The sequence below is a fragment of the Flavobacterium sp. genome, assembly GCF_040383245.1.
In the GTDB taxonomy this organism is placed as follows: domain Bacteria; phylum Bacteroidota; class Bacteroidia; order Flavobacteriales; family Flavobacteriaceae; genus Flavobacterium.
In genome coordinates this window covers 115,344-173,014 of record NZ_JBEIDX010000003.1, presented here as the reverse complement: position 1 = coordinate 173,014, position 57,671 = coordinate 115,344, and the positions used below count along the sequence as shown (strand labels likewise).

Annotated in this window: 48 protein-coding genes (2 of these 48 cut by a window edge); 23 read left to right on the top strand and 25 right to left on the bottom strand. The window is 34.7% G+C overall.

Annotation, left to right across the window (positions count from 1 at the left end; all coding sequences use genetic code 11):
* Window positions 1-603 carry the end of an Ig-like domain-containing domain gene (locus ABWO08_RS02725; RefSeq protein WP_353083516.1) on the top strand. Its footprint begins 996 nt before the window's first position, so the window shows 603 of its 1,599 coding nt (coding positions 997-1,599); the start codon falls outside the window, past its left edge; it ends in the stop codon at window positions 601-603.
* A 9-nt stretch (window positions 604-612) separates the two neighbouring features.
* Here the strand turns inward: ABWO08_RS02725 and ABWO08_RS02720 are convergent, their stop codons facing one another.
* From ABWO08_RS02720 to ABWO08_RS02705, 4 genes are all read right to left on the bottom strand, one after another.
* On the bottom strand, window positions 613-3,414 hold the full coding sequence (locus ABWO08_RS02720) for a GH92 family glycosyl hydrolase (RefSeq protein WP_353083515.1): 2,802 nt from the start codon (window positions 3,412-3,414) through the stop codon (window positions 613-615).
* Window positions 3,415-3,491: 77 nt separating this feature from the next.
* Window positions 3,492-4,253 (bottom strand): succinate dehydrogenase/fumarate reductase iron-sulfur subunit, encoded by a 762-nt coding sequence (locus ABWO08_RS02715; protein ID WP_353083514.1) that lies wholly within the window; start codon window positions 4,251-4,253, stop codon window positions 3,492-3,494.
* 7 nt (window positions 4,254-4,260) lie between these two features.
* Window positions 4,261-6,270, bottom strand: coding sequence for a fumarate reductase/succinate dehydrogenase flavoprotein subunit (locus ABWO08_RS02710; protein ID WP_353083513.1), 2,010 nt, complete (start codon window positions 6,268-6,270; stop codon window positions 4,261-4,263).
* 12 nt (window positions 6,271-6,282) lie between these two features.
* Window positions 6,283-6,951 (bottom strand): succinate dehydrogenase cytochrome b subunit, encoded by a 669-nt coding sequence (locus ABWO08_RS02705; protein WP_353083512.1) that lies wholly within the window; start codon window positions 6,949-6,951, stop codon window positions 6,283-6,285.
* 307 nt (window positions 6,952-7,258) lie between these two features.
* Here ABWO08_RS02705 and ABWO08_RS02700 point away from each other — a divergent pair, with 307 nt between their 5' ends.
* The gene (locus ABWO08_RS02700; RefSeq protein WP_353083511.1) at window positions 7,259-8,551 is read left to right on the top strand and encodes an aminopeptidase P family protein; all 1,293 of its coding nucleotides are present in this window, start codon (window positions 7,259-7,261) and stop codon (window positions 8,549-8,551) included.
* Window positions 8,552-8,648: 97 nt separating this feature from the next.
* On the top strand, window positions 8,649-9,431 hold the full coding sequence (locus ABWO08_RS02695) for an alpha/beta fold hydrolase (protein ID WP_353083510.1): 783 nt from the start codon (window positions 8,649-8,651) through the stop codon (window positions 9,429-9,431).
* A gap of 9 nt (window positions 9,432-9,440) precedes the next feature.
* Here the strand turns inward: ABWO08_RS02695 and ABWO08_RS02690 are convergent, their stop codons facing one another.
* The 4 genes from ABWO08_RS02690 to ABWO08_RS02675 form a co-directional block, all read right to left on the bottom strand.
* A complete protein-coding gene (locus ABWO08_RS02690) occupies window positions 9,441-12,197 on the bottom strand; it encodes a PD-(D/E)XK nuclease family protein (protein WP_353083509.1) in 2,757 nt (918 codons plus the stop codon).
* A 62-nt stretch (window positions 12,198-12,259) separates the two neighbouring features.
* Complete coding sequence (locus ABWO08_RS02685; RefSeq protein WP_353083508.1) at window positions 12,260-13,687, bottom strand: OmpA family protein; 1,428 nt, start codon at window positions 13,685-13,687, stop codon at window positions 12,260-12,262.
* An 85-nt stretch (window positions 13,688-13,772) separates the two neighbouring features.
* Window positions 13,773-14,963 carry a glycine C-acetyltransferase gene (gene kbl / locus ABWO08_RS02680; protein ID WP_353083507.1) on the bottom strand — a complete coding sequence of 397 codons (1,191 nt, stop codon included), beginning with the start codon at window positions 14,961-14,963 and terminating at the stop codon, window positions 13,773-13,775.
* A 34-nt stretch (window positions 14,964-14,997) separates the two neighbouring features.
* Complete coding sequence (locus tag ABWO08_RS02675) at window positions 14,998-18,147, bottom strand: UvrD-helicase domain-containing protein (RefSeq protein WP_353083506.1); 3,150 nt, start codon at window positions 18,145-18,147, stop codon at window positions 14,998-15,000.
* A 146-nt stretch (window positions 18,148-18,293) separates the two neighbouring features.
* Here ABWO08_RS02675 and ABWO08_RS02670 point away from each other — a divergent pair, with 146 nt between their 5' ends.
* Window positions 18,294-18,899 carry a superoxide dismutase gene (locus ABWO08_RS02670; protein WP_353083534.1) on the top strand — a complete coding sequence of 202 codons (606 nt, stop codon included), beginning with the start codon at window positions 18,294-18,296 and terminating at the stop codon, window positions 18,897-18,899.
* A 56-nt stretch (window positions 18,900-18,955) separates the two neighbouring features.
* On the opposite strand, the gene ABWO08_RS02665 is transcribed toward ABWO08_RS02670, so the two are convergent.
* Entirely contained in the window at window positions 18,956-19,897 is a 942-nt protein-coding gene (locus ABWO08_RS02665) for an L-threonine 3-dehydrogenase (protein WP_353083505.1), read from the bottom strand.
* 159 nt (window positions 19,898-20,056) lie between these two features.
* Here ABWO08_RS02665 and ABWO08_RS02660 point away from each other — a divergent pair, with 159 nt between their 5' ends.
* The gene (locus ABWO08_RS02660; RefSeq protein ID WP_353083504.1) at window positions 20,057-20,626 is read left to right on the top strand and encodes a hypothetical protein; all 570 of its coding nucleotides are present in this window, start codon (window positions 20,057-20,059) and stop codon (window positions 20,624-20,626) included.
* 84 nt (window positions 20,627-20,710) lie between these two features.
* Window positions 20,711-24,001 carry a transcription-repair coupling factor gene (gene mfd / locus ABWO08_RS02655; protein WP_502902944.1) on the top strand — a complete coding sequence of 1,097 codons (3,291 nt, stop codon included), beginning with the start codon at window positions 20,711-20,713 and terminating at the stop codon, window positions 23,999-24,001.
* Window positions 24,002-24,007: 6 nt separating this feature from the next.
* On the opposite strand, the gene ABWO08_RS02650 is transcribed toward mfd, so the two are convergent.
* Entirely contained in the window at window positions 24,008-24,367 is a 360-nt protein-coding gene (locus ABWO08_RS02650) for a YraN family protein (protein ID WP_353083502.1), read from the bottom strand.
* 77 nt (window positions 24,368-24,444) lie between these two features.
* Window positions 24,445-25,338: a S66 peptidase family protein gene (locus tag ABWO08_RS02645; protein ID WP_502902943.1), complete on the bottom strand. Its 894-nt coding sequence runs from the start codon at window positions 25,336-25,338 to the stop codon at window positions 24,445-24,447.
* 306 nt (window positions 25,339-25,644) lie between these two features.
* Here ABWO08_RS02645 and metG point away from each other — a divergent pair, with 306 nt between their 5' ends.
* A complete protein-coding gene (metG, locus tag ABWO08_RS02640) occupies window positions 25,645-27,717 on the top strand; it encodes a methionine--tRNA ligase (protein ID WP_353083500.1) in 2,073 nt (690 codons plus the stop codon).
* Window positions 27,717-28,343: a CatA-like O-acetyltransferase gene (locus ABWO08_RS02635; RefSeq protein ID WP_353083499.1), complete on the top strand. Its 627-nt coding sequence runs from the start codon at window positions 27,717-27,719 to the stop codon at window positions 28,341-28,343. The genes metG and ABWO08_RS02635 overlap by 1 nt, the downstream gene beginning before the upstream one ends.
* 52 nt (window positions 28,344-28,395) lie before the next feature.
* Here ABWO08_RS02635 and ABWO08_RS02630 read toward each other — a convergent pair whose 3' ends face one another.
* The gene (locus tag ABWO08_RS02630; protein ID WP_353083498.1) at window positions 28,396-28,728 is read right to left on the bottom strand and encodes a single-stranded DNA-binding protein; all 333 of its coding nucleotides are present in this window, start codon (window positions 28,726-28,728) and stop codon (window positions 28,396-28,398) included.
* A 192-nt stretch (window positions 28,729-28,920) separates the two neighbouring features.
* On the opposite strand from ABWO08_RS02630, the gene ABWO08_RS02625 reads away from it, so the two are divergent.
* The 3 genes from ABWO08_RS02625 to ABWO08_RS02615 are packed head-to-tail and all read left to right on the top strand — an operon-like array spanning window position 28,921 to window position 32,429.
* Entirely contained in the window at window positions 28,921-29,271 is a 351-nt protein-coding gene (locus ABWO08_RS02625; RefSeq protein ID WP_353083497.1) for a hypothetical protein, read from the top strand.
* 6 nt (window positions 29,272-29,277) lie between these two features.
* Window positions 29,278-31,587 (top strand): M20/M25/M40 family metallo-hydrolase, encoded by a 2,310-nt coding sequence (locus ABWO08_RS02620; protein WP_353083496.1) that lies wholly within the window; start codon window positions 29,278-29,280, stop codon window positions 31,585-31,587.
* Between the two features lie 2 nt (window positions 31,588-31,589).
* Window positions 31,590-32,429, top strand: a complete 840-nt coding sequence (locus tag ABWO08_RS02615) for a Rossmann-fold NAD(P)-binding domain-containing protein (RefSeq protein ID WP_353083495.1) — start codon at window positions 31,590-31,592, stop codon at window positions 32,427-32,429.
* 91 nt (window positions 32,430-32,520) lie between these two features.
* On the opposite strand, the gene ABWO08_RS02610 is transcribed toward ABWO08_RS02615, so the two are convergent.
* Window positions 32,521-34,575: a M13 family metallopeptidase gene (locus ABWO08_RS02610; RefSeq protein WP_353083494.1), complete on the bottom strand. Its 2,055-nt coding sequence runs from the start codon at window positions 34,573-34,575 to the stop codon at window positions 32,521-32,523.
* A 133-nt stretch (window positions 34,576-34,708) separates the two neighbouring features.
* On the opposite strand from ABWO08_RS02610, the gene ABWO08_RS02605 reads away from it, so the two are divergent.
* The 3 genes from ABWO08_RS02605 (at window position 34,709) to feoB (ending at window position 37,815) form a co-directional block, all read left to right on the top strand.
* Window positions 34,709-35,404, top strand: coding sequence for an SCO family protein (locus ABWO08_RS02605; protein WP_353083493.1), 696 nt, complete (start codon window positions 34,709-34,711; stop codon window positions 35,402-35,404).
* Between the two features lie 85 nt (window positions 35,405-35,489).
* Entirely contained in the window at window positions 35,490-35,732 is a 243-nt protein-coding gene (locus tag ABWO08_RS02600; RefSeq protein WP_353083492.1) for a FeoA family protein, read from the top strand.
* On the top strand, window positions 35,725-37,815 hold the full coding sequence (feoB, locus tag ABWO08_RS02595; protein ID WP_353083491.1) for a ferrous iron transport protein B: 2,091 nt from the start codon (window positions 35,725-35,727) through the stop codon (window positions 37,813-37,815). Before ABWO08_RS02600 ends, feoB begins: the two co-directional genes overlap by 8 nt.
* A 120-nt stretch (window positions 37,816-37,935) precedes the next feature.
* On the opposite strand, the gene ABWO08_RS02590 is transcribed toward feoB, so the two are convergent.
* Window positions 37,936-38,328: a hypothetical protein gene (locus ABWO08_RS02590; RefSeq protein ID WP_353083490.1), complete on the bottom strand. Its 393-nt coding sequence runs from the start codon at window positions 38,326-38,328 to the stop codon at window positions 37,936-37,938.
* A gap of 7 nt (window positions 38,329-38,335) precedes the next feature.
* Window positions 38,336-39,154 carry a ZIP family metal transporter gene (locus ABWO08_RS02585; RefSeq protein WP_353083489.1) on the bottom strand — a complete coding sequence of 273 codons (819 nt, stop codon included), beginning with the start codon at window positions 39,152-39,154 and terminating at the stop codon, window positions 38,336-38,338.
* Between the two features lie 135 nt (window positions 39,155-39,289).
* Here ABWO08_RS02585 and ABWO08_RS02580 point away from each other — a divergent pair, with 135 nt between their 5' ends.
* Both ABWO08_RS02580 and ABWO08_RS02575 read left to right on the top strand, forming a co-directional pair.
* On the top strand, window positions 39,290-40,033 hold the full coding sequence (locus tag ABWO08_RS02580; protein WP_353083488.1) for a transporter: 744 nt from the start codon (window positions 39,290-39,292) through the stop codon (window positions 40,031-40,033).
* On the top strand, window positions 40,034-41,212 hold the full coding sequence (locus tag ABWO08_RS02575; protein ID WP_353083487.1) for a lycopene cyclase family protein: 1,179 nt from the start codon (window positions 40,034-40,036) through the stop codon (window positions 41,210-41,212).
* Here ABWO08_RS02575 and ABWO08_RS02570 read toward each other — a convergent pair.
* Window positions 41,150-41,518, bottom strand: coding sequence for a hypothetical protein (locus ABWO08_RS02570; RefSeq protein ID WP_353083486.1), 369 nt, complete (start codon window positions 41,516-41,518; stop codon window positions 41,150-41,152). The two genes, ABWO08_RS02575 and ABWO08_RS02570, sit on opposite strands and share 63 nt — an antisense overlap.
* A gap of 136 nt (window positions 41,519-41,654) precedes the next feature.
* On the opposite strand from ABWO08_RS02570, the gene ABWO08_RS02565 reads away from it, so the two are divergent.
* The 7 genes from ABWO08_RS02565 to ABWO08_RS02535 all read left to right on the top strand — a co-directional run bounded on the left by ABWO08_RS02565 (window position 41,655) and on the right by ABWO08_RS02535 (window position 49,160).
* Window positions 41,655-42,065, top strand: a complete 411-nt coding sequence (locus tag ABWO08_RS02565) for a BrxA/BrxB family bacilliredoxin (protein WP_353083485.1) — start codon at window positions 41,655-41,657, stop codon at window positions 42,063-42,065.
* A 136-nt stretch (window positions 42,066-42,201) separates the two neighbouring features.
* Entirely contained in the window at window positions 42,202-43,572 is a 1,371-nt protein-coding gene (gene trhO, locus ABWO08_RS02560; protein ID WP_353083484.1) for an oxygen-dependent tRNA uridine(34) hydroxylase TrhO, read from the top strand.
* 162 nt (window positions 43,573-43,734) lie between these two features.
* Window positions 43,735-44,973 (top strand): PSP1 domain-containing protein, encoded by a 1,239-nt coding sequence (locus ABWO08_RS02555; RefSeq protein ID WP_353083483.1) that lies wholly within the window; start codon window positions 43,735-43,737, stop codon window positions 44,971-44,973.
* On the top strand, window positions 44,957-45,442 hold the full coding sequence (locus tag ABWO08_RS02550; RefSeq protein ID WP_353083482.1) for a gliding motility lipoprotein GldH: 486 nt from the start codon (window positions 44,957-44,959) through the stop codon (window positions 45,440-45,442). Before ABWO08_RS02555 ends, ABWO08_RS02550 begins: the two co-directional genes overlap by 17 nt.
* Window positions 45,443-45,447: 5 nt before the next feature.
* On the top strand, window positions 45,448-47,757 hold the full coding sequence (locus ABWO08_RS02545; RefSeq protein WP_353083481.1) for a penicillin-binding protein 1A: 2,310 nt from the start codon (window positions 45,448-45,450) through the stop codon (window positions 47,755-47,757).
* A 14-nt stretch (window positions 47,758-47,771) separates the two neighbouring features.
* On the top strand, window positions 47,772-48,470 hold the full coding sequence (locus ABWO08_RS02540) for a CoA transferase subunit A (RefSeq protein ID WP_353083480.1): 699 nt from the start codon (window positions 47,772-47,774) through the stop codon (window positions 48,468-48,470).
* 30 nt (window positions 48,471-48,500) lie between these two features.
* The gene (locus ABWO08_RS02535) at window positions 48,501-49,160 is read left to right on the top strand and encodes a CoA transferase subunit B (RefSeq protein WP_353083479.1); all 660 of its coding nucleotides are present in this window, start codon (window positions 48,501-48,503) and stop codon (window positions 49,158-49,160) included.
* 1 nt (window position 49,161) lies between these two features.
* Here ABWO08_RS02535 and ABWO08_RS02530 read toward each other — a convergent pair whose 3' ends face one another.
* The 9 genes from ABWO08_RS02530 to hemE form a co-directional block, all read right to left on the bottom strand.
* On the bottom strand, window positions 49,162-49,560 hold the full coding sequence (locus tag ABWO08_RS02530) for a hypothetical protein (protein WP_353083478.1): 399 nt from the start codon (window positions 49,558-49,560) through the stop codon (window positions 49,162-49,164).
* 72 nt (window positions 49,561-49,632) lie between these two features.
* Window positions 49,633-51,234 carry a fumarate hydratase gene (locus tag ABWO08_RS02525; protein ID WP_353083477.1) on the bottom strand — a complete coding sequence of 534 codons (1,602 nt, stop codon included), beginning with the start codon at window positions 51,232-51,234 and terminating at the stop codon, window positions 49,633-49,635.
* A gap of 97 nt (window positions 51,235-51,331) precedes the next feature.
* Window positions 51,332-52,771 carry a spore maturation protein gene (locus ABWO08_RS02520; RefSeq protein WP_353083476.1) on the bottom strand — a complete coding sequence of 480 codons (1,440 nt, stop codon included), beginning with the start codon at window positions 52,769-52,771 and terminating at the stop codon, window positions 51,332-51,334.
* Window positions 52,772-52,834: 63 nt separating this feature from the next.
* A complete protein-coding gene (locus ABWO08_RS02515) occupies window positions 52,835-53,548 on the bottom strand; it encodes a 3'-5' exonuclease (protein WP_353083475.1) in 714 nt (237 codons plus the stop codon).
* Window positions 53,549-53,855: 307 nt separating this feature from the next.
* Window positions 53,856-54,215 carry a hypothetical protein gene (locus ABWO08_RS02510; RefSeq protein ID WP_353083474.1) on the bottom strand — a complete coding sequence of 120 codons (360 nt, stop codon included), beginning with the start codon at window positions 54,213-54,215 and terminating at the stop codon, window positions 53,856-53,858.
* 52 nt (window positions 54,216-54,267) lie between these two features.
* Window positions 54,268-54,666 carry a c-type cytochrome gene (locus ABWO08_RS02505; RefSeq protein WP_353083473.1) on the bottom strand — a complete coding sequence of 133 codons (399 nt, stop codon included), beginning with the start codon at window positions 54,664-54,666 and terminating at the stop codon, window positions 54,268-54,270.
* Window positions 54,667-54,669: 3 nt separating this feature from the next.
* Window positions 54,670-55,662 (bottom strand): porphobilinogen synthase, encoded by a 993-nt coding sequence (hemB, locus tag ABWO08_RS02500; RefSeq protein ID WP_353083472.1) that lies wholly within the window; start codon window positions 55,660-55,662, stop codon window positions 54,670-54,672.
* A gap of 56 nt (window positions 55,663-55,718) precedes the next feature.
* Window positions 55,719-56,642, bottom strand: a complete 924-nt coding sequence (gene hemF / locus ABWO08_RS02495) for an oxygen-dependent coproporphyrinogen oxidase (protein ID WP_353083471.1) — start codon at window positions 56,640-56,642, stop codon at window positions 55,719-55,721.
* Window positions 56,643-56,651: 9 nt separating this feature from the next.
* Window positions 56,652-57,671: the 3' portion of a uroporphyrinogen decarboxylase gene (gene hemE / locus ABWO08_RS02490; protein ID WP_353083470.1), read on the bottom strand. Its footprint extends 6 nt past the window's final position; the window shows 1,020 of its 1,026 coding nt (coding positions 7-1,026); the start codon falls outside the window, past its right edge; it ends in the stop codon at window positions 56,652-56,654.

Sequence of the window (57,671 nt, the reverse complement as noted above, 5' to 3'; positions counted from 1 at the left end):
AGTTTGAGTTTTACATCAGCTGTTTCTGGAACACTACAATTTAGAGAAGATTTTGCAATAATTTCCAATAGCCCAATAAGCAAATGGGATGTTACCAAAATGAAATTGATAAAGAAAGATTCTTCAGAAGTAAAATTCACAACCGAATATGATTCCTATAATCAAAAACTAAAATTTTTATTTTCAAAAGAACCATTAGAAAAATACAATTTGAGATTACTCCCAGGTGCATTGCATAATTATTACGAAGTTCAAAATGACTCGCTCTCTTATAAATTTTCTACAAATGACATTTCTGATTATGGAAATCTAAAGGTAACTCTCGAAAATGTAAAACGATTTCCGGTAATTGTGCAACTACTCGACGAAAAAGAAGCAGTAATAGCAAGTGAATATTCGGATAAAAATACCGTTCTAAACTTTGATTTATTGGAGCCAAGAAAATATACTATGCGACTAATATATGATGACAATAAGGATAAAGAATGGACGCCTGGAAATTTCTTAGCACTTCGTCAAAGCGAAGAAGTTATTTATTTTCCTAAAGAATTGGATGTTCGTGCCAATTGGGATGTAGAACAGCCATTTGATTTAAGTAAATAGTATTCGCTATTATTTAATAGTTATTTCATCGATAAAAATAAAAGCGTCACCACCAAAACCTTGATGCCATTCGGGTAATTTTCCAAAATTATAAGCTTTCACTTTAATGTATTTTGCCTTAATTTCTGTAGCTGAATTGTATTCAAAATTTTGAATTTTATTCACTTCGTATTTTGGACTGATTTCATTTTTCACACTTCCTACAAGGGTAAAATTTACATTATCATTCGAAACATAATATTCTACTGTTGTTGGAAATAGTATCCATGAGCGGGAATCTTGTAAACAATTTGCAGAAAAAGAATGTACCATTTGTTCTTTTTGTAAATCAATTACAGCTTCAAAATCCTGACTTTGATAGCCTTGCCAATCGCCTTTCCGCCAGTTTTCTGTTCCGTTAATTCCATCTAACAAACCTTCTGGGCCTCCTGCATGGTATTGCGGATTGTATTTGGATTGAATAGCAATGGTGTAATTGTTTGGTTTTTTAAAGAATTGTCCTTTAATACAATCTGATTTTCTTGCTCCCTCTATACAATAAGAATAAATTTCGGTTGAATTTGATATTTCAATTGGTTCAATATATTTTTCAAATTTTATATTATCAAACGAATGATAAATTTCTGCATAAGCATAAGGATGTTGTAAAGTAATCTTCATTTTGTCTTTAAACGATTTACCGTCTGCTTGAATTACGGGAACAGGAATAATTTCATTATAAGAAAAACCAACTGCAATGTCTATATAATTACTATTTATTCCAAAATTTTCCATAGTTCTAACAGGCATTTTTTGGAAAATTTCTTTGGTAGTTTTGTCTTCAAAATTGACTTTAATATCACTAAAATAGGGGCTAGATAGACTCCAATTAGGCAATCCTGGAGTCACTGCATAAATACCCATTGCACTCAAAACATACCAAGCACTCATTTGTCCGCAGTCTTCGTTTCCTATCAATCCGTCTGGTGCATTTTTGTAAAAATTATCTAAAATATAATGTACTTTTTCAGTGGTTTTTTCTGGTTTATCTACATAATTATACAAATAGGCCATATGGTGGCTTGGCTCATTTCCGTGGGCATATTGCCCTATTAAACCCGTAACATCGGCTTGTTCGCGACCAGTAGTTTTACTTTCACTGTTGAACATTTCATCTAGTTTAGCTTCAAATTTTTCATCTCCTCCATAGGCAGCAATCATTCCATCTATATCTTGTGGCACAAAAAACGAATACTGCCACGAATTGCCTTCGGTAAAATTATTATTGATTTCTTTAGGATCAAAAGGTTTGTCCCAACCTCCATTTTTCTTTGGGTGCATAAAAGGGGTATTCCAATCGAAGACATTCTTCCAATTTTGGGAACGCTTCATAAAATAATTGTAGTCTTCTTTTTTGTTTAAAATTTCTGCCATTTGTGCAATACACCAATCGTCATAAGCATATTCTAATGTTTTTGAAACACTTTCATGTTCGTCATCCATCGAAATAAAACCTTGCCTTTTATAAGCTTCCAATCCCAAATGATCTAACATCGCGCTGTGCTTGGCTGCTTCAAATGCTTTTTCATAGTCAAAACCTGTTATTCCTTTGGCCATAGCATCGGCCATAACCGAAACCGAATGGTAGCCAATCATACAATCTGTTTCATTGGAAGCCAACTCCCAAACTGGCAATCTCCCGCCTTGTTCGTATTGCTTTAAAAAAGTATTAATAAAATCGGCAGTTCGTTTCTTTTCGATTAAAGTATACAATGGATGTGCTGCGCGAAAGGTGTCCCAAAGTGAGAAAACCGAATAATAATCAAATCCTTCAGCTTTGTGGATTTGGTTGTCGCGACCACGGTATTTGCCGTCTATATCTTGAGCGATATTGGGTTGCACCATTGTATGGTATAAAGCGGTGTAGAAAATAGTTTCTTTATTTTTATCAACTTCTGTAATTTGAATTTTAGAAAGTTGGTTTTCCCAAAGTTTCTCAGCTTCTTTCTTTACACGTTCAAAATTCCAATCCATAATTTCAGAACTGTTTAATTTTGCACCATCATAACTTGTTGGCGAAAGCGAAACTTTCACAAGTATTTTTTCGCCTTTTTTTACTTTTTTAGAAAAACTAATTGCTGTTTGAGTTCCACCTATATATTCGTTTTCGGGAGAATGCATGTAATCGCCGTTACTTCGAATATCGGTAACATTCATGGGCACGCTAAACTCTATGCGGGCAAATACAATTTGGTTTTTTGCCCAGGCTTCGCTTTCCCGCCTCACCTCAATAGTTTTACTATTTATCACATGCACTTCCCCTCCCAGCAATAAATCGCGGTGATTTAAATCGAGAATAATGTTGGCTTGCCCTGCATTATTAAAAGTGTATTCATGAAATCCAACTCGTGTAGACGCTGTTAATCGAACATCGATATTGTGATTATCTAATTTAACAGAATAAAATCCTGCAGTTGCCTTTTCATTTTTATGAGAAAATTTGGAAGAATATACTTTATTATCCAGCGTTGGTTTTCCCATCGTGGGCATCAGCATAATATCTCCAAAATCAGAGCATCCTGTTCCGTTTAAATGGGTATGTGAAAAACCATAAATTGTAGAGTCGTCATAATGATAACCAGAACAACCATCCCAACTTCCATCAATTCTAGTGTCGGGAGAAAGTTGTACCATCCCGAATGGCAATGTTGCACCAGGATAAGTATGCCCATGACCGCCGGTTCCTATCATTGGGTTAACCAATTGATGAAGCTGTTGACTAAAAGAATTTATAGTAATTATTAAAACGAGAAGAGAAAATATTTTTTTCATAGAACTATTTTAATCCAAAGATAAAAAAAACGCATCCAACTTAATGAATGCGTTTTAGTATAATTAAAAGATAAAAATTATTTTAAACTTGCCGATAAATATTCTCTATTCATACGAGCAATATTTTCTAATGAAATTCCTTTTGGACACTCAATTTCGCATGCGCCTGTATTGGTACAGTTTCCAAATCCTTCTTCGTCCATTTGACGCACCATATTTAAAACACGATTGGTAGCTTCAACCTTACCTTGTGGCAATAACGCATATTGAGATACTTTTGCTCCAACGAATAACATTGCCGAACCATTTTTACAAGTTGCAACACACGCTCCACAACCAATACAAGCTGCAGCTTCGAAGGCTTTGTCGGCATCATTTTTTGGAATTGGAGTAGCATTAGCATCAATTGTATTTCCAGAAGTATTAACCGATACAAATCCTCCTGCTTGTTGGATTCTATCAAAAGCACTTCTATCAACAACTAAGTCTTTAATTACAGGAAATGCTTTACTTCTCCATGGTTCTACAAATATTGTATCACCATCTTTAAACATTCTCATGTGCAACTGGCACGTAGTGATTCCGGTATCTGGACCGTGAGCACGACCATTAATGTATAAAGAACACATTCCGCAGATTCCTTCACGACAGTCGTGATCAAACGCAATAGGTTCGATTTTATCGTTTATTAATTGTTCGTTCAATTGGTCCAACATTTCCAAAAACGAACTTGCTGTAGAAACGTTATCTAATTTATAAGTCTCTAAATTTCCTTTTGCTTTGGTGTCTTTTTGACGCCAAATTTTAAGGGTAATATTAATGTTTTTTGCTGAAGACATAATTCTATTATTTGTAATTTCTAGCTGCAATTTTGATAAACTCGTATTTCAATTCTTCTTTGTGAAGTACTTCTTGACTGATGTCATTTCCTTTATATTCCCATGCTCCTACAAAAGAGAAGTTTTTATCATCACGAAGTGTTTCCCCTTCAGAATCTTGGTATTCTTCACGGAAGTGACCTCCACAAGATTCATTTCTTTGTAATGCATCCATTGCCATTAATTGTCCTAAATCAATAAAATCAGCTACACGAAGTGCTTTTTCTAGTTGAGGGTTAAATTCATTAGCGCTTCCTGGAACATTTACTTCTTTGTAGAACTCTTCTTTAAGAGCAGTAATTTCTGCAATAGCTTCTTTTAAGCCTGCTTCATTTCTCCCCATCCCTACTTTATTCCACATAATTAATCCCAAACGCTTGTGAAAATGATCCACTGATTTAGAACCTTTATTATTTAAAAACTTATCAATTGAGTCTTTAACTCTATTTTCTGCATCGATAAATTCTTGAGTTTCTGTAGAAATTTTTCCAGTTCGGATTTCATCTGCCAAATAATTAGAAACCGTATAAGGCAATACAAAATAACCATCTGCCAAGCCTTGCATTAATGCAGAAGCTCCTAGACGATTTGCTCCGTGATCAGAGAAGTTTGCTTCCCCAGCAACGAAACATCCAGGAATAGTTGATTGTAAATTATAATCTACCCAAACACCTCCCATGGTATAGTGTACTGCTGGGTAAATTTTCATTGGCGTTTCGTATGGATTTTCATCTGTAATTTTCTGATACATAGTAAACAAGTTACCGTACTTTTCTTTAAGCCATTGTTTACCCAATGCGGTAATTTCATCTGCTGAAGGGTTGTGATTACCATTAGCATAAGCCGCCTGTTTCCCTTTATTTTGAATCTCTGTAGAGAAATCTAAATAAACTCCTTCGTTGGTATCATTAGACTCTATCCCATGACCTGCATCACATACTTCTTTAGCTGCTCTAGAAGAAATATCTCTCGGAGCTAAATTTCCAAAGGATGGATATTTTCTTTCTAAGTAGTAATCTCTATCTTCTTCGGCTATTTGAGTTGGCTTTAATTTACCTGCACGAATAGCTTCAGCATCTTCTTTTTTCTTTGGCACCCAAATACGTCCTGAATTACGCAATGACTCCGACATTAATGTCAGTTTTGCTTGATTCGTTCCGTGCACCGGAATACATGTTGGGTGAATTTGAACAAAGCATGGATTAGCAAATAAAGCCCCTTGCTTATGAACTTTCCAACCTGCAGAAACATTACTTCCCATAGCATTTGTAGAAAGGAAATAAACATTTCCATATCCTCCCGAAGCAATTACAACCGCATGAGCTGAATGTCTTTCTAACTCACCTGTAATTAAATTACGGGCAATAATTCCACGAGCTTTACCATCAACTTTTACTAAATCTAGCATTTCGTGACGGTTGAACATTTTAACACGTCCTAAACCAATTTGTCTTGATAATGCAGAATAAGCCCCTAATAATAATTGTTGCCCTGTTTGACCAGCAGCATAAAAAGTTCTTTGAACTTGGGTTCCTCCAAAGGAACGGTTGTCAAGCAATCCGCCATAATCTCTAGCAAATGGAACTCCTTGAGCCACACATTGGTCGATGATGTTTCCAGAAACTTCAGCTAAACGATGCACGTTAGCTTCACGAGCTCTATAATCTCCCCCTTTAATGGTGTCATAGAATAACCGGAAGATACTATCTCCGTCATTTTGATAATTTTTTGCTGCATTGATTCCCCCTTGAGCTGCAATTGAGTGCGCACGACGTGGCGAATCTTGAAAACAAAATGCTTTTACATTATAACCCATTTCTCCAAAAGAAGCTGCTGCAGAAGCTCCGGCCAATCCTGTTCCAACTACAATAATATCTATTTTTGGTCTATTATTTGGAGCAACTAATTTTAAGTGGTCTTTATAATCGGTCCATTTCTGAGAAATGTGTCCTTCTGGTATTTTAGAATCTAACTTCATTAGTATGAAATATTAATTATTGAAAAAATGGTGGAATAAAGCAATGAAAATAAATCCGAAAGGAATAATTATTGCAAAAGCATATCCAAATTTTTGAACTCCTTTAGAAAATTTATTATTGAACCCTACCGATTGAAAAGCAGAACTGAATCCATGCCATAAGTGTAATGAAAGCAATAAAAAAGAAATGCTGTATAATCCTGTACGGATTGGGGATTCAAATTTAGCAACCAACTCAGAATAATATCTTGATTCTTCGATTGCGTTTACTTCTACGTATTTGTATACGATTTCGTGTACCCAAAAATCATACATATGTAATCCTAAAAATGCTAAAACTACAAGTCCAGAAACTATCATATTTCTAGATGCCCAAGAAGCATTTGCTGCTCCATTGTATTTAGCATAAGCTACTGGCCTTGCTTTATTATTTTGTGCTTCTAATATGATTCCCATTACAAAATGGAAGCCAACTCCAGCTACTAGAATGGGCTGCATCACAAATTGTATTAAAGGATTGTATCCCATAAAATGAGAACAAGCATTAAAAACTTCTTCGCTAAAAACAGAAGTAAGGTTTATAAAAAAATGAAGTGCTAAAAAGGTAATCAAAAAGAGTCCCGAAAGAGCCATTGCAACTTTCCTTGCAATGGAAGAACTCAAAAAAGTAGATTTTGCCATGGTTGTTTTAATTAATATATAAAAATCAAACAAAAATACTGCAATTTCATATATACTACAACCTTTTCGCAATAATTTATAATTAGTTTAAAGTGGGTTTAACACTTGTTGAATGTCAAACTATAATATGTTAAAAATCAACAATTTTAGTTAAACAAAATATTTTAAAAAAGAAACGATTCTTTATTCCCATACTAAAATTGAAAATACATTTATATATTTATTAAAAATATAACCGGATATAACCGCTATTAGTTATAATCTTTCTATTTTTGAAGATAATTTAGAATTGCATAATATTATTTCTATGAAATACCATCAAATAGACCGTAATCTGTTTATCAAAAACAGAGCTAAATTTACTTCACAAATGAAGCCAAATAGCGTTGCAGTTTTTAACTCCAATGATATTTATCCCGTTTCTGCAGATAGTACTTTGCCTTTTGCCCAACACCGAGACATCTTTTATTTATCAGGTGTTGATCAAGAAGAAAGCATTTTATTGCTTTTTCCAGATGCACCTTATGAAAACTTGAAAGAAATTCTTTTCTTAAAAGAAACCAATGAACATATTGCAGTTTGGGAAGGTGAAAAACTAACTAAAGAAAGAGCTTTTGAAGTATCGGGGGTAAAAACCGTAATTTGGTTACAAGATTTTCATAAAACTTTAAAGGAAATCATGAGTTATTCGGATACTATTTATATCAATACGAATGAGCATTATCGAGCTACTATTGAAACCGAAACTCGCGAAGCACGTTTTATTAAATGGTGGAAAGAAAACTATCCAGCACACAAAGTAGAAAAATCGAATCCAATTTTACAACGCATTCGCTCAGTTAAAGAAAGTCAAGAACTCGATTTAATTCAGCAAGCTTGTGCTATTACAGAAAAAGGCTTTCGCCGAATTTTGAATTTTGTTAAGCCAAATGTAATGGAGTATGAAATTGAAGCCGAATTTGCTCACGAATTTTTAAGAAACAGATCAAAAGGATTTGCTTATACCCCAATTATTGCATCGGGTGCCAATGCAAATGTATTGCATTACATTGAAAACAACCAGCAATGTAAGGCCGGCGATTTATTGTTATTAGATGTAGGTGCCGAATATGCTAATTATTCAAGTGATATGACGCGTGTAATTCCTGTTTCTGGTCGTTTTACTGACAGGCAAAAACAAGTTTACAATGCGGTTTTACGAGTTAAAAATGAAGCTGCAAAAATGTTGGTTCCAGGAACGTTATGGAAACAATACCATGTAGAAGTTGGTAAATTCATGACCTCTGAACTTTTAGGACTAGGATTAATTGACAAAGCCGATGTTCAGAATGAAAATCCGGATTGGCCTGCTTATAAAAAATATTTCATGCATGGCACTTCGCATCACATGGGATTGGACACTCATGATTATGGGTTGTTGCACGAGCCAATGCAAGCCAACATGGTATTTACTGTAGAGCCAGGAATCTATATTCCAGCCGAAGGATTCGGAATTCGAATTGAAGATGACATGGTAATTCAAGCCAAAGGGGAAGCATTCAACTTAATGCGAAATATCCCAATTGAAGTGGAAGAAATTGAAAGTTTGATGAACTCATAATGTTCAAAAATTTAAATATAAAGGCTTACGAAAGTGAGCCTTTTTTTATGCTTAAAGTTGACTTGAATTTGCAGTTAAAAAATCTATTTTTGCAACTATGAAAATGCAGCATTACAAAAACACAAAAATTTCCTACACCGATCAAGGCAAAGGCATGGCGGTAGTGTTGCTGCATGGTTTTTTAGAAAACCAATCGATGTGGGATGAATTGGTGCCAGAACTTTCAAAAAAATACCGCATTATTACCATAGATTTATTGGGCCACGGCCAAACCGAATGCATGGGCTATGTGCATTCAATGGAGGATCAAGCCGATATTGTTCATGCTGTTTTACATGAGTTAAAAATTCGTAAGACCGTTTTTGTTGGGCACTCCATGGGCGGTTATGTTGCATTGGCTTTCGCCGAATTATACCCAGATTTCATGAAAGGGTTGGTGCTTTTAAACTCCACTTCACGAGCCGATAGCCCTGATCGTAAAAAAAATAGAGACCGCGCTATTGTTGCAGTGAAACAAAATTATTCTGCATTTGTGCGAATGAGTATTGCCAATTTATTTAGTGAAAACAACAGATATTTACTTGCAGATGCTATCGAAAAAGTAAAATTGGAAGCGCTAAAAACTCCATTACAAGGAGTAGTTGCAGCATTAGAAGGAATGAAAATCCGAAAAGATCGAAAGGTTATTTTGCATTTGGCCAACTATCCAATTCAACTGATTCTTGGCGAAAAAGATGAAGTGTTAATTTATAAGGATAATTTGACCCAAATAGAAGGCACATCGGTACTGCTCACAACTTTTCCTGACGGACACATGAGTCACATGGAAAACAAATCAGAATTGGAAATAGAACTTCTTCGCTTTTTAAAATCAATTTAAAAATTGATTTTAGTTCGTTTCTACAAATGGCATTTCTGAATTGAAAATCTCATTTAATAATACAACAATTTCTTCGATATAACTTTCCATTATTTCGGGTGTGATAACTTGTTCCAATCCAGTTTCTGATTTAAAATTAAATGGCAAAAATCCCGATTTTAAATTCTTAAACGAAATAATTCCGGCTTCCATCTCTAAACCTTTAGAATCTGGTTGGTACATAAATGCATACGCTAGAATTTGGATAATTTTATCATTTCCAATGTCTTTGGTAAGGTCTTGCCATGTTTTTAGGATAACATCGTTTTTATCAACCTTCCCAGTTTTATAATCGATAATTCTAATTTTTCCGTCGCGGTTTTCAATACGGTCTACATTCCCGGCAATCTTAACTGGGAAAGGTAATTTTGGGTGTTCTAATACGCGCTCAAGTTTCGATTCGAGAGCAATAATTTGAATTTGATCTCCTTTTATTATTGATTCTAATTCGATTTTTAAGAAATTTTGGACATTTCGTTTGGCAACTTCAAAAGCTAATAGATTTCTACCTTTTTTAATTTCTCCTTCTTTATATTTTAATTTAAATTGTTTTAATACTTCTTCATCGACTTTTTTAAAGCAATTTTCAATATCATTTTCAATTATAATTTTGCCAATAAGTGGCTTGTATAATTCTTCTAATACTCCGTGAATAATAGTTCCTAATGTATTGGCAGCGATGTTTTCTTCTACTTCATCTGCTTCAGAGATTCGTAATATTCGTTGAAAATAAAATTGGATTGGATTTCGAATATAGGTTGTCAATGATGAAGGTGAAAACCCTTTTTCAGCAATTTCTTTAAGTCGAATTAGGACACTATCAGATTTTGGTATTATTACTGGTTGCGCTGACATTTCTGGAACCTCAGCATTATATATTTGAAAAGTTAAGTTGTGATTGTCTTGTTTTTCTACTTCTAATTGAGTGATAAAACGACTTTTTTCTCCCGCGTCTAAACCTTCGCTATCTGAATTATATAACAAATAGACATTCTTTGCACGTTGCAACAAATGATAAAAATGATAGGTATAAATTGCATCTTTTTCTTTAAATGTTGGCAACCCTAATTCTCTCTTTACATCAAAAGGAATAAAAGAATTCATGCTTTTTCCAGCAGGGAATTTACCTTCATTTACCGAAGTGATAATGACCGTTTCGAAATCCAGTACCCTACTTTCTAAAACCCCCATAATTTGCAAACCATTTAATGGCTCTCCTTCAAAAGAAACTTCGGCAACATCTACAATTTGCTTATAAATTGCATATAGCGTATCAATTGAATTTACATTGGTTGTAGTTGAAAAATAGGAAATTAACTGATTTATTATTTTATAAATAGAATAAACGAAGGCATTTGTTATTTTTTCTTCTTCGGTATCTTTACTCAAATTTGCTTTTATTAGTAATAATATTTGAGATATATTTTCTAATACTTTGAGTGGATCATTTTCCCATTTTTGAAATAATAATTGAAACAATTCATTCCCATTTGGATGCAAATCTTCCAACTTAGAATGTAAAATAAATGTAAAATTATTTTGGTTGATACAATATACTAGATCGGAAGTATTTAGGTAACTTTCCAAAAGTGGATGAGTCAAAATATCTAAAACCTCCTTATAATAAAAGACATAACTTTTAGAATTTCTTGTCAATGCATTGGTATGCATTTTAAAGAGTTTGGCTACAAGTAATTGTGCGGGGTTATTCTTACTAGAAAAACCCATAGTTATATTAAGAGCTCCAGCATTACTTGGCAAAGAATACAAGATAGGAAGTAACAGATTTTCTTCTCCGAGTACAACGGCAACATTTTGTAATTTGCCCTCCAACTCATGGCTGTGTTTTTCAATTAAGCTACCTACAATCTTTGCTTGACCTATTGATTTTGGAGTTCCAATTACTTGAATATTTTTCTCCTGTTTATAATCATTAGCAATCCATTCATAGGGATTGGATTTATAATAAGGCCATTCTGCTTGAAATCGTTGCTGAAAAAGTCCGGCATCGTGTTGCTTATCATTAATGAAGACAGAATCAATATCCCAAAATATTTTGGCTTTATCAAGAGTTAAAAGATGTTGTACGATCTTCTCTTCAGCTTGATTAAGTGCATTAAATCCGGCAAAAATGTATTTTTTATCTTTTACTAATTCAGAAAAATGATTAAGATTATTTACTGCTTCTCTATAAATCAAACCTTGATAACCGATGCCTTTTTCAAATAAATGTTGGTATAGAGAGTGATAATATACTGGTAATTTTTTCCAAAAAATAAGATGCTTTTCAATTAACTCAGTACGTTTATCAATGTCAACCGACCAGTGTTCGATCTCTTTAATATTTTCTAAATACTTTAAAACCTTATCAGGATCTAATAAATAGCGATCAATTTCATTAAAATCTTGTAAAAGTGTTTTAGCCCAATTTGCAAATGTCTCAAAAGATTCTTGATCAGTAGCTGTGATTTCAAGGTATACAGCATAAAACTCAAATAGTAATTCTACACTATCTATTGCTCTAATTCCTGCAATATCTTGCACAAAATCTTCAATACTAATTATTTCAGGAGCAAAAATGGTATTTGGTGTTTGCTTTAACAATGCATCGATAAGAAATACCTTTGCTCTTCTATTTGGTAGAATAATAATAGTATCAGATAACTTATCCGAATATTCCTTTAATAGTACTTGTGCAAGTTTATGTAAGAAAGAAGTGTTTTCCATCGGATAAATATAAAAAAAACGCCCCGAATATCGGGGCGTTTCTTAAAATATTTGGTTAGAAATTATTTTACTAATTTCACTTCAACTCTTCTGTTGTTAGCTTTACCAGCTTTAGTTTTGTTAGAATCGATTGGTTTATTTTGACCAAAACCAGATGAAGTTAATCTGTCAGCTGCAACTCCATTTTCTACTAAATAACCTTTAACTGCAGATGCTCTTTCTTCAGATAATCTTTGATTTAATGCAGCAGTTCCTGTAATATCAGTGTGTCCTTCAATGCTGAATTTAGCACTTGGATACTCTTTTAATATTGCAGTAATAGATTTTAATACTGAATAAGTTTGTTTTTGGAATGATGCTTTTCCGCTATCAAATAAAATTGTTTTAGCGTACTCATTTAATTTTTTCTCAGCGTCATCATTCATTTCTGGACAACCTTGATTAGCTACAGTTCCTGCAACTTCAGGACATTTATCGTCTTTATCTAAAACTTTATCTCCGTCTGAATCTGGCCATGGGCAACCTCCATTTTCTTTTGGACCTTTAACTTGAGGACATTTGTCTGATTTATCAGTAATTCCATCTCCATCAGCATCTGGACAACCTGCTAAAGCTTTGATGCCAGCAACTTCTGGACAAGCATCTTCTTTATCTGCGATTCCGTCTCCGTCTGTATCAGGACAACCATTAAAAGCAGCTAAACCTGCAACTTCTGGACAAGAATCATCTTTATCTATAATTTTATCTCCATCGGTATCAGGACATCCGTTGAATTCTTTAGGACCAGCTACTTCTGGACAAGCATCTAAGCGATCGTAAATCCCGTCACCGTCAGTATCTTTTGCTCCGAATTTGAAAACAATTCCAGCAGCATGTTGCATATAACTTGGAACATCTTGGTTAATAATTCTTGAAGAATTAAATGAGTTTTTATATGTAGATTGTAATTGTAAACCTACTTGTTTTGAAAACCAGTATGTCAATCCCAAACCTGCATTAATTGTTCCATAAGATGCTTTTCCAAAAAAAGTGTATCCACCTCCTACGTGAGCTGATGGTTCGATTGTTTTAGATTTAATTATATCTTGGAAGCTATAACTTACAATTCCATCGATTGCATAAAATCCTAAATCACCTGGATTTGACACCACCATTCCACGTGGATCAGCATTTGCAGCTGTTGGATCAAAATTGACAAATTTTGAGATTTTATTAAAAGATCCTGTTGCTCCAAAAGAAAATCCATCTCCAATATACTTAGTTAAACTAAGATAAGATACTGAAGGCAAAATGTTCCAATTATCATTGGCATCAAATGTTTGAGAAAATTGTTTGTCTAAAAATCCTAATCCGCTCCTACTAGCACTTACTCTAGTGTCTACCGCATTAAACCCGAAAGACACTGCCCATGAATTGTCGCTGTCTTGAGCCTGAGAAACTAATCCCATTAGCAACAATGCAGCAGTAATAAATTTGTTTACTTGTTTCATACTTAATTATTTAAATTATATATATAATAGTGCAAAAGTAATACCTATAAATGAATTATCAAAATATTAACGCTATAATTCTATATTAAATGATTGTTAAGGATTTACCTACTTCAATAAATGCATTTATTGCTTGGTCTAAATGTTCTTTAGAATGAGCTGCAGAAAGCTGAACTCGAATTCTCGCTTTATCTTTTGGAACAACTGGATAAAAGAAGCCAATTACGTAAATTCCTTTCTTTAAAAGTTCTTCTGCCATTACCTGAGAAAGCTTGGCATCATAAAGCATTACTGGGACTATAGCAGAATCCCCGTCAATAAAATCGATTCCGGCTGCTCGTAATCCAGCTTTGAAATAATTGGTATTCCACTCTAATTTATCTCTTAATGTTGTGTCCTTTTCTAGAAGTTCAAACACCTTAATTGATGCACCTACAATAGCAGGTGCCAAAGAATTTGAAAATAAATACGGACGCGAACGCTGACGTAAGATTTCTATTACTTCTTTTTTAGCGGTTGTATATCCTCCCATGGCGCCCCCAAGTGCTTTTCCAAGAGTTCCGGTAATGATGTCTACTCTTCCCATAACACCTTTAGCTTCAAGTGTGCCTTTACCCGTTGCGCCTATAAATCCGGCTGCATGGCATTCATCTACCATTACTAAGGCATCATATTTATCTGCCAAATCACAAATTTTATCCAGCGGAGCTACAATTCCATCCATAGAGAAAACTCCGTCAGTTACAATTAACTTAAAACGATGTCCCGCTTGTGTTGCTTTAATTAATTGTTGTTCTAAATCTTCCATATTGGAATTTTCGTATCTATATCGAACAGCTTTACATAAACGAACGCCATCAATAATTGAAGCGTGATTTAAACTGTCCGAAATTATGCAATCTTCTTCGCCTAAAAGTGGTTCAAAAACCCCTCCGTTAGCGTCAAAAGCAGCTGCATATAATATGGTGTCTTCCGTTCTGTAAAATTCGGCAATCTTTTTTTCTAAAGTTTTATGAATGTCCTGCGTTCCGCAAATGAAACGCACCGATGACATTCCGAAACCATGGGAATCTAAAGCGTCTTTCGCCGCCTGAATTACTTCGGGATGAGAAGACAACCCCAAATAATTATTAGCACAAAAATTTAAAACCGTTTTTCCATTAACCGTTATTTCTGCTCCTTGAGTAGAGGTGATGATGCGCTCTCTTTTAAAAATTCCATTTTGCTCAATGGCATTTAATTCATTTTGTAAGTGTTGTTGGATTTTTCCGTACATATTTTGGTATTGTTAGTTTTAAAATTAATTGCGGCTACAAATTTACAATATTGCAGTTTTCTCCAATATAAATCAGTGCTTTTTTAACCACTTTATATCCCATTTCTTCAATGGCTTTTTGATAATTTTCCAATTGCACTTGGTGTTTCGGCAAATGAGATCCCGTTTTATAATCCAATAAATAAATTTCATTCGATTTAGTTAGCACCATTCGGTCGGGTTTTACCAAGTTTCCTCCTTTTTGTATAATTGTTTTTTCGTTTAACACTTGAACCTCATCCGCAAAGAAATCAACCAACTCAGTATGTGATACAATTTCGCTAATTGTTTTGGTCACTTCAACTTTTTGCGCAGGCACAATTAATCCATTTTCAATGGCTTTAGTGATAGCCAAATCAACATCGTTTTTTGTTTTAATGAAAGAAAGTATTTCATGAATTGTATTTCCATATTCAATAGCATTTTGTTGCTTGGTATTCCACATAATACTTTCTCGTTGAGCAATTTTTATGCTTTTAAGATCTAACGGATCGGCTACTTGTTGAATTTGTAATAGTTCCTTATCGTCCTCTTTTTCTTGAGATAATTTCTTTGGTTGCCCAAATTCGTATACCAATTTACTTTCATCAAATCCTTTGTCTTTCAAAAAACCAATAAAATAAGATGATAAATTACTTGGCAATGTGCCGTCTTTTTTAATATTCATTGCCGAAATTACATGCAATTGCTCTTCGGCACGCGTTAAAGAAACATAAAGCACATTAATTATATCTAAGGTGTCTTCCTGCTTTTTCTGTTTGTATATTTGAGAAGCATCTGCACCATAACTTTCCACTTTACTACTTTTATCTACTAATGCTTTTGAAATTCCAATTTCATTTTCATCGGCATTAAGCCAAATTTTTTCTTTTGGAGCCCGACTAAAATCTTGTTCTGCAAAAGGCAAAATTACCACCGGAAATTCCAATCCCTTTGATTTATGAATGGTCATAATTCGAACGGCGTCATTTCCCTCAGGCGATGGAATACTTAGTTTTTCTCCGTTTTTATTCCAGTAGGATAGAAAATCAGAAATTCCAGCTTGATTTTTTAAATCTCTTTCCAAAACTATATCTAAGAAATATTGAATGTAGGCATTGCGTTTCGCAACCGGAATCACTTTAGAAATAATAATTTCTGTTGCTTCATAAAGTGATTTTTTTCTACAAACATCAAAAGAAAAATTCAAATCAAATTTCAACAACCAATCTTGAAACTCCTTTTCTTTTTTTAATGAAATGCCATGAGCAATAAAGTCAGAAATAGGTAAATTATGTTGGTGATTTACCGCCAAATAATACAAAAACTGCGCTTTTGATTCTTGATCGTTACTGTTTTTTAAATAGCGTAAGAAATTAATTACACACTGCACTTCTGTTGAGGCACCAATCAATATACTTTCAGAAGATAAAATTAAGACTCCGTTTTCGGTTAAATAATTTGCAATTGCTGTCCCTTGATTTTTTTTGCGGGTTAGAATTACAATATCTTTATTTTTAAATCCGTTCTTTTTTATTTCTTCAATTTTGGCTAAAGTTGCCTTGAGATACATTTGAAATTTGTCCGAATTTTCTTCTTCCTCATCTTCGTCTACTTTTGGTAAAAAAGAAATCGAAACCAATCCGCCTTTTTTATTGTTCTCGTTTTGATGGCTGTGATTTTCATACAAATCTTTATAATCTTTGTTTTCAAATTCACCCGACAAATACTTAAAAAACTTATTATTGAAATCAATTACCTCCGAATAACTTCTATAATTGGTATCCAAACTAAAAGGTTTCCAATCTGGATTTACAAATGGATTTGCGCCTTTTGCTAATTCAATAAATTGCTCGGCTTTACCACCGCGCCATCTGTAAATGGATTGCTTTGGATCACCAACCACAAGCAATGACCCTCTTTCGCCCTGCATGTCTTCACTTGACAACGCATTATCTATTAATGGAATCAAATTTTGCCATTGCATTTCGGAAGTATCCTGAAATTCATCTATGAAAAAATGGCGGTAACGTTCTCCTAATCGTTCGTAAATAAATGGCGCCGGTTGGTTTTGAATTTGCTCATTTATTAACTTATTAAATTCAGATATTGAAAGTATATTTTGCTCTTTTTGAATTTTAGCCAATTCATTACTGACCGTATTCAATAAAGAAAGTGGTGTAATATTTTTTAGGAACGCTTCGTAAAAATTCCGACTTTCAAATTTGATATAAATTGCCTCAAGAACAACTAATAAATCAGGAATTATTCCTTCAATAATGGCTGAATCTTTGGCAGTTTTATTAATTTTTATGTCTTCTGGTTCGCGATACGTTTTATTGCCTGGATTAAATTTCCGATTTTGGATACTTTCAATATGCTTAGGTAAATACCCTCCTGAAAATGATTTTACATCAATCCCTTTTTCGTTTATCAGTCGCATGGCTAGATTGGCCATTTCAACTGTTTCATCTTCAATTTCTTTGGAAAGCGCTTGTAATTTCTTTTTTATTTCTACAAATTCAGAAATGGATTTATCATTAAAATGCTTGATTTCTTCCCGATTATTTTCGTCTAAGATTAATTTACCAGTGTCCATAATTTCCCGAGAAACATCCCAAGATTTATCCTCATCAGTTTTTTGCATGGTAAATTCAACTAACAAATTAGTTAACGTAACATCCTCTCCTGCCTGAGCAATTAAAGCATCGATTGCTTCTGTCAACAAGTTTTCGGTATCCAAAGAAACTTCAAAAGTGATGGGTAAATTTAAATCGTGGGCAAAAGTTCGAATTACACGATGGGTAAATTTATCAATAGTAGAAATATCAAAAGCCGCATAATTATGAATCAAATTTTTAATAATACTCTTTGCTTTCAACTGAATATCTTGCAAACTCAAGCTGGTTTCGGCATTAATAACTTGCATTAATTCAAAAGCTTTTTCAGAAGGTTTGTCTTTCGTAAACTGAGTCAAACTCTCCACAACCCTGCTTTTCATTTCATGCACCGCTTTATTTGTAAAAGTGATGGCAAGTATGGATCGATAGGCATCTGGTTTTTTGGATAACAGAATAATTTTAAGGTATTCTTTTACCAAAGTATAGGTTTTTCCAGAACCTGCCGAAGCATCATATAAAGAAAAAGCGGGTTTATTTTGGGTCATATATTATGTAGTTCTGTTTTGAAAATTTATTTGATAAAAGTAAACCAATTTTAATTATTTGTTAATTGATAAATAGAATTTCTGTTTTAGAAGTTAAATGTATAAATTTGAAATCAATTTTAGTATTAACAAATAATAAATATATTATGGCATTTGAATTACCTCAATTACCTTACGCTTACGATGCGTTAGAACCACATATTGATGCACGCACAATGGAAATTCACCATTCAAAACATCATAATGCATACACGACCAACTTAAATGCTGCCATTGCAGGAACCGAATTAGAAGGAAAATCTATCGAAGAAATCCTTAAAAATTTGGATATGACTAAAGCAGCCATTCGAAATAATGGTGGTGGATTTTACAATCACAATTTGTTTTGGACTGTAATGTCTCCAAATGGTGGCGGATTGCCAACAGGCGAATTACTTGCGGCTATTGAAAAAGATTTTGGTTCATTTGAAGATTTTAAAGCAGCATTTGCCAAAGCGGGAGCTACACAATTTGGATCAGGTTGGGCTTGGCTTTGTGTTAAAGACGGTAAACTAGAAGTGTGTGGAACACCAAATCAAGATAATACATTAATGCCTGGTGTAGGTTGCGGCGGATTTCCAATTCTTGCAATGGATGTTTGGGAACATGCGTATTACTTAAACTATCAAAACCGTCGTCCTGATTATATTGAAGCTTTCTTCAATGTAATTAATTGGGCAGAAGTTTCTAAAAGATACGAATCGGCTAAATAATAATTAGTCCCTTTTCATATAAAAAAATCCCAATTCATGATTGGGATTTTTTTATGCTATTTCATTAAATTTTGTAACATCACCTCGGTCATCGAATCCATTTCATATTCGTGTTTCCAACCCCAATCTTCTCTTGCAGAAGAATCATCAATTGATGCTGGCCAGCTATCGGCAATTTTTTGTCTAAAATCGGGTTTATAGGAAATTGTAAAATTCGGAATGTGTTTTTTGATTTCTTCGGCAATCTCAGCTGGCGTAAAACTTATCCCCGCCAAATTATAAGACGATCTAATTTTCACATCCTCTTTATCGGCTTGCATAATTTCTACAGTGGCTCTAATGGCATCGTCCATATACATCATGGGCAACTTTGTTTCTTCCGAAAGAAAGCACTCAAACTTCCCTTTCTTCAATGCCTTATGGTAAATATCTACAGCATAATCGGTGGTGCCTCCTCCTGGCTCGGTAGTCCAACTGATTAAACCTGGATACCGAATGCTTCGCACATCCACTCCATATTGGTGGTGGTAATATTCGCACCAGCGTTCCCCGGTTTGTTTACTTATTCCGTAAACCGTGGTGGGCTCCATAATGGTATATTGTGGTGTGTTTTCTCTCGGAGTTGTTGGTCCAAAAACGGCTATACTCGAGGGCCAAAATATTTTTTTGATTTTTTTAGCTTTCGCCAAATTCAAGACATGAAACAACGAATTCATATTTAAGTCCCAAGCAAAGGCAGGGTTTTTTTCGGCTGTAGCCGATAATAAAGCCGCCATTAAATAGACATCAGTAATTTCATATTGCTCTACTAAATGTTGAATTTGATTGTAATCTAAGGCATTTACAACTTCAAAAATTCCGTTGTTTACGATATCATTATTTAGCTTTCTAATATCAGAGGCAATGACATTATCATTTCCATAAATGCTTCGCAGTTTTGTAGTTAACTCGGTTCCAATTTGACCGCAAGCACCAATAATCAATATTTTGGTAGACATAATTAGTTTGTTTGTGCTACAAATATAACGATTTCGTAAAGAATTTTGAAAACAATTCAGCCAACCTTGCCGCTAAAAAACATTTATCAATCCTTTCACAAAATCTCTAAAACAAAACTACTACTTTTGTATTTTTGTATTCTAATTCAAACTAGCGCCATGCCTTTTAAAAGCTTTTATTTTCTTTTGATACTTCTTTTGCTTGTTTCTTGTCAAAACAACAACAAGGAATTAATTGTGGAGCAACAAAAAGAAGCTGAAAAACGAGAAGTCATCTTTAACATTATAGAGCGTGGATGGGTATTTGATATTTCTCCTATTGAAGCTACTACGCAATCAAAAATTAATAATTGGGTAGAATGGCGCAACTTCATTACTGAAATCAATCAGAAGCCAAAAAGCAGCATTGGCGCATTTCAAAAAAAAGCAGCAGTTTTGTCTAAAAAAGCAATGGATTTGCAAATGAATATCCCCTTTGAATTTGATAACCAACAAATAAAAAGTAGAATTTCGGTTATTATAACCAAAGTTAAAAGTTTGGATTTATACATTCATTTGCGTCAAATTCCGGAGCAAAAAGTTATAAAACTAGTGAATGAGCTCAATACAGAAATTGACTACTTTCAATTGCAAATGGAAGAAATTGTAAAGCGTAGTCAGATTCCAATGGAAGAAGGCGAGCAAGACCTCATCAAAATGAAGGATACTACTAGAGCCATTCCAAACTAAATTTCAAAAATCCCCCTCTTGAATAAAAGTAGTTTTACTTCCGTTTATCAAAATTCGACCAAAGTTCAGCAGTTAGCCAACGCAATTCAACAACGCGATTGCAAAGTAAATGCTAAAGGATTATTGGGTTCGGCCTTGTCTTTGGTAATTGAAGCTGCTTTTGAAAAAGCAGAGTTGCCCTTTCTTTTATTATTTAACGATAAAGAAGAAGCGGCCTATTACCTCAACGATTTAGAGCAGCTATTGAACGACCAAGATGTATTGTTTTATCCGGGTTCGTACCGCCGTCCCTACCAAATTGACGAAACCGATAATGCCAATATTTTACTTCGATCGGAGGTTTTAAATCGAATAAATTCGCGCAAAAAACCAGCAATAATTGTTTCCTACGCCGAGGCTATTTTTGAAAAAGTAGTTACCAAAAAGGAACTTGAAAAAAATACATTCAAGATTTCGATAAACGACAAATTAGCCATTGATTTTATCAACGAAGTGCTGTTTGAATACAATTTTAAAAGAGTAGATTTTGTAACCGAGCCCGGAGAATTCTCGGTTCGTGGAGGAATTGTAGATGTATTTTCGTTCTCTAATGACAATCCGTATCGAATAGAGTTTTTTGGTAACGAAGTAGATTCTATTCGGAGTTTTGATGTAGAAACCCAACTTTCAATTGAAAAATTAAAGAAGGTTTCCATCATTCCAAATATGGAAAATAAATTTTTTGAAGAAAACCGAGAAAGCTTCCTTGATTATATTTCCGAAAAAACGGTACTTTTTATTCAGGATACTGATTTTACCGGACAACAATTAGACAAATATTTCGATAAAGCAACCGAAGCCTTTTCAAAATTAGATGCCACCGTAAACCGATTAGTTCCAGAGGAGTTATTTGTTAATCAAAAGCAATTTCTAAAAAAAGCGCTTCATTTTTCGGTGGTTGAATTAAGCAATACGCCTACATTTTCGATAGATAAAACGGTGGAATTTCATATCCAACCGCAACCTTCTTTCAACAAGCAATTTGATTTATTGCTAAATAATTTAAACGATAACAATTCCAACGGAATTAAGAATTATTTATTCTGTTCCAATGAAAGTCAGGCGAATCGTTTTCATGATATTTTTGAAGATATCGATGAAGAAAATCACGAGAGCATCCGGAAGCAATACCAAGCCGTAGTTTTTCCGCTTTATCAAGGTTTTATTGACGAAGAACATCAAATTGCCTATTATACCGACCACCAAATATTTGAACGCTACCATAAATTTAGCATCAAAAACGGGTATTCCAAAAAGCAAACCATCACGCTAAAAGAACTGAATTTACTAACCGTTGGTGATTATGTAACCCACATTGACCATGGAATTGGAAAATTTGGTGGTTTACAGAAAATTCAGGTGGAAGGTAAAACGCAAGAAGCCATAAAACTGGTTTATGCTGATAATGATATTGTGTATGTAAGTATTCATTCGCTGCATAAAATATCCAAATACAATGGAAAAGATGGCGCTCCGCCAAAAATTTATAAATTAGGTTCAAATGCTTGGAAGGCCTTAAAACAAAAAACCAAAGCACGAGTTAAACACATTGCATTCAATTTAATTCAGTTGTACGCTAAGCGAAGATTGGAAAAAGGATTTGCTTGCGCAACGGATAGTTACCTGCAAAAAGAGCTTGAAAGTTCGTTTATATATGAAGACACTCCCGATCAAATTACTGCAACATCCGATGTAAAATTGGATATGGAAAACGATCGCCCAATGGACCGATTGGTGTGTGGTGATGTTGGTTTTGGGAAAACCGAAGTAGCTATTCGAGCTGCATTTAAAGCAGTGGATAACGGAAAACAAGTGGCTGTTTTGGTGCCCACAACTATTTTGGCGTACCAACATTTCAGAACGTTTACCGAACGACTTAAAGAAATGCCGGTTACCATTGGGTATTTAAACCGTTTTAGAACCGCCAAAGAAAAAACCGAAACCCTTAAAGAATTAGCCGAAGGGAAACTTGATATTATTATTGGAACGCACCAACTAGTCAACAATAATGTGCAATTCAAAGATTTGGGGTTATTGATTATTGACGAAGAACAGAAATTTGGAGTAAATGTAAAAGACAAACTCAAAACGATTTCTGCCAATGTGGATACCTTAACTTTAACGGCAACCCCAATACCAAGAACCCTGCAGTTTTCATTAATGGCGGCAAGAGATTTGTCGGTAATAACTACGCCACCACCCAATAGATATCCAATTGAAACGCATGTGGTTCGTTTTCAAGAAGAGTTAATTCGGGATGCCATTTCTTATGAAATTCAGCGAAACGGACAAGTTTTCTTCATCAACAACCGTATTGAAAATATTAAAGAAGTTGCCGGAATGATCCAGCGTTTGGTTCCCGATGCCCGAGTTGGTATTGGCCACGGCCAATTGGATGGCAAGAAACTTGAAGAATTAATGTTGGCTTTTATGAATGGCGAATTTGATGTGTTGGTTGCCACCACGATTATTGAAAGCGGTTTGGATGTGCCTAATGCCAATACGATTTTCATTAATAACGCCAATAATTTTGGACTGTCTGATTTGCATCAAATGCGGGGTCGTGTGGGACGAAGTAACAAGAAGGCGTTTTGCTATTTCATTACCCCAGCTTATTCTGCAATGACCGATGATGCCCGGAAACGTATTCAGGCATTGGAGCAATTTTCAGAACTTGGAAGCGGTATAAATATTGCGATGAAAGATTTAGAAATTCGTGGTGCAGGGGATTTATTAGGTGGCGAACAAAGTGGTTTTATCAATGATATCGGATTTGATACCTATCAAAAAATCATGAATGAGGCCATTGAGGAATTGAAAGAAAATGAATTCAAAGAATTATACCCAACCGAAAACAACATCGAAACCAAAGAATATGTCAAAGATTTACAAATTGACACCGATTTCGAATTACTGTTTCCAGATGATTACATCAATAATATTACCGAGCGATTGAGTTTGTATAACGAACTGAGCGCTATAAAAGACGAAGAAGCATTACTAAAATACGAACAAAAACTTACCGATAGATTTGGCGCTTTGCCAAAAGAAGCGGTAGCCTTACTCAACTCCATCCGCATAAAATGGAAAGCAACCAGCATTGGTATAGAAAAATTAGTTTTGAAACAAGGTAAAATGGTGGGCTATTTTGTGGGCGATCAACAAAGTGATTTTTACCAATCCAATCGTTTTATGAAAATGGTGCAGTTTGTACAACACAACAGCGCCCTTTGTAAAATGAAAGAAAAAGAAACCAAAAACGGCTTGCGTTTGTTATTGACTTTCGAAAATGTAAAGTCAATTAATAAGGCTTTGGAATTAATGGAGAAAATGTAGGTTTTATTAAAAATAATAAAATGCTTCTTCAATATGTTCCAGATTATATTCCGTTCCTTCTTTGTGTATGGCAATAATATCAAAGCGCACTTCCACCTCTAAATCTTTAGCCAGCACATACTCGTTAACGGCTTTTACAAGCAGTTGGATTTTCTTTGGGGTAACAAAATCTTGGGGCAAACCAAAATCTATAGACGAACGGGTTTTGACTTCTACTATGGCTAAGACGCTTTGTTTTTGGGCAATAATATCTATTTCGGCTTTTTGGAATGTCCAGTTGGTTTCAAGAATTTCGTAGCCCTTTTGCTGAAGAAATTCTACAGCTAGTGCTTCGCCCTGCTTGCCAAGTTCGTTGTGTTCGGCCATATCGATTGCTGATTGAAGATTAACGATTTTTGATTTTTAGATTACTTCTTACTTCAGCAATCGTTAATCTTAATTCGTTAATCAAATGTTACTTTACTCTCTAAATCGTTTACCTCAAGGGTTACTTGTTTGCCGAGAACTAGGGCGTGGTTATCGGCAGAATGTCCTGCTGGGAAATTATAAATTACAGGAATGTTATAGGTTTTGGTTACATCGTCAATGATTTCGAGGGCATTTTTCCCCCAAGGGATTTCGTTGTCGTGCATTTTGGTCATACCGCCAACAATGATGCCCTTCAAACTTTCTAGACATCCATTGCGTTTCAAGTTCATCATCATGCGATCGATGTGGTATAAATACTCGTCGAGGTCTTCCATAAAAAGGATTTTATCGGTGCAATCGATAGCGGAAGTAGAACCCAAAAGACTGTACAAAATAGATAAATTCCCACCCACTAATTCACCTTTAGCTGAGCCATAGCGGTTCATTGGCTCGCACGGAACGGTATATGCTAAAGCTTCTCCAAATAATGCTTTTCGCAAACTTTCTTTGGCTTCTTCGGTTGCTTTCACGCTAACCGGCATAATCCCGTGAATGGAGGCAAATCCTAAATTATTTAAATGGCTGTGCAAAACCGTTACATCACTAAAGCCAACTATCCATTTTGGTGACTGCTTGAATTTTGTAAAATCGAGTAAATCGATCATTCTTACCGTTCCATAACCTCCGCGAACGCACCATATTGCTTTGATGTTTGGGTTGTCCATCATGGCTTGAAAATCGGCAGCACGCTCTTGGTCGGTGCCGGCAAGTTGGTTGTTATCTAACCCAATGGTTTTCCCAATTACCACTTCCAATCCCCAGTTGTGCAACCAACCAATTGCAGTTTGTAAGTTTTCTTCCACATTTTTACGAGCAGTTGCAACTATGGCAATGGTATCGCCTTTTTTTAAATAGGGAGGTATAATCATCTTTTTTTGTGCATGAAGGTTAGTAAAAACTAAAGAAATAAGAAAATAGAATAGGTATTTTTTCATTTTGATTATTGAAAAATCAAATACAAATATATAAATTAAGTTGTAATGAAATTAAAAGCCTAGCCCAGATTGAAACGGAAATCCTTTTCATTTTTTCTTTAAAAATGAAAAGATTGCAGTGTAAAGCTGGACCCAAGCTCCAAAAAAGCAAATTAGAGAAGCAAATTGATTCAGATTGCCACGTTACTCACTATGACAATAAATAATTGCTTATTTTTGCATTTTATATAGCGAATTATCATGTTAGAAAATCCAAAAAGATATACCATTACGGCTGCGTTGCCTTACACGAACGGGCCAATTCATATAGGGCATTTGGCAGGTGTTTATGTGCCGTCGGATATTTATGCACGTTACTTGCGTTTGCAAGGTAGAGAGGTGCTTTTCGTTTGCGGAAGCGATGAACACGGCGTTGCCATTTCTATGAAGGCCAAAAAGGAAGGCATCACACCGCAAGAAGTGATTGATAAATACGACGGAATTATCCGCAAGTCGTTTATTGATTTTGGAATTTCATTTGATAATTATTCGCGAACCTCATCAAAAATTCACCACGATACCGCATCGGAATTTTTTAAAAAATTATACGATAACGGCGATTTCATAGAAGAAGTTACCGAGCAATTGTATGATGCTAAAGCCGATCAGTTTCTTGCCGATCGCTTTGTGATTGGAACTTGCCCAAAATGCAACAACGGAGAGGCTTATGGCGATCAATGTGAAAAATGTGGGTCAACCTTAAATGCTACCGATTTAATTAACCCGAAGTCAACCATTACAGGGGAAACACCTATTTTAAAATCGACTAAACATTGGTTTTTACCTTTAGATCGATACCAAGATTTCTTGAAAGATTGGATTTTAGTAGGTCATGAAAAAGATTGGAAAAACAATGTTTTAGGTCAGGTGAAATCGTGGTTGGACGATGGTTTAAAACCTCGTGCGGTTACCCGTGATTTAGATTGGGGAATTGATGTTCCTGTGGCTGGTGCCGAAGGAAAAAAATTATATGTGTGGTTTGATGCGCCAATTGGCTATATCTCGGCTACCAAAGAATGGGCTGCTCGTGAAGGAAAAGCTTGGGAACCGTATTGGAAAGATGCCGAAACGAAATTAGTCCACTTTATTGGAAAAGACAATATTGTGTTTCACTGTATTATTTTTCCAGCAATGTTGAAAGCCGAAGGAAGTTATATTTTACCAGATAATGTGCCGGCAAATGAGTTTTTGAATTTAGAAGGAAACAAACTTTCGACTTCTAAAAACTGGGCCGTTTGGTTGCACGAATATTTATTAGATTTTCCTGATAAACAAGATTCGTTGCGCTATGCTTTAACGGCAAATGCACCAGAAAATAAAGATAATGATTTCACTTGGAAGGATTTTCAAGCGAGGAACAACAATGAATTGGCTGCTATTTTTGGGAATTTCATCAATCGCGTGGTGGTTTTAACCAATAAATACTACAACGGAATTGTTCCACAACCAAATGAGTTTAATGTAATTGACGAACAAACTTTAGCCGAATTAAAAGCCTATCCAGCAGTGATTTCAAGTTCTGTTGAGCGTTATCGCTTTAGAGAAGCGCAAGGTGAATTGATGAATGTAGCGCGTTTAGGGAATAAATATTTGGCTGATGAAGAGCCATGGAAGATGGTGAAAACCGATCCCGATCGCGTGCAAACGCAAATGTATGTGGCTTTGCAAATTGCAGCTGCTTTACGCGTGTTGTGTGAGCCCTTCTTGCCGTTTACCGCTTGTAAATTGTCAGGAATATTAAAAACCGATTTAAACTTGGGTTGGAATGACATTTCTGAAAGAAGTGATTTACTTCCTTCAGGACACCAAATTGGAGAAGCGGAAATATTATTTGCCCAAATTGAAGATGCTGAAATTCAAAAACAAATTGACAAACTTGAAGCTACCAAAAAAGCAAATGTGGAAGAGATTGCTTCGTCCCTCGCAATGATTGAACCACAAAAAGAAACCGCAACTTTCGATGATTTTTCAAAATTAGATTTGCGTGTTGGAACAATATTGGAAGCCGAAAAAATGCCTAAAGCCAACAAACTTTTAGTATTAAAAGTAGATACCGGAATAGATGTAAGAACTATCGTTTCTGGAATTGCTGAACATTTTTCACCGGAAGAAGTGATTGGAAAACGCGTTACAGTTTTAGTGAACTTGGCTCCAAGAGCTTTACGCGGAGTTGAAAGTCAAGGAATGATTTTGATGAGTAACAACGCCGAAGGGAAGTTGGTATTTGTAAATCCGGATGTAGACGGCGTAGCGAATGGCGCATTAATTAGCTAATGAAGCAAAAACTAAATCTAGATACCTGGAATAGAAAGGAGCATTTCTTATTTTTTAAACAAATGGAAGAACCCTTTTTTGGAGTTACCACTACAATAGATTGTACTAAAGCATTTGAAAAATCAAGAGAATTAGGAGTTTCGTTTTTCTCCTATTATCTTCATAAAACCTTAGTTGCTGTAAATGCTATAGAATCCTTTCGCTACCGAATTATTGGTGACGAAGTTTATGTCTTTGATCAAATAAATGCTTCGGCAACGGTATTGCGAGAAGATAAAACATTTAGCTTTTCGTTAATGGAATATCATGAAGATGCAATTCAATTTTCTGAAATAGTAAAAAAAGAAATTGCCCGAATTCAAACTACTACAGGCCTATTTACTCGAGAAGAATATGGCGAGAATTTAATTCATTTTTCGGCTTTACCTTGGATAAAATTTGAATCGTTTAGCCATGCACGAAGTTTCACTTGGCCCGACAGTTGTCCTAAAATATCCTTTGGAAAAATAACCGAAGAAAAAGGTAAAAAAACAATGCCAATTTCAATTCATGTTCACCACGGTTTAATGGATGGTTATCATGTAGGACTATTTATTGAATACTTGGAAAAATTGATGAATACTTAAATAAATTTAACTAACCCCAAAATGAATTATTATTGAGGTTAGTTAGAATTTACTACTTCCCTAAAAGCAAAATTTCATTTGCAACTACATCGGTCACGTAACGTTTTTCGCCGTTTTTATCATCGTAGGAACGGTGGGCTAGTTTCCCTTCAATGGCAATTTCTTTTCCTTTAGTTACATATTTTTCAATAATATCGGCAGTTTTGCCCCAAGCGGTTACTCGGTGCCATTCCGTTTGTTCGACTTTGTCACCATTTTCTTTATAATATACCTCGTTGGTTGCGATGGTAATATTGGCTACTTTTTTACCTCCTTCAAGGGTTTTGATTTCTGGGTCTTGTCCTACATGTCCAATTAATTGTACTCGGTTTCTTAATGCATTCATGGCGTTTAAATTTTAAATTGTTTAAATTACTTTTGAAAAAAGCAGGTGAATTCAATTGCTTTCGTCGATACAAATTTGTTGCAGTTTTGAAATTTTATTCGGTGAATAACCATTTACTTTCGGTTGTAACTACTTGTAAGCGTTTGTAATTGGAATTTTTTAATTATATTTGATAGACATTACTTGAGCAAGATGCAAAAAAACTGTCTAGAATGTAACGAGAAAATTGTGGGTCGGGAGGACAAAAAGTTCTGCAGCGATGGCTGTCGCAATGCCTATAATAATAAAATCAATAAAGACAGCACCAATTACATGCGCAACATCAATAATAAATTGCGTAAGAATTATCGAATACTTTCCGAATTAAACATTGATGTTAAGTCAAAAACTACCCGATCTAAATTATTGAATAAAGGGTTTGATTTTGAATATTTCACTTCTATATTAAATACCAAAACTGGAAATACCTACTATTTTGTATACGATCAAGGCTACATGGCCTTGGAATCTGATTTTTTTATTATAGTTAAAAAAGATAAATAGTGCCTTATGAAAAATAAATTATCCTCTATTTCAATTAGTATCATAGTAGCTGTTTTGCTTCTAGCTGTTTTTTTTCTAAACAGTCCGCATGGCGAAGATTCTCCTGATGCACCAATGTCAGAATTTTCAGCTTCTAGAGCTTTAAAGACGGTAAAAAAAATGTCCGAAAAGCCTCATTTTGTAGGTTCTGAAAATCACGAAGTGGTTGCCAATTATTTGGTTAAAGAACTTCAAAATTTGGGGTTACAACCTTCTTTTCAAGAAGGGTTTACGATGACGGAAAAAGGGACTTTAGTAAAATCAAAAAATATTATTGCAACCATAAAAGGAACCGTACCTACTAATAAAGCATTGCTATTGCTTTCACATTATGATAGCGCGCCCCATTCCTATTCCCATGGTGCAAGCGACGATGCTAGTGGCGTGGCAACAATTTTAGAATCAGTTAGAGCCTTTTTACATGCCAATACCAAACATAAAAATGATATTATTATTCTTTTTACTGATGCCGAGGAATTGGGATTAAATGGCGCGGCTTTATTTGTTACCCAACATCATGCAGCGAAAAAAGTTGGCTTGGTACTTAATTTGGAAGCGAGAGGAAGTTCGGGGCCAGGGTATATGCTTTTAGAAACCAATGACGGGAATGCCAATATGATCGATGCCTTTGGCAAAGGCGGTGTTACTTATCCGGTAGGAAATTCCTTAATGTATAGCATTTATAAAATGCTTCCCAACGACACCGATTTAACCGTATTTAGAGAAAAAGGAAAGATTCAAGGATTTAATTTTGCCTTTATTGATAGCCATTTCAACTACCATACGCAGCAGGACACCTACCAACATCTCGACCCAAATACCTTAGCGCACCAAGGTGGTTACTTATTCCCGTTGCTTAATTATTTTTCGAATTCCGATTTATCACAATTAAATTCCACCCAAGATAAAGTTTATTTCAACGCTCCATTTTTTATCGCCAAATATCCTTTTAGTTGGATAATTCCTATGGTTTTTCTGGGGATTTTCTTTTTTGGATTATTTATTTTTTTAGGAATTGGGAAAAAAATATTTCATTTTAAAGAGCTCCTCACAGGCTTTATTCCTCTATTTGGATCTTTATTTACTGCGGGGTTAATCAGCTTTATTGGATGGAAAATTATTTTATTTTGTTATCCGCAATATCAAGATATTCTGCAAGGATTTACTTACAATGGTCACGATTATATATTCGCATTTATTTGTTTCACTCTTGCCATTTGCTTTTGGTTTTACAGAAAATACAACAAGAAAAACTCCGAAATTGTAATTCAAATTCCGGTTTTATTTATTTGGTTACTACTAAATTTAGCCATTGCATTTTTCCTAAAAGGAGCTGCGTTTTTAATTATTCCGGTATTGGCAAGTATAGTCTTATTGGGCATTTTTGTATTAACTCAAAAAACGAATAGCTATTTAAATTTACTGATGTCTATTCCGGCATTACTGATTTTAGTTCCGCTTATTACCATGTTTCCGGTGGGATTGGGACTTAAAATTTTAGTTGGAAGTGCTATTTTAACAGTGCTATGCTTTGGGTTGTTATTGCCGCTTTTCAATTCGTTTCCACGAAAAGAAATTTGGGCCATTTTCTTCTTATTATTAGGATTAGCCTTCCTTATTAAAGCGCACCAATATGCAGGATATGTAAACGGAAAAGGGAAGCCAAACAGTTTGGTTTACATTTTAAATAGCGATACCAAAAAAGCCTATTGGGCAACTTACGACAGCAATTTAGACGAATGGACCAAAACCTATTTAGGAGAAAATCCAAAAATAGCAACGCCTTTAAACGCCAATAAATTATACAGTAAATATGGTTCCGAATATACTTTTATGGCCGCTGCGCCAATTAAGAATATTGCCAAACCAACAATAGAATTTCTTACGGATTCATTGTCTGGAAACAACCATTTTTACAAAATTAAAATCACTCCAAATAGGAAAGTGAATCGTTATGATATTTTTGCAAATGAAAAACTGAAGCCAACTATTTTGGCAGCTAATGGGGTCAAATCCTTAGATATAAAAAGCAATATTATTTCGAAAAAAAGCAACAAATTACTGAGTTATTATGTTGTGGATAACATTCCTTTGACGCTAGAATTTTCGATTCCTCAAAATCAAAAACTAGAATTCGATTTAGTAGAAAGTTCGTTTGATTTAATGTCAAACAATCAATTTAATATGGCGACAAGAAAAAACTGGATGATTTCAAAACCATTTGTGTTGACCGATGCCGTGCTAATTCAACAGAAAATTGTAGCCCCAATCAAGTAAAAATGAAACAAATTAGTATTCTTGGTTGTGGTTGGTTGGGATTTCCATTAGCAAAATCATTGCTTCAAAAAGGGTATTTGATTAACGGATCTACTACTACTTTAGAGAAAATTTCGGTGCTTGAACATGCTGGAATTACGCCTTTTTTTATTCAATTATCAGAAGATAAAATAGTTGGCGAAATGGATTCCTTTTTGGAAAATTCCGAAATTCTAATTATTGATATACCTCCTATATTGCGTCGAGCTTCTTCAAATACTTCGACAGGGCTCAGCAAGACATTTGTAGAAAAGATTCAAAATTTGATTCCGTTTATTGAAAAATCTTCGGTGAAGAAAGTGCTTTTTGTGAGTTCGACTTCGGTGTATGCAGATGAAAATGCATCGCTTACCGAAGCCTCGATTCCCAATCCAGATACCGAAAGCGGAAAACAGTTATTAGATGCAGAAATGCTTTTGCAAAGCAATGAAAAATTTGAAACCGCTGTTATTCGTTTTGGAGGTTTGATTGGATCAGATCGGCACCCGATAAAATTTCTTTCTGGCAAAACCAATATTGAAAATCCGGATGCACCAATTAATTTAATTCATCAGGAAGATTGCATCGGAATTATTGAAAAAATTATTCGTGAGGCTCAAAATGACAATTTCAGTTGGAACGAAACCTTTAATGCGGTTGCGCCCTTTCATCCAACCCGAAAAGAATATTACACTCAAAAAGCAATTGAATTCAACTTGCCTTTGCCACATTTTAATGAAAGCAAACCTTCTATCGGAAAATTAATACAAAGCGAAAAAGTAGAACGCGTTTTAGGGTATTCGTTTAATAATATAAAATTATAAATAGCATAGCTAGAAAGTCTTCGACAAGCTCAGACTAACATTAAATAAAAAAGGCGCAATTTCTTGCGCCTTTTTACTTATTCTATTTTGATTACCAGATTTTAACTCGTTTTTCTGGCGTAACATACATTCCGTCACCTTCTTTAATGTCAAATGCTTGAAAGAACGTATCTAGGTTTGTAAGCGGCACATAGGCACGGTACATTCCTGGTGAATGTGGATCGGTTTTTACTTGGTTTTTCAAAGCTTCATCACGGATTTTACTTCTCCAAATGGTTGCCCAAGAAATAAATAAACGTTGCTCTGGAGTAAATCCGTCAATTAGTCCTGGATTTCCATTTTCTTTTAAGTACAATTGTAACCCGTCATATGCAGCATTAATTCCGCCTAAATCTCCAATGTTTTCTCCTAATGTAAATTTACCGTCAACATGTGTTCCTGGAAGTGGCTCTAAAGCTGAGTATTGATCTGCTAAAGCACTACCTAAGGCAGTAAATTTAGCTAAATCATCTGCAGTCCACCAATCAATTAAATTTCCGTCTGCGTTGAAAGTAGCTCCTTCATCATCAAAACCATGAGAAATTTCATGTCCAATTACGGCTCCAATTCCACCATAATTTACTGCTTCATCTGCTTTATAATCATAAAAAGGTGGTTGTAAGATTGCAGCTGGGAATACAATTTCGTTATACGATGGATTGTAGTAAGCATTTACCGTTTGTGGAGACATCCCCCATTCGGTTTTATCAACTGGTTTACCCAATTTAGCTAAATCTTTTTGCCATCCCCAACTAGAAACATTTTTCATATTTTCAAAATAGCTTCCGCCTTCCGCCGGACTTTTTACTACCATAGCTGAGTAATCTTCCCATTTGTCTGGATAACCAATTTTGATGGTTAATTTTTCTAATTTTTCAATTGCTTTAGTTTTAGTTTCAGGAGACATCCAAGTCAAATTATTAATTCTTGCTCTGTAAGCACGAATAATATTTTGAATCATATTATAAGCTTTCGTTTTAGCCTCAGCTGGGAACATTTTCTCTACGTATAATTTACCTAGTGATTCCCCAACAGTTCCATTTACAACTTGCAATGCTTTTTCATGACGCGGTCTTTGTTTTAAAGCTCCGGTTAATGCTTTACCATAAAACTCCCAGTTAGCTGTTTCAATTTCTGTAGAAAGTTGTCCTGCAGCGCTTCTTAATAACATCCAACGCATGTAAGCTTTCCAATCTTCAACTTTGTTTTCAGCAAATATTGTTTGCAAAGCAGCCATATATCTTGGTTGTGATATATTTACTGTATCTACTTTTGCAATTCCGATTCCTTTCAAATAAGAATTCCAATCCATGATTGGCACCATTTTTTTCAAATCGGAAATAGCCGTTGGATTGTATTGTTTTTTACTATCTCTTCGTTCTACTCTATCTAATCTTGGTTTAGACATTTGAATTTCTAAAGCAAGGATTTTTTCTGCATTTTCTTTTGCTTGTGCTGGATTTTCTCCAATGTATTGAAGCATTTTAGCCAGATGCAATACATATTTTTCTCTTTTTTCTTTAGAATCTTTATCTTCAGAAACATAATAATCTCTATCTGGTAAACCTAAAGAACCAGGTCCTAAACTCACAATATTTCTGTTGCTGTTTTTTTCATCAGCTCCAATTCCGAAACCAAAAAATCCAGCACCTCCACCAACAGCTTCGGTCTCCATTAATAATTTTTGCAAATCTGCAGTATTTTTAATCGCATTAATTTTAGCTAAATCTGCCTGAATTGGTTTAATACCTTGCTTGTTTCTAGCCACAGTATCCATAACCGATTTGTAGATATTAATCGCTTTTCCTTGATCGGTATTAGATTTGTATTTTGGATCTTTTGATGCAGCGTTCAAAATTGCTAAGGCATCTTTATCGGTATTTTGACGCAATTCGTCAAAGCTTCCCCAACGGGTTTTATCTGCAGGGATTGCGGTGTTTTTTAACCATGTTCCGTTAACAAATTGAAAGAAATTGTCATTTGGACGCACCGATTTATCCATTAAATCAACGGCAATCCCCGGGGTTTTTTGTTGTGCTATTCCTTGGCTTAAGGACAATAATCCTGCTGCCAAAAAGCCCAACTTAATTGAAGTCTGTATTTTCATATTTTTAATTATTGATTGTTTCCACAAATCTATTAATTTTTGATAAACCAAATGAAAAAAATCAAATAATCTACTTGAGCTGATAAAACTATTTTTATAAAAATGACTTGTTTTGTACCTTTGAAAAAAAAAGATGTTACGCAAACTTAAAGAATACCGAATATTTGTTGGCTTTTTTGTGGTATTTTCCATAATCACTATAACTGCTTTTTACACGGTATTGAAGCCAAAAAAATCACTACCAATTTTCAATCCAAGTGATGTTAATCCAGAAATGGTAGATTCAACCGTTCAATATGTAGCTTTAGATCACACCATTGCCGATTTTTCGTTTACCAATCAAAACGGAAAAATCATCACTCAAAAAGACTATGAAGGGAAAATTTATGTAGCTGATTTTTTCTTTACAACATGCCGTTCTATTTGTCCAAAAATGGCTAATAATATGGTTTGGCTTCAAAATCAAATTAAGAATAATCCAAAGGTAATGTTGCTTTCGCATTCGGTTACACCGGATATTGATAGCGTTTCGGTATTAAAAAAATACGCCCTAGAAAAAGGAGTTATCGACAGCAAATGGAACTTAGTAACGGGTAACAAAAAAGACATTTATTACATTGCCCGAAAATCGTATTTAGCAGTTAAAACCGGAAACCCATCCGAAATGTATGATATGGTTCATACCGAAAATTTTGTTTTAATTGATTCCAAAAGACGAGTTCGCGGTTTTTACGACGGCACCAATCTAGATGGCCCAACCGAACCTGGAATTAAAAATGTAAAACAACTATTAGAAGATATTAATTTTCTTTGTTCGGAAAAAGAGTAAAAAAATAATTGGAAACCTAACAATTATCATAGAATTTTCATTGCAAATACCTACTTTTGTATTTTAATTCAATCTAAATAAAGACGTGCAAATTACCGTTGGAGATCTTAAAATTGGGCAAAAAGGCATCATCGTTGACTTTGACGTGGATACTATTCCGTTAAAATTACTCGAAATGGGTTGCTTGCCGGGCAATACGATTGAATTGATTCAAATTGCACCCTTTGGTTGCCCGCTGTATTTTAATGTAAACGATTCGCATGTTGCCATTCGGTTAGAAACAGCCAAAGAAATTAAGGTAGTCGTTAATAATTCTGATAATGACTAAAGACACCATAAAAGTTGCGCTAATTGGAAACCCAAATACTGGAAAAACTTCGGTTTTTAACCAGCTTACCGGCTTGCACCAACAAGTTGGGAATTATCCTGGAATTACCGTAGAAAAGAAAATTGGTGCTTGCAAACTCAACGAAACTACCAAAGCAACTATCATTGATTTACCCGGAACTTACAGTTTAAACGCCAGTTCTATTGATGAAAATGTGGTGATTGAATTGCTCTTAAATAAAAAAGATGAAAACTTCCCTGACGTTGTAGTTGTGGTATCGGAAGTTGAAAATTTAAAAAGAAACCTGCTTCTATTTACTCAAATAAAAGATTTAGAAATCCCAACTATTTTGGTCATTAATATGAGTGACCGAATGCAACTAAAAGGGATTGAATTAAATATTCCGTTTCTTGAAGAACAATTACAAACCAAAATAGCTTTGGTGAGTTCTAGAAAAAACATCGGAATTGAAAAAATAAAAGAACTGATTCTAAATTACGAGTCACTTCCTACTTTACCTTGCTTAAATGCTTCTTCTATTGACCCAGAATATTTTGAGAAATTAAAAAAAACATTCCCAAATCAACTGGTATACAAACTTTGGTTGGTGATTACCCAAGATGTAAATTTTTTGAATTTAGAGAGAAACGAAATGGAAAGTTCGTTTACCAAATCGCATGCCGACCTGAAGCAATTGCAACAAAAGGAAACCATCAAGCGCTACCAATTTATAAACGAAACTTTAAAATTAGGTCAGAAAATTGATCAATCAAAAGCAACCGATGTAAGAGCAAAACTGGATCGGGTATTGACCCACAAAGTATTTGGTTACCTGATTTTCTTTGTCATTTTATTCGGAATCTTTCAATCTATTTTTGATTGGAGCAGCATTCCAATGGATTATATTGATCGGTCCTTTGCCGATTTGGCTTCTTATGCCAAAATGAATTTGCCTGCAGGCGAATTTACGAACTTAATTAGCGAAGGAATTATTCCGGGGATTGGTGGAATCTTAATTTTTATTCCACAAATTGCCTTCTTATTTCTGTTTATTTCTGTTTTAGAAGAAAGCGGGTATATGAGTCGTGTGGTTTTTTTAATGGATAAAATCATGCGCCGTTATGGACTTTCTGGAAAAAGTATTGTGCCATTAATTTCTGGAACTGCCTGTGCTATTCCGGCAATTATGGGTGCCCGAAACATTGAAAATTGGAAGGAACGATTAATAACCATTTTGGTTACGCCTTTCATTACTTGTTCGGCAAGATTACCGGTTTATGCTATTTTAATTTCCTTGATAATTCCGCAACAACGAATTTTTGGTTTCCTTAGTTTACAGGGGTTAACCCTTATGGGATTGTATTTATTGGGCTTCGGAATGGCCTTGTTGTCGGCTTATATTTTGAATAAAGTTTTAAGAATAAGTTCCAAATCATATTTCGTTGTTGAAATGCCGAGTTATAAAATTCCGTTATTCAAAAATGTGGCCATTAATATTATTGAGAAAACAAAAGCTTTTGTTTTTGGAGCCGGAAAAATCATATTAGCCATTTCAATTATTTTGTGGTTTTTAGGTTCTCATGGGCCTGATGCTACTTTTGGAAATGCTCAAAATATAGTTTCAAAAACTGTAAAGAATACCGATTCAAATTATGAGAATAAACTAAGCGAGTACAAATTAGAGCATTCCTATATTGGTACTATTGGAAAATATATTGAGCCTTCAATAAAACCATTAGGTTACGATTGGAAAATAGGTATTGCTGTAGTAAGTTCGTTTGCGGCTCGTGAAGTATTTGTAGGGACTTTAGCTACTATTTACAGTGTAGGAAACCAAAGCGGTGAAGAAGCAACTATAAAAGAGCAAATGAAAAATGAAATCCGCGAAGACGGAAGCAAAACTTTTAATTTTGCCACCGGAATTTCACTCTTAATTTATTACGCTCTTGCTATGCAATGCATAAGTACTTTGGCAATTGTAAAAAAGGAGACGAATTCTTGGAAATGGCCTTTAGTACAATTAATATTTATGAGTGGATTGGCCTATTTATCTGCTTTATTAGCGTATCAAATTTTGAATTAAAATGCAACAAATACTCGTTTACTTTGCTTTAGGAATTGCTTTATCCTATTTATACAATAAGTTTTTTGGAAAGAAAAAGCCGAAAAAAAATTGTGGAGATAAGGACGATTGTGGCTGTAATTAATTTTCAAAAACAATAGAAATATATTGATTTTTAAATTTTATGATTTGTCCTTCTTTTGGATAAGGATTTACAGCAATTGATTTTATCTTTTTACTGAAATACTTTGCAAACCAGTTGAAATTTTCTTCCTTATTTTTTGCATTAAAAGTGAGTGTTTTTAGCTCAAAGAATTTTTTGTTTTTGTAGACTTTTAATACTACCGAAACTTCACCAGCCCATATGCAAGTAACTCCTTCAGGACATCGAGAATCATCAAAAACTTTAGTTAATTGAAACCCGTATCCCGCTTTTGGATTACATTTTTTTGTTGTGATTTTTATTTCGCTTTGCGCAAAAAATGTAAGGCTAAAAAACAAAAAGGATAGCAGAAAAAAAAGTTTTCTTTTCATGATTTTATTAGCCTAGGGCTACATCTAAAGTCATCATTACAATAAAACCTCCAATTAACCCAAGCGTTGCAATGTCGGTATTTTTATCCTGTTGGGTTTCAGGAATTACTTCTTCAACAACTACAAATATCATTGCTCCTGCCGCAAAAGCTAATGCATACGGAAGTAAAGGCACAAAAAAGGTTACGGCAACGGCTCCTAAAACTCCAGCAATGGGTTCAACAAGCGCAGATGATTGACCATACATAAAACTTTTCCAACGGCTCATTCCCATTCTTCTTAAAGGCATTGAAACGGCTATTCCTTCAGGAAAATTTTGAATTCCAATTCCTATAGCAAGTGTTACGGCTCCTGCAATTGATGCCTCAGGAATACCTGCGGCAACTCCGCCAAAAAGTACTCCAACAGCCAATCCTTCAGGAATATTATGTAAAGTAATTGCTAAAACTAATAAAGTGGTTCGTTGCCATGGCGATTTTACTCCTTCAGATTCTTTGAAATTTATATGTAAATGGGGTAAAACCTTGTCTAAAGCAAAGATAAATAAAGCGCCTAATGCAAATCCAACTGAAGCTGGAATTACTTTTACAAAACCTTCCCCTTTACTCATTTCAATTGCCGGAGAAAGTAAACTCCAAAAACTAGCAGCAATCATTACACCACCAGTAAAACCAAGCATTCCGTCTAGAACAACTCGATTCATATTCTTAAAAAAGAAAACAAATGATGCACCAAATGCAGTTAATAACCAGGTAAACAAAGTGGCATACAATGCTGCCAAAATTGGATCTATACTTTCAAAGTAATCTATAATAGTCTGAAACATATTAATTCACTTACTGTTAGTTATTTTTATTTGGATAAAGATACAAGAAAGTAAATAAAGATACCTTCAAAACAAATATATTTAAATATCAGAAATACTTAAAATATATTTTTAGTTTTGTCTAAAATCAAATTTATGAAATCTAAAATTGTACTAGTTTTTCTTTTTATTTCTGCTGCAATATACGCTCAAGAAATTGAGCCCATTCAAGCTGATAGACCCGACCAAACAGAAACGCCGGCAATTGTTCCTAAAGGAATGTTTCAAGTTGAAACGGGATTTACTTTTCAAAAAAACGATGCGCTTTATAAAAAAAATAGTTTGCCAACCGCACTGTGGAAATATGGTGTAACAAAAAATTTCGAATTGCGATTAATAACTGAATTTTTATCTGAAGAAATAATAAATGAGAAGGTTAATGGGTTTTCACCAATATATATTGGATTTAAAGTAGCGCTTACAGAAGAAAATGGTATTGTGCCAAAAACTTCATTTATTGGTCATATTGGTTTGCCAAAAGCGGCTTCGAATGAATACAAAACCGATTTTGTTTTTCCGAAATTTCGATTTGTAATGCAGCATTCACTATCCCAAAAAATGTCATTCAGTTATAATTTGGGTGCCGAATGGGATGGTTTCACTCCAGAACCAACTTTTATTTACACGGTAACTACAGGGTATTCAATTACAGAAAAGTTAGGAAGTTACATAGAGCTTTTTGGGTTTATTCCACAAATACAGCAATCAAATCATAGTTTTGATGGAGGAATCACTTATTTGATAAACGATAATTTTATGCTAGATTTGTCATCAGGCATTGGAATTTCAGAAAATGCTCCCAAAAACTATATTGCTTTTGGTTTTTCTTATAGAAGATAAATGCAACACTTCCATTATATTTTTACCGGAAGCGGCTTGTCTGCAATGATGACCGTTTATGAAATGATTTTATCTGGAAAATTTCAGGATAAAACGATTTTGCTTTTGGATGAAAATTCAAAAAAAACCAACGATAGAACGTGGTGCTTTTGGGATTCAAATACAATTTTTCCAAATCAAGTAAGCACTAAATGGAATTCAGCTTGGTTTAAAAACACTGCTTTCGAAAGGAAATTAAATTTAGATCCGTATCAATATAAAATGGTTAAAGGATTGGATTTTTATTATCTAATTTTTGATTTGATTTCCAAACAAGAAAATATTCATTTTGTAAATCAGAAGGTGCTTGATTTTGAAGAACTAGGAAGCCATTGCATCGTGAAAACAGCCTCTGAAAATTATACTTGCAATAAAATTTTCAATTCGATTTTCAATCCGAATTTGGTGAAAAGTCAAGCCAAATATCCGCTGTTGCAACAACATTTTGTGGGTTGGTTTATAAAATCTAAAGAAGATGTGTTTGAAAAAGAAACGGCTACTTTCATGGATTTTTCTGTTGAACAAAAAGACAACACCCGATTCATGTATGTTTTACCAACATCCTCAACAGAAGCTTTATTAGAATATACGTTGTTTTCAAAAGAGTTACTTGCACTATCGGAATACGAAAACGAAATTCAAAACTACATTCAAAAACTCGGAATTACCGAATACGAAATTGTAGAAAAAGAACAAGGAAACATCCCAATGACATGTTTCCCTTTTTGGAAAAACAACACCAAAAACATCTTAAATATTGGTTCTGCCGGAGGATGGACAAAAGCCAGCACCGGATATACTTTTAAAAATACCACCAAAAAAGCAAAGCAATTGGTATCGTTTTTAGACTACAATTCCGACTTTAGAAAATTCCAAAAAAGAGACAAATTTTGGTTTTATGATTTATTGCTTTTAGATATTTTAGATCAAAAAAACCATTTAGGATCTACTATATTTTCTTCAATGTTTCAAAAAGGAAATGCCACCGTAATCTTCAAATTTCTGGATGAAGAAACTTCTTTTTTAGAAGACCTGCAAGTAATTTGGAAATGCCCGAAAGGATTATTTGTCAAAGCATTATTTAGCAGAATTTTCAATCTTAAAATGTTTGATAACATTGGAAATGATTGTAAGCAATAAAGCAAAAGTAAGTAAAGCCATTTGCCTAATTGCCTCTGTTGTTTGAACAAGTGCTTCATTATTTCTTTGCAAATGATAGAGCAATCTTTTCTTGTTTTCAAGATCTGAAATGTCTTCTGGATATCCTGGAAAAATTGACGGGATTGTAAGCGATAGCAACAATATTGCTATTCCATAGGAATACAGACAATATTGAAGAGTTAATTTAAAATTTTGTTTTTTTTGAATTATAATATACCCAATAACAAAAATAATTAGAGCAATAAATTCAATAAAAAACTTATCTATATGTTCTAGATATTTCATATCATTAATTTTTGAAATGTAAACATAACAAATTTTTATGACTCATTTAAAAGTTACATTTGGAATTCTCATTATCTTTGCAAAAGATTTATTAAATCAAAATTCAGAAATTAACAATCTTAAATCATAACTAATTATGTATCCAGAAGAAATGGTAAACCCAATGCGTGCTGAACTTACAGATGCAGGTTTTCAAAATTTATATAGCGCAAGCGACGTAGAAAATGCAATTAAAGCAGAAGGAACAACTTTGGTAGTTGTAAATTCGGTTTGTGGATGTGCGGCAAGAAATGCGCGTCCAGGAGCTAAAATGAGTTTAGACGGAGCAAAAAAACCAGATCATTTAATTACTGTTTTTGCAGGTGTGGATAAAGATGCAGTGGATGCTGCGCGTCAACAAATGTTTCCTTTCCCTCCATCATCACCAAGTATGGCGTTGTTTAAAAACGGAGAATTGGTTCACATGCTAGAGCGTCACCACATTGAAGGTCGTCCTGCCGAAATGATTGCAGATAACTTAAAAGATGCTTACGCAGAATTCTGTTAATTCGAAAAAAAACTTTATCAAAACCTCTTAGAATTTATTTTTAAGAGGTTTTTTGTTTTCAATTTTTTCAAATTATCTTTGCTGCCGAGTTCTTCCATTTAGAACTCAACCTATTCTAACCTTAAACGTTTATAGCATGCAACTGTATAACACCTTAAGCGCAGAAGAAAGAGCCGAATTGATAGATCAAGCAGGCAAACAATGTCTTACGTTGTCTTTCTATGCGTATGCCAAAATTGAAGACCCTAAAAAATTTCGCGACGATTTATTTATTGCTTGGAATCAGCTTGATGCCCTAGGCAGAACCTATGTTGCCAAAGAAGGAATCAATGCTCAAATGAGTATTCCTGCCGAAAATATGGAAGCCTTTCGGGAAACTTTAGAAGTTTATGATTTCATGAAAAACATCCGCCTGAATGTAGCGGTTGAACACGATGATCATTCGTTTTTAAAACTTACTGTTAAAGTCCGCGACAAAATTGTAGCCGACGGATTAAACGATGAAACTTTTGATGTGACCAATATTGGAGTGCACTTAAAAGCTAGGGAATTTAACCAGATTTTAGAAGATCCAAATACCATTGTGGTAGATTTTAGAAATCATTACGAAAGTGAAATTGGACATTTTAAAGGAGCAATCACTCCCGATGTGGAAACATTTCGTGAATCGTTACCGATCATCAACGAACAATTAAAAGATTTTAAAGACGATAAAAACTTGGTGATGTATTGCACCGGAGGAATCCGTTGTGAAAAAGCTTCGGCATATTTCAAACACCAAGGATTTAAAAATGTTTTTCAATTGGAAGGCGGAATTATCAATTATGCCAAACAAATCAAAGAAGAAAATATTGAAAGTAAATTCATTGGAAAGAACTTTGTTTTTGACCATCGATTAGGTGAACGAATTACCAACGATATCGTTTCTCAATGCCACCAATGCGGAAAACCGTGCGACAATCACACCAATTGTGAAAACGACGGGTGCCATTTATTATTCATTCAATGTGACGAATGCAAAGCAGCAATGGAAAATTGTTGTTCAACAGAATGTTTAGAAATTACGCATTTACCTTTGGCCGAACAAGTAAAATTACGCAGAGGAATTCAAGTGGGTAACAAAGTTTTTCGAAAAGGAAAATCTGATAAATTGTTATTCAAACATTCGGGAGAACTATCGGATCAATCTTTAGCAGTAGCCGAAAATAGAGAACAAAAATCAAAAGATATTCGTCAGAAGATAAAAGTAAAAAAAGTACTTCTTGGTAAAGCAGAACATTACTATGTGAAAGCACAAGTTGGTCTTTTTATCATTCAAAATAACGAATTAAATGTTGGAGACAAACTTCTAATTTCTGGTCCAACTACGGGTTCTGAAGAATACATTTTAGAAAAAATGCTGGTAAACGGAAATGAAATTTCCACCGCAATTCCAGGAGATAAAGTAACTTTTGAAGTGCCGTTTAGAGTCCGATTATCGGATAAATTATATAAAATTATCTCTTAAAATAAATCGGTTAAAAGACCAATAAATCTCAAATTCCAAACGTTAATTTTAGCGTTGGTTTTTGGGATTTTTTTATTGGAATATATTTTATAAAAATACTATCTTTACCAATTAATCGTTTTATAAACTTACATTGCTTTTTAGCAATACTACTATATAATTATGGCATGTACAAGTTGTTCAACTTCAGATGGTGGCGCACCAAAGGGTTGTAAAAATAATGGGACTTGCGGCACCGATAGCTGCAATAAATTAACTGTTTTTGATTGGCTTTCTAACATGAGTTTGCCAAATGGTGAAGCACCGTTTGACTGTGTGGAAGTGCGTTTTAAAAATGGCCGTAAAGAATTTTATCGAAATACCGAAAAACTAACCCTAAGCATTGGAGATATTGTGGCAACTGAAGCTTCTCCTGGACATGATGTAGGAATTGTAACGCTAACTGGTGAATTGGTTAAAATTCAAATGAAGAAAAAAGGGGTAAATCACGCAGGTGCAGAAATCCCTAAAGTGTATAGAAAAGCCTCTCAAAAAGATATTGATATTTGGAGCGATGCGCGTGATAAAGAAGAAGCGATGAAGGTTAAAGCAAGAGAAATTGCTATTGCTTTAAAGTTGCAAATGAAAATTTCTGACATCGAATTTCAAGGTGATGGCTCTAAAGCAATTTTTTATTATACTGCCGAAGATCGTGTAGATTTTAGACAGCTTATTAAAGAATTTGCGCAAGTTTTTAAAGCGCGTATCGAAATGAAACAAGTGGGCTTTCGTCAAGAGGCAGCGCGCCTTGGTGGAATTGGTTCTTGTGGTAGAGAACTGTGTTGCTCAACTTGGTTAACCGATTTTAGAAGTGTAAATACCTCTGCAGCGCGATACCAACAATTGTCCCTAAATCCTCAAAAGCTAGCTGGACAATGTGGAAAATTAAAATGTTGTTTGAATTATGAATTGGACACTTATCTGGATGCTTTAAAAGATTTTCCAGAATTTGAAACCAAATTACACACCGAAAAAGGAGATGCCATTTGTCAAAAACAGGATATTTTTAAAGGATTAATGTGGTTTGCGTATACCGATAATTTTTCGAGTTGGCATGTATTAAAAATAGAGCAGGTTAAAGAAATAATTGCTCAAAATAAAGAGAAGAAACGCGTTTCATCTTTAGAAGATTTTGCAATTGAAATTGTAGTTGAACCAGAAGCTAACTTCAATAACGCTATGGGTCAAGAAAGCTTAACGCGTTTTGATCAGCCAAAAAGAAGTAAAAATAAATCAAAAAATAAATCGCATAATCCCAACTTCAAGCAAGGGCAAAATCAGAATCAAAATTCCAATCAAAACCCAAAGCCAGAAGTAAAAAGACCTGCAATTATTATTAAGAAAAATGAAGATAAAAAGTAGCCTTCTATTTATTTTAATGGTGTTTATTCTAATTTCTTGCGATAAACAACTTGTTTTTGACGAGTATAAATCAGTAGGAAATGCATGGCATCAAGACAGTATTTTGACTTTTAAATTGCCAAAATTAGAAAGTGAAAAAAAATACAACCTCTTTGTAAATGTTCGAGATAATAACGATTATCCATTTGATAATTTATTTTTAATTGTTTCCTTAGAACATCCAAATAAAAAAACCATTGTAGATACTTTAGAGTATAAAATGGCCAATCCGGATGGCTCACTTATGGGAGACGGATTTACAGATGTAAAAGAAAGTAAACTTTTTTACAAAGAAAATGTGCCTTTTAAACTTAAAGGAGAATATAAAGTTCACATTCAGCAAGCCGTTAGACAAACCGGAAAAATTGCTGGTGTTGAAAATTTACAAGGAATTACCGAAATAGGTTTTAGAGTAGAATCTACAAATTAATTATTATGGCATTACAAAATAAAAAAAACACGCCTGTTAAAGACATTAAATACTACCAAAAGAAATTTTGGAAATTGTTTTTTTACAGTATTGGAGGTATTTTCTTATTCTTCATATTTGCCTCGTGGGGACTTTTCGGAAAAATGCCTTCATTTGAAGATTTAGAAAATCCAAATTCTAATCTTGCTACTGAAATTATCTCCTCTGATGGAGTTACTCTTGGAAAATTTTACAACGAAAATCGTACCGCGATAAAATATAAAGATTTACCTAAATCGCTTGTGGATGCTTTAGTTTCAACCGAAGATGAGCGTTTCTACGAACACTCCGGAATTGATGCGAGAAGAACATTTGGTGCAGCTGCAAAGCTTGGTTCTAATGGTGGTGCGAGTACAATCACCCAACAATTAGCTAAATTATTATTTCACGGAGAAGGCTCAAGATTTTTGCCTTTTCGTATGATTCAAAAAGCAAAAGAATGGATCATTGCAGTGCGATTAGAGCGACAATATACCAAAAACGAAATCATTGCTTTATATTTTAATCAAGTTGATTTTGTGAATGGAGCGGTTGGAATTCGTTCGGCGGCTAAAGTTTATTTTAACAAAGAGCCTCGTGACCTTAAAGTAGAAGAAAGTGCATTACTAGTTGGTATGTTGACTAACCCCTCTCTTTTTAATCCGGTTCGTCGTCCAGAAAAAGCACTAAAAAGAAGAAATATTGTATTAGGTCAATTGGTTAGAAATAACCATTTAGAAGAAGCTGCTAAAAAAATATTAGAAAGAAAACCAATCGTTTTAGATTTTCATCCCGAAAGTCACTTAGACGGAACTGCTACGTATTTTAGAGAATATCTTAGAGATTTTATGAAGAATTGGGTTAAAGAAAATAAACGACCTGATGGAGAAGAATATGATATATATGGCGATGGAATTAAAATTTATGTGACCTTAGATTCTAAGATTCAGGAGCATGCAGAAGAGGCAGTTCAAGAGCACATGAAAAATTTACAAGAAGAATTTTTTATCCAACAAAAAGGAAATAAAAATGCTCCATTCGTAAATTTAACTGATCCAGAAACTGAGAAAATTATCAATCAAGCTATGAAGAATTCCGAAAGATGGCGCATTCTTAAAGCAGATGATAAAACCGATGAAGAAATTATAGCTTCCTTCAGCAGAAAAACAAAAATGACTGTTTTCACCTGGAAAGGCGAACGAGATACGGTCATGACTCCATTAGATTCTATTCGTTATTACAAACATTTCTTACAGGCTGGTTTAATGTCGATGGAGCCACAAACCGGACAAATTAAAGCTTGGGTTGGCGGTATTAATTACAAATATTTCCAATACGATCACGTAGGTCAAGGTGCAAGACAAGTAGGGTCTACCTTTAAGCCGTTTGTTTATGCAACTGCTATTGAACAACTTGGGATGTCGCCTTGTGATACGCTATTAGATGCTCCTTTCATGATTCACAAAGGCCGTCACCACGTGACCGAAGATTGGGAGCCAAGAAATTCCGATCAAAAGTACCGCGGAATGATGACTTTAAAACGAGCATTAGCAAACTCTGTAAATATTATTTCTGCAAAATTAATTGACAAAACAGGCCCAGAAGCGGTAGTTGAATTAACCAAAAAATTAGGCGTTACTTCCGAAATTCCAGTGCAACCTTCTATTGCGCTTGGTGCAGTAGATATTACTGTTCAAGACATGGTTGCTGCCTACAGTACTTTTGCAAATCAGGGCGTTTACATTAAGCCACAATTTATTTCTAGAATCGAAGATAAAAACGGAGCTGTAATTTTTGAACCTGTTCCCGAATCACACGATGTACTAAGCAAAGACGTTTCTTTTGCGGTAATAAAATTATTAGAAGGTGTAACCGAAGGTGGATCTGGAGAACGCCTTAGAACCGAAGGTGGTGGAAGCGGCGATAACCGTTGGACAGGATATCCGTATATGTTTAAAAACCCAATTGCTGGTAAAACTGGAACTTCTCAAAATCAATCAGATGGTTGGTTTATCGGAATGGTCCCTAATTTAGTAACTGGAGTTTGGGTTGGTTGTGAAGACCGTTCGGCACATTTCAAAAGTATCACTTATGGACAAGGAGCTACGGCTGCGCTTCCAATTTGGGGTTATTTTATGGAAAAATGTTATGAAGATCCCGATCTTATAATTTCTAAAGACGAGTTCCAAAGACCAGATAATTTTGCAATAAAAGTTGATTGTTATTCGGCTCCAAGAGAAGCGATTAAAGACTCAACTGATATCGAGGAACAAAATCCAGATGAATTTGGACTTTAGTAAAATTTAGTTTTATGATAAATAAAAAAGTTAACTCCGTTAAGGAAGCACTTCAAGGAATTGAAGATAACATGACAATCCTTTTAGGCGGATTTGGACTGTGCGGAATCCCTGAAAATTCTATTGCAGAATTAGTAAAAAAAGGGACAAAAAACTTGACTTGTATTTCTAATAATGCGGGTGTAGATGATTTTGGACTTGGGTTATTATTACAACAAAAGCAAGTCAAAAAAATGATTTCTTCTTATGTAGGTGAAAATGCCGAATTTGAAAGACAGATGCTTTCAGGAGAATTGGATGTAGAGCTTATTCCACAAGGAACTTTAGCAGAAAGATGTCGCGCAGCACAAGCTGGTATCCCTGCCTTTTTTACTCCTGCAGGTTTCGGAACAGAAGTTGCTGAAGGCAAAGAAACACGTGAATTTAATGGAAAAATGCACGTTATGGAACATGCGTTTAAAGCCGATTATTCTATTGTAAAAGCTTGGAAAGGTGACGAAGCTGGAAATTTAATTTTTAAAGGAACTGCGAGAAACTTCAATCCCTGCATGTGTGGCGCAGCCAAAATAACCATTGCTGAGGTAGAAGAATTAGTGCCTGCAGGAACTTTAGATCCAAACCAAGTGCACATACCAGGAATATTAATTCAAAGAATTTTCCAAGGTGAAAAATTTGAAAAAAGAATTGAGCAACGAACAGTAAGACAACATTAATTACTGATTCATTAATTTGAAAATTTGAAGATGGCATTAGATAAAAACGACATAGCAAAAAGAATAGCCAAAGAAGTAAAAGACGGCTATTATGTGAACTTAGGGATTGGAATTCCAACATTGGTAGCCAACTATGTTCGAAATGATATTTCTGTTGAATTTCAAAGCGAAAATGGAGTTCTAGGAATGGGCCCTTTCCCATTTGAAGGAGAAGAAGACGCCGACTTAATTAACGCAGGAAAACAAACAATTACAACACTTCCTGGAGCAAGCTTCTTTGACTCTGCTTTTAGTTTCGGAATGATTCGTGGGCAGCATGTCGATTTAACCATTCTTGGCGCTATGGAAGTTTCAGAAAATGGTGACATTGCCAATTGGAAAATCCCTGGTAAAATGGTAAAAGGAATGGGTGGCGCTATGGATTTAGTTGCTTCTGCAGATAACATTATCGTGGCTATGATGCACGTAAATAAAGCTGGTGAAAGCAAAATTCTTAAAAAATGTACTTTGCCGTTAACTGGAGTTGGTTGTGTGAAAAAAGTGGTGACGGAATTGGCTGTTCTAGAAATAACTCCAAAAGGATTCAAACTGTTAGAGCGCGCTCCTGGAGTTTCGGTAGAACATATTATTGCATCAACTGAAGCTGATTTAATTATTGAAGGAACAATACCGGAAATGATGATCGCTTAGTTTATTCTTTTTTACCCTCTTTCAATTCCATAAAAGCTGTAGAAGCATGCGCAAAACTAGGTGCTTGTTCATTTACACTTACCGCTCTTTTTTTATTCAATTTATAGGTCAAATCCCTTTCAGTGGTAAATAATATTGCACTTAAAAATGGGTTATTTATAAACTCTACCAAGCGATTGAAAGCTTTGTCAATAGTATGTATTTCAACAATTTCTTCTTTTTGAAATTTAAACTTCAATTCCAATTGTAAGTCGTTTTCTATTACGATTAAACGCGCATAAATATTCATTAACTCTGTGTTCCCAATAGTTTTGGCCAGAGTTAATTTGGCAAAAGTTTCCTCTTTAATACTTGTTTTTACTTCTGAATAAAATTCCGAAAAAGAATCCTTAAAAGGCATAAGCGATACATTAAATTAAAAATAAAACCCACAAGGAAACCTTGCAGGTTTTATAAATTTTATATTTTTAAATTACAAATTAGCAAAGAAATCATTGCCTTTATCATCTGTAATAATAAATGCTGGGAAGTTTTTAACGGTGATTTTTCGAACAGCTTCCATTCCTAATTCTTCAAAATCTACTACCTCAACTTTCAAGATGTTGTCTTGCGCTAAAATAGCCGCTGGGCCTCCAATAGATCCTAAATAAAAACCACCATATTTTTGGCACGCGTCTTTTACTTCATTAGTTCTATTCCCTTTAGCAAGCATCACCATACTGCCTCCCGATTTCTGGAATTCTTCTACATACACATCCATTCTTCCTGCAGTGGTTGGTCCAAAACTTCCCGAAGGCATTCCGTCTGGTGTTTTTGCTGGGCCAGCATAATAAATTGGATGATTTTTAAAATATTCTGGCATTGGTTTACCGGCATCAAGAAGCTCTTTGATCTTAGCATGTGCAATATCGCGAGCAACAATTAAAGTTCCGTTTAATATTAATCTTGTCTTAATTGGGTGTTTAGTCAATTCTGCTAATATTTCTGCCATTGGTCGGTTCAAATCAATCACAACCGCTTGTTCCATATGTGGAGGAATTTCGGGCAGAAATTGCTTCGGATTTACTTCCAATTGCTCTAAAAATATTCCGTCTTTGGTGATTTTTCCTTTTATGTTTCGATCCGCAGAACACGAAACACCTAACCCAACCGGACAAGATGCAGCGTGTCTTGGCAAACGAATTACACGCACATCATGTGCAAAATATTTACCTCCAAATTGCGCTCCAATAGAACTTTCTTGACATATTTTATGCACTCGCTTTTCCCATTCTAAATCTCGAAAAGCCTGTCCCGACATGTTACCAGAAGTTGGTAAATTATCAAAATACCCAGCAGATGCTTTTTTAACTGCAGCTAAATTTGCTTCGGCAGAAGTCCCTCCAATTACCAAAGCCAAATGATAAGGTGGACAAGCTGAGGTACCTAAATCTTTGATTTTTTCGCGAATGAATTCATCCATCGATTTATCGTTTAACAACGATTTGGTCTTTTGATATAAGAACGTTTTGTTGGCAGAACCTCCTCCTTTAGCAAGGAATAAGAATTCGTAAGAACTTCCTTTTTTTGAATAAATATCGATTTGTGCTGGTAAATTTGATCCTGAATTTTTTTCTTCAAACATCGAAATCGGAACGATTTGAGAATAACGAAGATTTTTATTTTGGTAGGTGTTGTATATCCCTTTTGACAAATACTCAGCATCATCAGCTCCTGTATATACATTTTCACCTTTTTTGGCCATTACAATTGCAGTTCCGGTATCTTGACATGAAGGCAATTCTCCTTTTACTGCCACCACAGCGTTTTGCAATAAATTGTAGGCTACAAAGCGGTCGTTATCGGTTGCTTCAGGATCGTCCAAAATGTTTTTTAGCTTCTGCAAATGCGAGGTACGCAACATAAATGAAACTTCATTCATGGCTTCTTGTGCTAATAATTCCAACCCTTTTGGATCAACGGTTAGAATTTCTCTATCTCCAAATTGTTCTGATTTTACAAAATCGGAAGTCAGTTTTTTGTATTGCGTATCGTCTTTTAAAATCGGATACGGGTCTTGATATATAAAGTCCATTTTAAAAATATTTTTGAGATGTAAAGTTACAGAAAGTTGAGGGATTGCCACATTAATTTTTTGCTAAATTGATGTAGCTACTTTACATGAAAAAATATTAAAAAAACCAACTAGCCACAAAGATTGCTGCTAATACACAAATTAAGTCTACCAATAACATTGTTCCAAGCGTATATCTTGTGTTTTTAATGTTAATGCTGCCAAAGTAAACTGCTATAACATAAAAAGTAGTTTCGGCACTACATTGAAAAATACAACTTAATCTTCCGGTGAAAGAATCGGGGCCAAACATGCGCATTGAATCAATCATAAATCCACGAGAACCACCCGAACTAAAGGGACGCAACATAGCAACCGGTAGGGAATCGGTGATTTCTTTGCTCACCCCAATATTTGAAAAAGCAAACGACAATCCGTTACTGATTAATTCAAATAATCCGCTGTTTCTAAAGAACGAAATGGCAACCAACATCCCCATAACATAAGGAAATATTTTTACTCCGGTTTGCAAACCGTTGTTCGCTCCAGTTACAAAAGTGTCGAAAATAGTAGTGTCTTGTGCAACAAATTTCTTTTCGTTTATAAATGAAAAAATCAAAGTAAACCCAATAATTGCAACCAGCATTAATCCGGAAAGATTCGACGTAAAGAAATTTTTACCTATTAAATCTAGGGTATTTACATAAAACAACAACCCTACAATTGCAGCAATTATAGTCATTAAAGCTACTACCAACGAGGCACTTTTAAAGTTAATTTTTTGTCGGATTCCAACAATAATAAATGCGGCAATGGTACCAATAAAAGAAGTGATAATACAAGGCAACATCACATCGGCCGGATTGCTTGCATTTTCTGCAGCACGATAACCAATTATGGATGTTGGAATTAAAGTCAGACCCGCTGCATGAAGACACATAAACATGATTTGTGCGTCACTTGCTTTGTCTTTTTCGGGATTTATTTCTTGTAAACTTTGCATGGCCTTTAAGCCAAAAGGCGTCGCAGCCGAGTCTAATCCTAAGAAATTAGCAGCGAAATTTAAAGTCATGTATGAAATAGATTCGTGATTTTTTGGAACCGATGGAAATACTTTAGTAAACATTGGACTTAGCTTTTTTGCTAATTTCTCTGCCGCACCCGAAATAATTAATAATTCCATTAATCCACAAAAGAAAGCCAAATAGGCAATCAACGGAAGTATTAAATCCAGCAAAGTATTTTTACAAGTTGGCAATAACCCATCGGATTTTTGAATTCCACTGAAAATTTTAACCGTTTTACTTTTATAAACATAAGTAGTGTCAGCATTTAAAGTATCTCTGTTGACAACCATTGTTTGATCCGGAGCATTTTTAATGCTGTCTTTTATAAAAATAGGAACTTGATTTAGGTATTTTTCAGAAATTAAAATCGGTTCATCTTTTTTTCCATTCAATACATAATCAATCGTGTAGCTGTTTCCAACAAACAAACTGAAAACCACAAAAGCAATTGATGAAATAAAAATAGCAAGCCAAAATCTACTTAAAACCATAATCTGTTTTTTTGTAAAAGTAATAAAAAGACCTAAATAGGAAATATCCTACCAAATTAATAATTACACATGAATTATCTCGTCCTCAATTAACAAATCTTCTTTTCTAAATCTCAGAAATACTTGGGCAACTGCAATGACGTCTTTTTCGCAATAGGTTACAATTCGGTCGATGTCTTTTTCTATATAAAAAACGTGCCCCACTTGGCTGCCGTCAATGTCACCTTTTGGAGAAGGGATTCCCAATATTTTAGTAAGTAACTTTAAAGAAGTAAAATGTTTGTAATCGCCAAATTTCCATAATTCTAAAGTGTCCAAATGAGAAATTTCCCAGGGTTTTTTGCCAAATAAATTCAGTTTACTCGGAATAGAAATTTGGTTGATAATCATTCTTCGAGCAATAAATGGAAAATCAAATTCTTTGGCATTATGTCCACACAGAATGTGCTGTGGCGCATTGAAATGATTGTTAAGTAAATTATTAAAGTCTGCTAATATCTTTTTTTCTTCGCCAAAAAATGAAGTCACTCTAAAGTTTCTAATGTCGCCTTTGATGATAAAATACCCAACCGAAATACATACAATTTTTCCAAATTCTGCCCATATTCCTGCACGATCATAAAAATCTTCTGCAGTGAATTCTTCTTTGCGTTGGTATTGCGTTTTGTGCTCCCAAAGTGATTTCATTTCATCATCCAAAGAATTGAAATGTTCTTCTTGTGGAACGGTTTCTATATCAAGAAATAAAATTGAATCTAACCGAATTTTTTCAATCATAATTTAGACTTATTTGAATAATAGACTATGAATATTAATTCCTAAAATAGAATTTAAAAATCTAAGATAATCTAAAAATAACTAAAAATCTAGCCTAAAATAAACTTTGTTGATTGGTAGGGTTTTCGAGTTCTAAAAGCCACTTCTTCCTCCTAAATATCATTGAAGTTGTGATACTGCAATTTTGAATTTGGTTTATAGTTTTGAAACTTCTAATTCGACTAATACATAAATTATATCAACTCTGTTTTAATCGCAAACCATTTTGGTAATTTGTAGTGGTGAATTTATGAAAGCAGTTTTCATTTTAAGGATATGAAATGCTATTTAAATAAAGATTTTGAAGCGCCTCCGAGTAGCTATCTATAAGGAAGTCTCGACCACAAAAATCTTGTTGCCTGATATTTAAAGCCATAATTTTGTTGCTCTCAATCCAACGAATATCATTATGCCAACTAAATTCTTTCGGGAAAATATTAATATTACTGATATCAAGAATGTCTTTTTGAGCCATCTTACCTAACATCTCAATACTAATTACATTTATTGTATCATTACTTTGATTGCCAAATAATGTTGAAGGTATACTATTAAAAGATATAGGTTTATATTGGCTAAAACCATATAAAGAAAACACAAATAAAATGAAAGCAAAATAGGATTTCATAGATTAATTTATATTTGTAAACCTACTAATTATTTAAAATAAATCCAAATTTTTATTTTCCTTGGCTAAACATGTATTGCTCTACTGCTTGCCTTTCTTCGTCGGTGAAGTTTTTTGTAATCTCAAAATTAATTTTCATCACTTCATATTGCGCTGGGTCAATAACGGGCTCTTCCGTTCCAGTTAAAAAAGTAGCAATACTAATTTTATTCTTTTTGTAGATTTTAGCAATTTCTTTAATGCTTGGTCCAACGAGTTTTACATCCAATTTGTGGCAGTTATTACAAGTTCCTTTTCCTTCAAAAATTTCTTTTCCTTTATCAGATAAAGGATATGCTGCTGAATTTATTTTGGCTTTTTCGTCAAAATTTTGGTCGTCTTTTTTGCCTCCACAACCTGTTGTAACGGCAAGAACTAGTATAAAAAGCAGAAAAATAATTTTGGTTTTCATTAGCTATCTATTTAAAATAATCGCAGCCTCTTTTGCAAAATAAGTCGAAATTAAGCTGGCTCCTGCGCGCTTGATACACATTAATTGTTCCATCATTATTTTATCATGATCCAACCATCCTCTTTCGGAAGCAGCTTTAATCATGGCATATTCACCCGAAACATGAAAAACAGTTACCGGAACATTCACGGCATTTTTTACTTCGCGAACAATATCCAAATAGGCAATTCCGGGTTTAACCATAACCATGTCGGCGCCTTCTTCAACATCCATAAGCGCTTCTTTAATGGCTTCAATGCGGTTGGCATAATCCATTTGGTAGGTTTTTTTATCCTTTGGCACTTCGGCATTATCAACTGGAGCACTATCTAATGCATCTCGAAAAGGGCCGTAAAATGCAGAAGCATATTTAGCCGAATAACTCATAATTCCCACATTTGGAAATCCTGCAGCATCCAATCCTTGGCGTAAACGCAAAACGCGTCCGTCCATCATATCACTTGGGGCTACAAAATCTGCTCCGGCTTGCGCGTGGGAAACTGCCATTTTTACCAAAGCATCGTTGGTAGCATCATTAGCAACATCCCCGTTTTCAATAATTCCGTCATGACCATAAATAGAATATGGATCAAGCGCCACATCGGGCATTACAATCATTTCTGGACAGGCAGATTTGATGGCTTTAATGGCGCGTTGCATCAATCCATTTGGATTCCAAGCTTCTTTTCCGGTATTGTCTTTTAACGATTCGTCCACTTTTACATAAATGTTGACCGCACGAATTCCTAAAGCAAATAATTCTTTTACCTCAGCAACCGTTAAGTCAATAGAACGGCGATAAATTCCCGGCATGGATGGAATTTCAACTTTATAGTTTTCTCCTTCAGCAATGAACATTGGAAACATAAAATCACTTGGACTTAATGTGGTTTCACGAACCAAACTTCTTATGGATTCGTTAACTCTTAATCTGCGGCCTCTTTGTAATGGGAACATAATATATTGTTTAAAATTGTTTAAAGTTTAAGGTTTAAAGTTGTTTTACTTTGAGCTTAAACCCAATCAATTGGATTTTCTAATACCTGAATTAATTTTTCTTCTTCACTTCCGGCAACGGGATGATGGTCGTAATGCCATTGCACGTGTGGTGGTAATGACATTAAAATACTTTCAATTCGGCCGTTAGTTTTTAGTCCGAAAAGAGTGCCTTTATCGTGAACCAAATTGAATTCGACATATCGACCACGGCGAATTTCTTGCCAAGTTCTTTGTTCTGGTGTGTATGCTAAATTCTTTCTTTTTTCTACAATTGGAACATACGCTTCTAGAAAACTGTTTCCAACTTCGGTTACGAAATTAAACCAATCTTCCATTGCCATTTGCTCATTTGCTTTGCAATAATCAAAGAACAATCCGCCAAGTCCTCGCGCTTCATTGCGATGCGCATTCCAAAAATAGTCGTCACATTGTTTTTTATATTTTGGATAAAACTCTGGATTGTGTTTGTCACAAGCCGTTTTACAAGTTTGATGAAAATGGATTCCGTCTTCCTCAAATAAATAATAAGGCGTTAAATCTTGGCCTCCGCCAAACCAGGAATTGATTACCTTCCGTGAACTTGTACTGAGCTCTGCCGAAGTATCATACATTTCAAAATAACGCCAGTTTGCATGAACGGTTGGCACCATCGGGTTTTTAGGATGAATGACCAAACTCAATCCACAGGCAAAAAAATCGGCTTCACCTACATTGAATAATTTTTGCATGGAATCGGGTAATTTTCCGTGAACCGCTGAAATGTTTACGCCTCCCTTTTCAAAAACAGTTCCGTTTTCAATTACTCGTGTTCGCCCGCCGCCGCCTTCTGGTCGGTCCCAAATGTCCTCACGAAATTTGGAACCGCCATCAATCTCTTCTAGTTTAGAAGTGATTTGGTCTTGGAGATTAAGTATGTATTTATAGAATTTATCTTTCAAAACTTGATTTTATTTTTGATACTCTTTAACCGCTTCCACAAAAGCCTTCGCATGGTCGACAGGAATGTTTGGCAAAATTCCGTGACCTAGATTTACGATGTAATTGTCTTTTCCGAATTCGTCAATCATTTCGTGCACCATTTTTTTGATGGTTGGAATTGGAGAAAGTAAACGACTTGGATCAAAATTTCCTTGCAAAGTAATATTTCCTCCTGTTAAATATCGAGCGTTTCTTGCAGAACACGTCCAATCTACACCAAGAGCAGAAGCTTTCGATTTTGACATTTCGCCTAAAGCAAACCAACAGCCTTTTCCGAAAACAATCACTTTGGTGTCTTCCGCTAAAGCTTCCACAATTTGGTTGATGTATTTCCAAGAAAATTCTTGATAATCTACAGGAGAAAGCATGCCTCCCCAAGAATCAAAAATCTGAATGGCATTACAACCTGCTTTCACTTTTTCTTTCAAATATAAAATAGTGGTATCGGTAATTTTTTGCAATAAAGTATGCGCCGCAACCGGATTTGAAAAACAAAATCCTTTAGCCGTATCAAAACTTTTAGACCCTTTCCCTTCCACAGCATAACAAAAAATCGTCCAAGGTGAACCAGCAAAACCAATCAACGGCACCTCATCGTTCAGCATTTCTTTGGTTAATTTGATGGCATCAAAAACATAACCCAAGGTTTCATGGACATCTGGAACAAAAGTTCTGTTCACGTCTTCAATGGTTCGAATTGGATTTGGAATTATCGGCCCCAAATTGTCTTTCAACTCCACATGAATTCCCATAGCGCGTGGCACCACCAAAATATCAGAAAACAAAATTGCCGCATCTGGTTTTACAATTCGAATGGGTTGCACCGTAATTTCGGCAGCCAATTCTGGAGTTTCGCAACGGGTAAAAAAATCATATTTATCTCTTAAAGCTCTAAATTCTGGTAAATACCTTCCGGCTTGGCGCATCATCCAAACGGGTGGTCGCTCTACGGTTTCGTTATTAAGGGCTCTTAAGAATAGGTCGTTTTT

Excerpts from the sequence above, each read along its gene's own strand:
- ABWO08_RS02545 (WP_353083481.1), top strand. The coding sequence starts at position 45,448 with ATGGCATTACAAAATAAAAAAAACACGCCTGTTAAAGACATTAAATAC.
- ABWO08_RS02605 (WP_353083493.1), top strand. The coding sequence starts at position 34,709 with ATGTTACGCAAACTTAAAGAATACCGAATATTTGTTGGCTTTTTTGTG.
- ABWO08_RS02535 (WP_353083479.1), top strand. The coding sequence starts at position 48,501 with ATGGCATTAGATAAAAACGACATAGCAAAAAGAATAGCCAAAGAAGTA.
- ABWO08_RS02615 (WP_353083495.1), top strand. The coding sequence starts at position 31,590 with ATGAAACAAATTAGTATTCTTGGTTGTGGTTGGTTGGGATTTCCATTA.
- ABWO08_RS02510 (WP_353083474.1), bottom strand. The coding sequence starts at position 54,215 with ATGAAATCCTATTTTGCTTTCATTTTATTTGTGTTTTCTTTATATGGT.
- ABWO08_RS02580 (WP_353083488.1), top strand. The coding sequence starts at position 39,290 with ATGAAATCTAAAATTGTACTAGTTTTTCTTTTTATTTCTGCTGCAATA.
- hemB (WP_353083472.1), bottom strand. The coding sequence starts at position 55,662 with ATGTTCCCATTACAAAGAGGCCGCAGATTAAGAGTTAACGAATCCATA.
- ABWO08_RS02575 (WP_353083487.1), top strand. The coding sequence starts at position 40,034 with ATGCAACACTTCCATTATATTTTTACCGGAAGCGGCTTGTCTGCAATG.
- ABWO08_RS02550 (WP_353083482.1), top strand. The coding sequence starts at position 44,957 with ATGAAGATAAAAAGTAGCCTTCTATTTATTTTAATGGTGTTTATTCTA.
- ABWO08_RS02520 (WP_353083476.1), bottom strand. The coding sequence starts at position 52,771 with ATGGTTTTAAGTAGATTTTGGCTTGCTATTTTTATTTCATCAATTGCT.
- ABWO08_RS02620 (WP_353083496.1), top strand. The coding sequence starts at position 29,278 with ATGAAAAATAAATTATCCTCTATTTCAATTAGTATCATAGTAGCTGTT.
- ABWO08_RS02625 (WP_353083497.1), top strand. The coding sequence starts at position 28,921 with ATGCAAAAAAACTGTCTAGAATGTAACGAGAAAATTGTGGGTCGGGAG.
- ABWO08_RS02525 (WP_353083477.1), bottom strand. The coding sequence starts at position 51,234 with ATGGACTTTATATATCAAGACCCGTATCCGATTTTAAAAGACGATACG.
- ABWO08_RS02705 (WP_353083512.1), bottom strand. The coding sequence starts at position 6,951 with ATGGCAAAATCTACTTTTTTGAGTTCTTCCATTGCAAGGAAAGTTGCA.
- ABWO08_RS02645 (WP_502902943.1), bottom strand. The coding sequence starts at position 25,338 with ATGATTATACCTCCCTATTTAAAAAAAGGCGATACCATTGCCATAGTT.
- ABWO08_RS02650 (WP_353083502.1), bottom strand. The coding sequence starts at position 24,367 with ATGGCCGAACACAACGAACTTGGCAAGCAGGGCGAAGCACTAGCTGTA.
- ABWO08_RS02710 (WP_353083513.1), bottom strand. The coding sequence starts at position 6,270 with ATGAAGTTAGATTCTAAAATACCAGAAGGACACATTTCTCAGAAATGG.
- kbl (WP_353083507.1), bottom strand. The coding sequence starts at position 14,963 with ATGTACGGAAAAATCCAACAACACTTACAAAATGAATTAAATGCCATT.
- feoB (WP_353083491.1), top strand. The coding sequence starts at position 35,725 with ATGACTAAAGACACCATAAAAGTTGCGCTAATTGGAAACCCAAATACT.
- ABWO08_RS02670 (WP_353083534.1), top strand. The coding sequence starts at position 18,294 with ATGGCATTTGAATTACCTCAATTACCTTACGCTTACGATGCGTTAGAA.
- ABWO08_RS02530 (WP_353083478.1), bottom strand. The coding sequence starts at position 49,560 with ATGCCTTTTAAGGATTCTTTTTCGGAATTTTATTCAGAAGTAAAAACA.
- metG (WP_353083500.1), top strand. The coding sequence starts at position 25,645 with ATGTTAGAAAATCCAAAAAGATATACCATTACGGCTGCGTTGCCTTAC.
- ABWO08_RS02690 (WP_353083509.1), bottom strand. The coding sequence starts at position 12,197 with ATGGAAAACACTTCTTTCTTACATAAACTTGCACAAGTACTATTAAAG.
- ABWO08_RS02665 (WP_353083505.1), bottom strand. The coding sequence starts at position 19,897 with ATGTCTACCAAAATATTGATTATTGGTGCTTGCGGTCAAATTGGAACC.
- ABWO08_RS02540 (WP_353083480.1), top strand. The coding sequence starts at position 47,772 with ATGATAAATAAAAAAGTTAACTCCGTTAAGGAAGCACTTCAAGGAATT.
- ABWO08_RS02515 (WP_353083475.1), bottom strand. The coding sequence starts at position 53,548 with ATGATTGAAAAAATTCGGTTAGATTCAATTTTATTTCTTGATATAGAA.
- ABWO08_RS02715 (WP_353083514.1), bottom strand. The coding sequence starts at position 4,253 with ATGTCTTCAGCAAAAAACATTAATATTACCCTTAAAATTTGGCGTCAA.
- ABWO08_RS02695 (WP_353083510.1), top strand. The coding sequence starts at position 8,649 with ATGAAAATGCAGCATTACAAAAACACAAAAATTTCCTACACCGATCAA.
- ABWO08_RS02675 (WP_353083506.1), bottom strand. The coding sequence starts at position 18,147 with ATGACCCAAAATAAACCCGCTTTTTCTTTATATGATGCTTCGGCAGGT.
- ABWO08_RS02590 (WP_353083490.1), bottom strand. The coding sequence starts at position 38,328 with ATGAAAAGAAAACTTTTTTTTCTGCTATCCTTTTTGTTTTTTAGCCTT.
- ABWO08_RS02565 (WP_353083485.1), top strand. The coding sequence starts at position 41,655 with ATGTATCCAGAAGAAATGGTAAACCCAATGCGTGCTGAACTTACAGAT.
- ABWO08_RS02685 (WP_353083508.1), bottom strand. The coding sequence starts at position 13,687 with ATGAAACAAGTAAACAAATTTATTACTGCTGCATTGTTGCTAATGGGA.
- ABWO08_RS02660 (WP_353083504.1), top strand. The coding sequence starts at position 20,057 with ATGCCTTTTAAAAGCTTTTATTTTCTTTTGATACTTCTTTTGCTTGTT.
- ABWO08_RS02505 (WP_353083473.1), bottom strand. The coding sequence starts at position 54,666 with ATGAAAACCAAAATTATTTTTCTGCTTTTTATACTAGTTCTTGCCGTT.
- ABWO08_RS02635 (WP_353083499.1), top strand. The coding sequence starts at position 27,717 with ATGAAGCAAAAACTAAATCTAGATACCTGGAATAGAAAGGAGCATTTC.
- ABWO08_RS02570 (WP_353083486.1), bottom strand. The coding sequence starts at position 41,518 with ATGAAATATCTAGAACATATAGATAAGTTTTTTATTGAATTTATTGCT.
- ABWO08_RS02555 (WP_353083483.1), top strand. The coding sequence starts at position 43,735 with ATGGCATGTACAAGTTGTTCAACTTCAGATGGTGGCGCACCAAAGGGT.
- ABWO08_RS02630 (WP_353083498.1), bottom strand. The coding sequence starts at position 28,728 with ATGAATGCATTAAGAAACCGAGTACAATTAATTGGACATGTAGGACAA.
- ABWO08_RS02585 (WP_353083489.1), bottom strand. The coding sequence starts at position 39,154 with ATGTTTCAGACTATTATAGATTACTTTGAAAGTATAGATCCAATTTTG.
- ABWO08_RS02700 (WP_353083511.1), top strand. The coding sequence starts at position 7,259 with ATGAAATACCATCAAATAGACCGTAATCTGTTTATCAAAAACAGAGCT.
- trhO (WP_353083484.1), top strand. The coding sequence starts at position 42,202 with ATGCAACTGTATAACACCTTAAGCGCAGAAGAAAGAGCCGAATTGATA.
- ABWO08_RS02720 (WP_353083515.1), bottom strand. The coding sequence starts at position 3,414 with ATGAAAAAAATATTTTCTCTTCTCGTTTTAATAATTACTATAAATTCT.
- ABWO08_RS02610 (WP_353083494.1), bottom strand. The coding sequence starts at position 34,575 with ATGAAAATACAGACTTCAATTAAGTTGGGCTTTTTGGCAGCAGGATTA.